We start from the raw sequence: 57,504 nt of genomic DNA, 5'->3' as shown, positions 1-57,504 counted from the left end.
GGTGCTGAACGACACGCTGCCGCCGACCTTGCTGGCGCCGGGGCAGGAAAGCCTGAGCGGATTGCACCTGCGTTACTGGCAGAACGAACAGGGCTTACGGGTTGCGGCGGATTGCCCGCATGCCATCAGCCATGAACGTCTGGCGTGGCCTTTGCCGCTGGAAGCCTGGCTGCCGCCGCAGGAGCGTCGGGCGCAGCGCTTACCGGCGGTTGATCCCCGGTGTCCGCCCTTGCAGCAGGGCAGTAGCGCGCCGCTGATTGTGACTGGCGTTATTGACGGGCAGCGCGTTCAGCCGCTGCCGGGCAATACTACGCTGGTGATACCGGTTGCGGTGCAGGGCGGTCAGGGCGTTCAGCGCTGGTGGTTTTTAAACGGCGAGCCGCTCGAAACGCAAAGTCAGAACGGCACCCTGTCGCTACCTCTTGATCGGGCAGGGGACTATCAGCTGGTGGTCATGGATGAGGCCGGTCAGCTGGCCTCTGTCGTTTTTACCCGTGGGTGAGTGTTTTTTGCGCTAAATCAGAGTTGAAAAGTATTAGCCCCGACTCAGATCAAGATTTTTCAATAAATTATGGGTTCGGTGATAGGCAACGTCACACTCAACCCCTATAATCGGCGCCGTTTCTTAGCCGGGGCGCGCGCCCTCGGTTTCTTCAGAACGTCAAGACAGAGGTCATCATGGCAATCGAACGTACTTTTTCTATCATCAAGCCAAACGCCGTCGCTAAAAACGTGATCGGTGCCATCTACAACCGTTTTGAAAGCGCAGGCTTCAAAATCGTTGGCGCAAAAATGCTGCAGCTGAGCAAAGAGCAGGCTGAAGGTTTTTACGCAGAGCACCAGGGCAAGCCGTTCTTCGACGGTCTGGTTGAATTCATGACGTCTGGTCCGGTTGTGGTTTCTGTACTGGAAGGTGAAAATGCCGTTCAGCGTCACCGTGACCTGATGGGTGCAACTAACCCTGCTAACGCGCTGGCTGGCACACTGCGTGCAGACTACGCTGACAGCTTCACCGAGAACGCAACCCACGGTTCAGATTCTGCCGAATCAGCCGCCCGTGAAATTGCCTATTTCTTCGGCGAAAACGAAATCTGCCCGCGCACCCGTTAATTGCTTAACGACTGACGCGTACAGGGCTTTACAAAAATCTGCTGAACACGGGCAACTCTAGCCTGTTATCAGGCAGCAGATGTTGTACAATATTGCGCCTTCATTGAGCCAGCTTAGTGAAGGCGCAATTTTTTTCTTTTCCCAACAGCGCCATAACGTGTAACAACGAGGCCAGAGAATATTATGTCCGAACAGATTGTGACGTCCGCGTCCACCTCGCCTATTTCCGTCTCACCCAAAAGCCAAAAAATCAACCTGCTGGATCTCAACCGTCAGCAAATGCGTGAGTTTTTTGTCTCGCTCGGTGAAAAACCCTTCCGTGCCGATCAGGTGATGAAGTGGATTTACCACTACTGCTGCGATGATTTCGAGCAGATGACCGACATTAACAAGAAGCTGCGTAACCGGTTAATGGAACTCACCGAAATTCGCGCCCCGGAAGTGGCTGAAGAGATGCGCTCAACGGATGGCACCATTAAATGGGCTATTCGCGTCGGCGATCAGCTGGTTGAAACGGTGTATATCCCGGAAGGGGATCGCGCCACCTTATGTGTCTCCTCTCAGGTGGGTTGCGCGCTGGAATGTAAATTCTGCTCGACGGCGCAGCAGGGCTTTAACCGCAATCTGCGCGTGTCAGAAATTATTGGTCAGGTCTGGCGTGCCGCAAAAATCGTCGGTGCGGCCAAAGTGACCGGTCAGCGTCCTATCACCAACGTGGTGATGATGGGCATGGGTGAGCCGTTGCTCAACCTGAATAATGTGGTTCCGGCCATGGAAATCATGCTGGATGACTTCGGTTTTGGTTTGTCGAAACGCCGTGTCACCCTGTCGACCTCGGGCGTTGTGCCTGCCCTGGACAAGCTGGGCGACATGATCGACGTTGCGTTGGCGATTTCGCTGCATGCGCCAAACGACAAACTGCGTGACGACATCGTACCCATTAACAAGAAATACAATATTGAAACCTTCCTGGCGGCGGTTAAACGCTATATTGGTAAGTCCAATGCGAACCAGGGACGCGTCACGATCGAATACGTGTTGCTGGATCATGTCAACGACAGCACCGATGACGCGCATGAACTGGCGGCATTGCTGAAAGAAACGCCGTGTAAGATCAACCTTATTCCATGGAACCCCTTCCCCGGGGCACCTTATGGTCGCAGCTCGAACAGCCGCATTGACCGCTTCTCCAAGGTGTTAATGGATTACGGCTTTACCACTATCGTGCGCAAAACCCGTGGTGATGATATTGATGCCGCTTGCGGCCAGTTGGCCGGGGAAGTGATTGACCGTACGAAACGCACCCTGCGTAAGAAAATGGCGGGCGAAGCCATATCTGTGAAGGCGCTCTGAAAGGCTGACTGACAGGGTTTTCCATTCCGTCTCTGCGTGGCAGGCTGCTGCCAGCCACAGCGATAACAGGATGGAAAGGCGATGGGCAAAGGGATGTGCACGGCATTACTGGCCGTTTTTGTTGTAAGCGGTTGTGTCCGTTCGCCGACCCAACCGGGGGCAGCGGAGCTTCGTTTGCAACTGGGTATGCACTACCTCGCGGTAGAGGATTATCCTGCTGCGCGCCGTAATCTCTTACGGGCGCAGGCGGCCGCTCCCCAGGATTACCGCGTACCCCTGGCATTGGCCCGGCTGGCTCAGCGGCAGGGGCACACTGCCGCAGCGCATTATCATTTTCAGCACGCGCAGCGAATTGCGCCACATAATGGTTACATCCCTAACAATTACGGTGCGTTTCTTTGCGCTTTAGGGCAGTATGATGAAGCGCATCAACAGTTTATCCGGGCGAAGGGTGCGCAGGAAGGAGACGCCCGTATCGATGCGTATGAACTGTCGGGGTATTGTTATCTGCGGGCAGGAAACAGAGAAGCAGCGCGTGCTGCTTTGTCGTATGCGCTCGATGCGGACCAGAGTAAAGGAGCGTCGCTACTAGCCGAAGCTGAAAGCGCGGTCGAAAATGACCAGTGGGCTAACGTAGCGCTATTATTAGAGCTTTACCAGCCGCTGCCGGAGACGGCACGCAGCCTGGCGTTACACATACGTTTCGCCGCGCAACAGGGAAATGCCGCAGACGTTTCACGTTATGGCGACCAGTTAGCGCGACGTTTTCCGCAATCGATACAGTACCAGCGTTATTTAGCTAATGAATACTGAAGCCACTCAAGAAAATTCTGCAGTTCATTCCACAGGTACACGCCTGCGTCTGGCCCGTGAACAAATGGGACTCACGCAGCAACATGTTGCTGAACGCCTGTGCCTGAAACTTACTACCGTACGTGATATTGAAGAAGACAAATCACCTGCGGATTTAGCCTCTACCTTCCTGCGCGGTTACATCCGTTCTTATGCGCGTCTGGTGCACATTCCTGAAGAGGAACTGCTGCCGATGATGGAAAAGCAGACGCCGGTTCGTGCCGCAAAAATTGAGCCGATGCAAAGCTTCTCCCTGGGCAAACGGCGTAAGAAACGCGACGGCTGGCTGATGATTTTTACCTGGCTGGTGGTCTTTGTCGTGATCGGCCTGACAGGCGCCTGGTGGTGGCAGAACCATAAAGCCTCACAGGATGAGCTGGTGTCGATGGCCGATCAAAACGGCAGTAACAGCGACAGCAGCCAGTCTATCCCCCTGGGACAGACGAACGGCGCATCAACCGATAACAGCACCAGCGTGCCGTTGAGCAATAATGCCGCCAGCACACCGGCGAACGCCGATGAATCCACCGGCACGGCGCCTGCTGAAAACAGTAACAGCAGTAACAGCACTGCCGCGGCTGCCCAGCAGGAAGAGAATAACGCCGTTGTTTCGCCTTCTCAGGCACCGACTTCGACCAGCCCCGCACCGGCCAGCACCAATACGGCGCAGCAGATGCCAGTGGGCGCGGCGGCGGTTAGCGAACCGGCGGCGGATCCGAATGCCGTGGTGATGACCTTTACCGGCGACTGCTGGCTGGAAGTCAGCGATGCAACGGGTAAGAAACTGTTTAGCGGTATCCAGCGCAGCGGTGGCAAGCTGAGCCTGTCTGGCACGGCTCCCTATCGTCTGAAAATTGGCGCGCCATCCGTGGTTCAGGTGCAATATCAGAATAAACCCGTTGATTTAAGTCGCTTTATCCGTAATAACCAGGTTGCTCGCCTGACGTTGGGTGCGCAATAACAGCGTATCGCGTGTACCGGGCAATTGTGGAGAAGAAATATGCATAACCAAGCACCCATTATCCGTCGTAAGTCTAAACGTATTTACGTCGGCCAGGTGCCCATTGGCGACGGTGCGCCAATCGCCGTTCAGTCGATGACCAACACCCGCACGACTGACGTAGCCGCGACGGTCAATCAGATCAAAGCCCTTGAGCGCGTAGGCGTCGATATCGTCCGCGTCTCGGTGCCCACCATGGATGCCGCCGAAGCGTTTAAGCTGATTAAGCAGCAGGTGAACGTCCCCCTGGTGGCTGATATCCACTTTGACTACCGTATCGCGCTAAAAGTCGCGGAGTATGGAGTGGACTGCCTGCGTATCAATCCGGGTAATATCGGTAATAACGAGCGTATTCGTGCGGTGGTTGACTGCGCCCGCGATAACAATATCCCCATTCGTATCGGTGTTAACGCCGGATCGCTGGAAAAAGATCTGCAGGAAAAATACGGTGAGCCTACACCGCAGGCCCTGCTGGAATCGGCGATGCGCCATGTCGATCATCTGGATCGTCTTAACTTCGATCAGTTTAAAGTCAGCGTGAAAGCCTCTGATGTGTTTCTGGCGGTTGAATCCTACCGTTTGTTGGCAAAGCAGATCGAGCAGCCGCTGCATCTTGGTATTACCGAAGCGGGCGGTGCACGTGCCGGTGCGGTGAAATCGGCGATTGGTCTGGGGCTGTTACTGGCCGAAGGCATTGGCGACACGCTGCGTATTTCTCTGGCAGCCGATCCGGTTGAAGAGGTAAAGGTTGGCTTTGATATCCTGAAGTCGCTGCGCATCCGCTCTCGCGGGATCAACTTCATCGCCTGTCCGACCTGTTCACGTCAGGAGTTTGACGTCATTGGCACGGTAAACGCGCTGGAGCAGCGACTGGAAGACATTATCACGCCGATGGACGTCTCCATCATCGGTTGCGTGGTGAATGGGCCTGGCGAAGCCACCGTTTCTACGCTTGGCGTGACCGGCAGTAATAAGAAAAGCGGCTTCTATGAAGATGGCGTGCGCCAGCGCGAACGTCTGGACAATGACGATATGATCGATCAACTGGAAGCGCGCATTCGTGCCAAAGCGGCCATGCTGGATGAAACCCGTCGTATTGACGTGCAGCAACTGGAAAAATAATCCGTTGCGTGTACGGCGTGCATGACTTTTTTAGCTGAACCTGTGCGGTTTCATCCTCATGAGGTATGATGCCGGACAGGTTTTTTTGCATTAAGAGATTTTAACGTGGCGAAGAATATTCAAGCGATTCGCGGGATGAACGATTTCCTGCCTGCGGATACGGCCATCTGGCAACGGGTTGAAGATGTACTGAAGTCAGTGCTGGCGAGTTATGGTTACAGCGAAATTCGCTTACCCATCGTAGAGCAGACTCCTCTTTTCAAACGCGCAATTGGTGAAGTCACCGATGTGGTTGAAAAAGAGATGTATACCTTTGACGATCGCAATGGCGAAAGCCTGACGCTTCGTCCGGAAGGCACGGCGGGCTGCGTGCGCGCAGGTATCGAACACGGTCTGCTTTATAACCAGGAACAGCGCCTGTGGTACATGGGGCCAATGTTCCGCTACGAGCGTCCTCAGAAAGGGCGTTACCGCCAGTTTCATCAGATAGGCGTTGAAGTCTTTGGTCTGCAGGGGCCGGATATCGATGCCGAATTGATCATGCTGAACGCACGCTGGTGGAAAGCGTTGGGCATCGCCGACCATGTTCGTCTGGAACTGAACTCCATTGGTTCGCCTGAAGCCCGTGCCAACTATCGCGATGCGCTGGTGGCGTTTCTGGAACAGCATAAAGAGGCGCTGGATGAAGACTGTAAGCGCCGTATGTACAGTAACCCGATGCGCGTGCTCGACAGTAAAAATCCTGATATTCAGACGCTGCTGAACGATGCGCCTCAGTTGGGCGATTATCTGGATGTGGAGTCACGCGAGCATTTTGACGGGCTGCGCGCGCTGTTAGACGACGCGGGTATTGCTTACACGGTGAATCAGCGGCTGGTGCGTGGGCTGGATTATTACAACCGCACGGTGATTGAATGGGTTACCGACAGCCTGGGCTCCCAGGGGACCGTTTGCGGTGGCGGTCGTTATGATGGGCTGGTAGAACAGTTGGGTGGCCGTGCCACACCGGGTGTCGGTTTCGCAATGGGAATGGAACGCCTGGTGTTGTTAGTGCAGGCGGTGAATCCGGAATTTGAACCCGCGCGCAATGTCGATGTCTATGTTATCGCTTCAGGTCAGGGCGTTCAGTCAGCGGCGATGCAGCTGGCAGAAAAACTGCGCGATCACCTGCCTGAAATGAAACTGATGACCAACTTTGGCGGCGGTAACTTCAAGAAGCAGTTCGCCCGTGCGGATAAATGGGGCGCCCGCGTTGCCCTGGTGCTGGGCGAAGATGAACAGAAGGCCGGTCAGGTCGTGATTAAAGACCTGCGCAATGGCGAACAGCAAACGCTGGCGCAGGCGGACGCGGCTGCTGCACTGCGCACGCTGTTGCAGTAAGCGTGTCAAAGCACAACCATTGAAAGGAGAAGGATTGCGTGGAAGTTTATAGCAATGAGAACGAACAGGTTGATGCGCTGCGTCGCTTTTTCGCCAACAACGGTAAAGCCTTAGCCGTAGGCGTGGTTATCGGGATTGCTGCACTGGGCGGCTGGCGCTACTGGTCCAGCCATCAGCAGGATTCCGCGAAAACCGTATCGGCAGAATACCAAAAAGTCACCCGTGCGATGCAGGCCGGTAAGCCAGAAACCCTGGAAGCCGTCAACACGTTCGCCAGCGAAAACAGCAATACTTACGGTGCCCTGGCGGCCCTGGATCTGGCTAAGCAGTATGTCGACAGCAATCAGCTGGACAAAGCCGCTACCTTGCTGCAAAACGGATTGAAAGATACTAAAGATGCCAACCTGCAGGCGGTTATCAACCTGCGCCTGGCACGCATTCAACTGCAACAGAATCAGGCTGATGCGGCACTTAAAACCCTTGACAGTGTGAAGGGTGATGGCTGGACAGCCATTGTCGCTGATATCCGCGGCGAAGCGCTGCTCAGCAAGGGCGATAAGCAGGGCGCGCGCGATGCATGGAGCAAAGGCGTAGAATCTGACGCGTCTCCTGCACTGAAGCAAATGATGCAGATGAAGATGAATAACTTAAGCTAAGCCAGTCAAGAGAGAGCGCATGGAATTACGTAAATACCTGCTGCCGGGGCTGATCTCAGTCACCTTGCTCAGCGGTTGCTCGCTATTCAGCGGCGAAGAAGATGTAGTGAAAATGGCCCCATTGCCGAAGGTGGAAAACCAATTTACGCCTCAAACGGTATGGAGCACCGGCGTGGGTGATGGTATCGGTGATTTTTACTCCAACCTGCACCCCACCTGGCAAGACGGCACCGTTTATGCTGCTGACCGCTTTGGTATCGTAAAAGCGCTCGACGCGGCCGATGGTAAAGAAAAATGGAAAGTCGATCTCTCTGAGAAGACCGGCTTCTTCTCGAAAAACCGTTCTGCCATGCTGTCCGGCGGCATCACCGTGAGCGGCGATCGCCTCTATATTGGCAGCGAACGCGGGCAGGTCTATGCACTGAACACCAGCGATGGTGCCATTGCCTGGCAGGCGAAAGCGGCGGGTGAAGCCCTGTCGCGTCCTGTGGTCAGCGATGGTCTGGTATTGATTCATACCAGTAACGGCATGTTGCAGGGCCTGGATCAGGCCACGGGAGCGGTGAAGTGGACCGTCAACCTGGATATGCCTGCGCTGTCACTGCGCGGAGAATCTGCGCCGTCTGTGGCCTTTGGTGGCGCCATTGTGGGCGGCGATAACGGCCGTGTCAGTGCCGTTATCCTGAACCAGGGCCAGTTGATTTGGCAGCAGCGTATTTCACAGCCCAGCGGCGCAACGGAAATTGATCGCCTGAGCGATGTGGATACCACGCCGGTCATTGTCAACGGCGTGGTCTATGCGCTGGCTTACAATGGCAACCTGACCGCACTGGATTTACGCTCAGGTCAGATTTTATGGAAACGTGAAATCGGCGGCGTTAAAGATCTGATTGTCGATGCGGGTCGCATCTACCTGGTCGATCAGGACGATCGTGTGATTGCGCTGAATGCGGATGGCGGTGTCGCTATCTGGCGTCAAAGCGAGCTGCTGCATCGTAATCTGACTTCACCGGTTCTCTATAACGGCTACCTTGTGGTCGGCGACAGCGAAGGTTACCTGCACTGGATGAACACCACCGATGGTCGTTTTGTTGCCCAGCAAAAGCTGGACAGCTCAGGCTTCCAGACTGAGCCAGTCGTCGCCAGCGACAAGCTGCTGATTCAGTCAAAAGACGGTGAAGTTTACGCCATTACTCGCTAACGGGTAAGTTGTCAGGCAGGGTGGTTCCCTGGCACAACGGCTCCTGATTTCATCAGGGGCCGTTTCGTTTTTAGTCAGGCATGGTATCCTTAGCGCCTTAAGCCTGAACTGAGCGGCTAAAGCCGTTATAATCACGCCATTCGGGCGATTTAATACATTATTGAGGCATTGTTATGGTACCTGTGGTCGCGCTGGTTGGGCGTCCCAATGTGGGAAAATCTACGCTATTTAACCGTTTAACCCGCACACGAGATGCGCTGGTAGCGGATTTTCCTGGACTGACTCGCGATCGCAAATATGGTCGCGCCGAAGTGGAAGGGCGCGAATTTATTGTTATCGATACCGGCGGTATTGATGGCACCGAAGACGGTGTTGAAACGCGCATGGCGGAGCAGTCGCTGCTGGCGATCGAAGAAGCCGATGTTGTGCTGTTTATGGTCGACGCTCGCGCAGGCATGATGGCCGCCGATCAGCAAATTGCAAAGCATCTCCGCTCTCGTCAAAAAGCAACGTTTCTGGTGGCGAATAAAACCGACGGACTGGATCCGGATCAGGCGGTGGTGGATTTCTATTCTCTGGGCCTGGGTGAAATTCACGCCATCGCGGCCTCGCACGGTCGTGGCGTAACCAGCCTGCTGGAAACGGCGCTGCTGCCGTGGATGGAAAAGGTCGATCCGGTTGAGTTCACCGAAGAAGATGAAAACGAAGCTTACTGGGCAGCCTTAGCGGCAGAAGAAAACGGTGAGGAAGAGGAAGAAGAAGACGATTTCGATCCCACAACCTTACCGATTAAGCTGGCGATTGTTGGCCGTCCTAACGTAGGTAAGTCTACGTTGACTAACCGCATCCTCGGTGAAGATCGCGTGGTCGTTTACGACATGCCGGGCACCACCCGTGACAGTATCTACATTCCGATGGAACGTGACGGTCGCGAGTATGTGTTGATCGATACGGCGGGCGTACGTAAGCGCGGTAAAATTACGGATACGGTAGAGAAATTCTCAGTCATTAAAACGTTGCAGGCGATCGAAGATGCCAACGTCGTCATGCTGGTGATTGACGCCCGTGCCGGCATTTCCGATCAGGATCTGTCGCTGCTGGGCTTTATTCTCAACAGTGGACGCTCCCTGGTTATCGTCGTGAATAAATGGGATGGCCTGTCGCAGGAAGTGCGTGACGAAGTCAAAGAGACGCTGGATTTCCGCCTGGGCTTTATCGATTTCGCACGCGTGCACTTTATTTCTGCGTTGCACGGCAGCGGCGTAGGTAACCTGTTTGAGTCCGTTACGGAAGCCTACGACTGCTCTACAAAACGTGTCAATACCTCCCTCCTGACGCGCATCATGAATATGGCGGCGGAAGACCATCAGCCACCGCTGGTTCGCGGTCGTCGCGTTAAACTGAAATATGCCCATGCGGGCGGTTACAACCCACCGATTGTGGTGATCCACGGTAATCAGGTTAAAGACCTGCCGGATTCCTACAAACGTTATTTGATGAACTATTTCCGCCGTTCACTTAACGTGATGGGAACGCCCATCCGCATTCAGTTTAAAGAGGGTGAAAACCCTTACGAAGGCAAACGCAATCTGCTGACGCCGACGCAACAGCGCAAGCGTAAGCGTCTGATGGCGCATATGAAAAAGAATAAGCGTTAATTGATCGAGGGCCAGGTGGCCCTCTTTTTTTTGCCCTAAGATTGCGTTTATTTGCATAGTCGGATGAAAATATGCGCGCAATGTGTGAAAAATGTTATCAACCCCTGGCCCCTGACGAGATCGATCTTATCTGCACCGGGTGCGGTGTTCGTTATCGCTACCAGCCTGTCTGCCCCGACTGCCATCAGCCCCTTGAGCAACTCAAAAGTTGCGGCGCGACCGACTATTTTTGTCATCATAGTCACGGCTTAATTTCCAGACGTCGTCTCACTTACAGGATTTTTCCTGTCTGACGCCTGGCCACTTCAACCTGCAACACATGAAGATCCCAACGCTGCGAACCGTAACGGCGTAAAAATTTGTAGCGAAAATGCTATTGCTTCGTAACAAACCCGTTTAAACCTTCACGGGATAACGTACCAGGTGGTACAATTTTGCCGCGTCATGACGGGGGCGCCCCGTGCGGGCTGTCTCCGGAACACATCATTCATTTCATGAACGCGGGTCCGCTTTAATTGGAATAAAACAACGCTGCTTCTTTTACCTGCAACGTGACCGGCGATGAGCCGGGTCGCGCACAGGGCTGGAGCGGTTTTGTTTATCAGGAGAGTAAGTGTTATGGCTGAAACATCATCTCGATCCGGTAAAGGGTTGAGAATATGGTCCGTGCTGCTCGGGCTGGTGCTACTGGCAACCGGCCTGTTCTTTGCGGTTGGCGGGGGACAACTCGCGACGCTTGGCGGCAGTTGGTATTTTCTGGTTGCAGGCATCGTTACGGTGCTGTCAGCCATTCAGTTTTTCCGTGCGAAATCCTCCGCGGTTGTCCTGTTCCTGCTGGTGTTTGTAGGAACGTTAATCTGGGCCGTCATTGACGCCGGACTGCAATTCTGGCCTCTGGTTTCCCGCCTGATGGTGCCTGCAGGTCTGATGATTCTGGCGTTCATCACCTGGCCTTCGCTGCGCAAGCGCGAAAACAAGCCTTCGCTGGCAAAAGTGTCGTATGCCTTTTCTGCCGTGATTGCCGTAGGCATGGTCGCTACCTTAGTTCAGATGTTTCAGCCCCATCCTACCGTTGCCTCAACCGGTCAGGAACTGCCGCTGATTCCGGTAGATAAGTCAAAGCAACAGCAAAACTGGGATCACTACGGGAATACCGCAGGGGGAAGCCGCTTTGTTGCGCTGGACCAGATTACTCGCGATAACGTGAAAGATCTGCAGGTCGCCTGGACTTATCACACCGGCGATATCCCTGAAAGCCCAACCGGCAATGGCGCTGAAGATCAGCAAACGCCGCTGCAGGTGGGAAATACCGTTTATCTTTGCACCCCGCACAACAACGTGATCGCGGTGGAAGCCGACAGCGGTAAGCAGATTTGGAAGCGTGAGATTAATGCTCAGGCAGAAGTCTGGCCGCGCTGCCGTGGTCTGGCCTATTTTGATGCGACCAAACCGCTTACCCAGCCGACCCAACCGGGTTCTACGCCGGTTCCTGGCGTTACGCTGGCGGCCGGAGACAGCTGCCAGCGCCGTATTCTGATGAATACCATCGATGCGCGCCTGATTGCCATTAATGCTGATAACGGCGAGTTCTGTGAGGATTTTGGTAACCACGGTATCGTGGATCTCAAAAAGGGCCTGGGCGATGCGCCCGATCCGCTTTATCAGCTCACCTCTGCACCAACGATTGCCGGTACCACCGTTGTCGTAGGCGGGCGCGTGGCTGACAACGTTAAAACAGATATGCCTGGCGGCGTGTTACGCGGTTTTGACGTGATCACCGGCCAGATGCGTTGGGCCTTTGACCCGGGCAATACCGATCCGAATGCTATTCTGATGCCGGGCAAGGACTATACGCGGAGTACGCCAAACTCATGGGCGCCGATGTCCTACGATCCGGCCATGAACACCGTGTTTATTCCGATGGGAAGCTCATCGGTTGACCTGTGGGGCGCAAACCGCAACGCACTCGATCATAAATACGGTGCCTCCGTACTGGCACTCGATGCAACAACCGGTAAAGAGAAGTGGGTTTATCAGACCGTGCATAACGATCTGTGGGACTTCGATCTGCCGATGCAGCCGAGCCTGATCGACTTCCCGATGAAAGACGGCAGCACCAAGCCTGCGGTCGTGATCGGCGGCAAAACCGGCATGATCTTTGTGCTGGACCGGATGACCGGCAAGCCACTGACCAAAGTGGAAGAGCTGCCAATGCCGCAGGGACATATCCCTAACGAGCAGTACACTAAAACCCAGCCGCATTCGACCGGTATGCCGATGATTGGTAATCAGACGCTGAAAGAGTCCGATATGTGGGGGGCCACGCCGTTCGATCAGCTTGCCTGCCGTATCGCCTTTAAATCTATGCGCTATGACGGCCTGTTTACCGTGCCGGGCACGGATAAGTCGCTGAGTTTCCCGGGTTCGCTGGGCGGAATGAACTGGGGCAGTATGTCCACCGATCCGAATAACAACCTGTTGTTTGTTAACGACATGCGTTTAGGATTGTGGGTACAGATGATTCCGGTTGATACCAGCAAGGTTTCCCGTGGCAGCAACGGCGGTGAGGCGATCAATACCGGCATGGGCGCCGTTCCACTGAAAGGTACGCCTTATGCGGTGAATAAGAACCGCTTTATGTCACCGCTGGGCATTCCTTGCCAGGCACCCCCGTTCGGTACCTTGTCTGCTATCGATATGAAAACGCAGAAAATCGTCTGGCAGGTTCCGGTGGGTACCGTGCAGGATACCGGTCCGTTCGGGATCAAAATGCGCGCGAAAATGCCAATCGGCATGCCAACGCTGGGCGGCACGCTGGCAACCCAGGGCGGCCTGGTGTTTATCGCCGGTACGCAGGATTACTATCTGCGTGCGTTTGATAGCGCAACGGGTAAAGAAGTGTGGAAAGCGCGTCTGCCCGTTGGCAGTCAGGGCGGCCCGATGAGCTACGTCTCGCCGAAAACCGGCAAGCAGTACATTCTGATCTCTGCAGGCGGCGCGCGTCAGTCACCGGATCGCGGTGACTACGTGATTGCTTATGCGCTGCCAGACAGCAAGTAACAGCGATAACGGGTAAAATAAAAGGGCCGCTCGCGGCCCTTTTTTTGTGCTTATTTTCCGTCGCGGAAGAGCGACACCAGCTCCGGCGGGGCCGACTGTTCCGGTATCAGGATCACCACCGTACCGGCCTCACGGCGCGTGGCGTACTGGATCTGGATACGAAAATAGCGCTGATCCCCGCATCCTACCTTAGTGGCTTTATCCTCTGACTCGCCCAGCGGCATCGCCTGCTCCAGCACTTTGCAGACGCGCTGTTTCTCTGGCGCAGGAAGTTCACCTAAGGGAAAACGACGCTCGCTGCGTAAGCCGGGGATAAAAGCAAAGCCACCTTCGCGCGTCACCACAATGGTGGCGTCGTCGGTAAGTTCGGGGAGTTGACTCATAATACGCCTACCTCTTTCCACGCCTGTTCAATTTTGCTGCCGACGGAACGATCAAAGCGCTTTTCACCGTGCTGCACGGTCAACTGTGCAAAGGTTTTGAAGTCAGCATCCTGATGCAAATTATCATCACACAAGGTGTCATACCACGCTTGCCCTGCCTGTTCCCAGGCAAAACCACCTAGTGCTTGTGCTGCCAGATAAAAGGCACGGTTAGGAATGCCAGAGTTCAGGTGCACGCCGCCGTTGTCTTCTCGCGTTTTAATATAGTCGTCCATATGGCCCGGTTGCGGATCTTTACCCAACATTGGGTCGTCATAAGCGGTACCAGGGTGCGACATCGATCGCAAGCCTTTGCCATTGATGCCTTTCGCCAGCAGGCCTTCACCAATAATCCAGTCGGCCTTATCGGCAGTCTGTTTTTTACTGAACTGCTTCACCAGGGAGCCAAAGACATCGGACATGGATTCATTTAGCGCGCCAGCCTGTTCAAAATAGATCAAACCGGCTTCGGTTTCTGTGACACCGTGCGATAACTCATGCGCAACAACATCGATAGCGATAGTAAAACGGTTAAAGATCTCACCATCGCCGTCGCCGAACACCATCTGCTGTCCGTTCCAGAAAGCGTTCTGATATTTTTCACCATAGTGAACGGTTCCTGCTAATTTCAAACCGTTATTGTCCAGAGAATTGCGTTTATATATCTGCCAGAAGAAATCGTGTGTGACGCCAAGATAGTTCCAGGCTTCGTCGGCGGCAACGTCACCATTTGAAGACTGGCCTTCTTTACGCACCAGGGTTCCCGGCAACGTTTCCTTGTTTTGGGCATCATAGATTTCACGCTCAATCTTCCCGGCCTGCTTGGTTTTCGGCGCAGCCGTCTTTTGCCAGTGCTCCGCCATCAGGTGCTGAACGTGGGTGAGGGTACGGCGCGCCTGCTCCTGCTGATGACCGGAACCGTGGGCGATAATCTTACGGAGAATATAGGGAGGGATAACGCTGAAAGCCATTGTAGACTCCTTGGCACGAGGGATGTACCAGGAAGTATAGTTAAGAAATGCTTTTCTTTCGTTTCGGTTTTTCGGGAATAAGCTGCGTGACCTGACTTTCTACCCAACCATCATCGAGACGGGTACGCAGTAAATCGCCTGTGCTCACCTGGCGCGTTTTCTTCACCACCTGGCCAGCGTTGTCGGTCGTGACGCTAAATCCACGCGCCAGCGTGGCTAACGGACTGACGCCTTCCAGCTGGGCCGCAAGCTGACCGAAGCGGTTTTTATCACGGTTAAGCAATTTTTCCATGCTTTGTTGCAGGCGATAGTGCCAGCTTTGTAGGCTTTTTTGCGCCAGATACAGGCGCTGCTGTGGCTGCTGCTGCGCCAGGCGCTGTGACAGGCGGTCCTGCTGGCGAGTGGCATTGCGAAGCCGCTGTTCCATCGCCTCGCCCAACCGCTGCTGCAGGCGAAACAGTGCGGTTTGCTGGCGAGCCAGACGCAGTTGAGGATGCTGCTGCTGCAGGCGATGATCCAGGCGACTGAATACCCGCTGCTGGCGCGCCAGATAATAATCCATTGCCATCTCCAGCCGCTGTTGCTGTGACTGCAACTGACGCAGGAGTTCAAGTTGATTACGGCTGACAATCTCTGCCGCAGCGGAAGGCGTTGGCGCGCGCAGGTCAGCAACAAAATCGGCAATGGTGACGTCGGTTTCATGGCCAACCGCGCTGACCACGGGAATGCGACTGGCAAAAATCGCACGCGCAACGCGCTCGTCATTAAAACTCCACAGATCTTCCAGCGAACCGCCGCCGCGACCCACGATCAGCACGTCGCACTCGGCACGCTGGTTCGCAAGCTCAATGGCGCGCACGATAGCGGCAGGCGCATCTACGCCCTGAACGGCAGTGGGATAAATCACAACGGGCAGTGAGGGATCGCGACGATGCAGCACGCGCAGAACATCGTGCAGGGCTGCACCCGTCGCAGAGGTGACCACGCCAACCTGCTTAGCCGGCTGTGGTAAGGGCTTCTTGTGTTCGGCTTCGAACAAGCCTTCCTGCGCCAGCCTGGCTTTCAGTTGCTCAAACTGCTGCTGTAGCAGGCCTTCACCGGCGGGATGCATACTTTCAATAATCAGCTGATAATCGCCGCGCGGTTCATAGAGTGTGATATTTGCGCGAACCAGGACCTGCTGGCCGTGCTGGGGACGGAACGTCACACGACGATTACCGTTACGGAACATGGCGCAGCGGACCTGGGCGCCATCATCTTTCAGGGTAAAGTACCAGTGGCCAGAAGCGGGCTGGGTGAAATTGGAGATCTCGGCGCTGAGCCAAACCAGGCCCATCTCATTCTCCAGCAGCTGACGCACTGTCGTATTGAGACGGCTGACGGTAAAAATATTGGCGTTTGGCGGCAGCGACATGTGACGAAGATCAAATTCCAAATCAGTAGGTTAATCAGTCGATACTACATTGCTGATTGCGCGGATCAAGACTTTTTCTCAAATAATAGTGGAGGCAATCGATTACGGCCTGTATAATGCCGCGGCAATATTTTATCTATTCTCACGCACCCGAGGTGGAGTATTGCCATGTTAAGAATCGCTAAAGAAGCACTCACTTTTGACGACGTCCTGCTCGTTCCTGCACACTCCACCGTCCTGCCGAATACGGCCGATCTCAGCACTCAGCTGACCAAAAACATTCGTCTGAATATTCCCATGCTTTCTGCTGCAATGGATACCGTGACCGAAGCGGGTCTGGCTATTGCGCTGGCGCAAGAGGGCGGTCTGGGCTTCATTCACAAAAATATGTCGATTGATCGCCAGGCAGATGAAGTGCGTAAGGTTAAAAAGCATGAAAGCGGCGTCGTCACCGAACCGCAGACCGTGTTGCCCACCACTACGCTGGCGGAAGTGAAAGAACTGACCGAACGCAACGGCTTTGCCGGTTACCCGGTCGTGAACGCGGATAACGAGCTGGTGGGCATTATCACCGGTCGCGATGTGCGCTTCGTCACCGATCTTACCCAGCCCGTGACGGCCGTGATGACGCCAAAAGAGCGCCTGGTGACAGTGAAAGAGGGTGAAGCCCGTGATGTCGTCCTGCACAGAATGCATGAAAAGCGCGTAGAAAAAGCGCTGGTGGTGGATGACAGCTTCCACCTGCTGGGGATGATCACCGTTAAAGACTTCCAGAAAGCCGAACGTAAACCTAACGCCTGTAAAGATGCGCAGGGTCGTCTGCGCGTCGGTGCGGCTGTAGGCGCCGGTGCGGGCAACGAAGAGCGCGTAGATGCGCTGGTTGCTGCCGGTGTGGACGTACTGCTGATTGACTCGTCGCATGGCCATTCAGAAGGCGTACTGCAGCGTATCCGTGAAACCCGCGCTAAGTATCCTGACCTTGAAATCGTCGGCGGCAACGTTGCAACAGGTGCGGGCGCGCTGGCCCTGGTTGAAGCTGGCGTGAGCGCGGTTAAAGTCGGTATCGGCCCGGGCTCCATCTGTACTACGCGTATCGTTACCGGTGTGGGTGTCCCTCAGATCACCGCCGTTTCAGATGCCGTGGCCGCGCTGGAAGGCACCGGCATTCCGGTTATCGCGGACGGCGGTATTCGTTTCTCTGGTGATATCGCGAAGGCGATTGCTGCGGGCGCATCCTGCGTCATGGTGGGATCGATGCTGGCAGGGACCGAAGAATCGCCGGGTGAAATCGAACTTTATCAGGGCCGCTCTTTTAAATCCTACCGTGGAATGGGCTCGCTGGGCGCCATGTCTAAAGGTTCATCGGATCGTTACTTCCAGACCGATAACGCTGCTGACAAGCTGGTGCCAGAAGGTATTGAAGGCCGCGTGGCTTATAAAGGCCGCCTGAAAGAGATCGTGCATCAGCAAATGGGCGGCCTGCGTTCCTGCATGGGCCTGACCGGCTGCCAGACCATTGATGATCTGCGCACCAAAGCCGAATTCGTGCGCATCAGCGGCGCGGGCATCAATGAAAGCCACGTGCACGACGTGACCATCACCAAAGAGTCACCGAACTACCGTATGGGTTCATAACCCCGTAAGATTTCCCGCCCGGCAACAGCCGGGCGCTTTACTTTAAGTCACCGTTCTGGAAACCCCTCAATGACGACGGAAAATATCCATAAGCACCGCATTCTGATTCTCGATTTTGGTTCTCAATATACGCAGCTGGTTGCGCGCCGCGTACGTGAGCTTGGCGTGTACTGTGAACTCTGGGCCTGGGATGTCACCGAAGAGCAGATTCGGAAGTTCAATCCAAGCGGCATCATTCTGTCTGGCGGCCCGGAAAGCACAACCGAGCATGGCAGCCCGCGCGCGCCTGACTATGTGTTCACGGCTGGCGTGCCGGTTCTGGGTGTTTGTTATGGCATGCAGACCATGGCGATGCAGTTGGGCGGCAAGGTGGAAGGATCCAACGAGCGTGAGTTTGGCTATGCGCAGGTTGAAGTCAACACGGCAAGCGCCCTGATTCGCGATATTGAAGACGCCATCAGCGCAGCCGGTAAACCGTTGCTGGATGTCTGGATGAGTCACGGTGACAAAGTGACCGCTATCCCTGCTGACTTTGTTACCGTTGCCAGTACAGAAACCTGTCCATTTGCCATCATGGCGAACGAAGAGAAACGCTTCTACGGCGTGCAGTTCCATCCGGAAGTGACGCATACGCGTCAGGGGCTGCGCATGCTGGAACGTTTTGTTATCGATATTTGTGAATGTGAAGCGCTCTGGACACCGGCAAAAATCATCGAAGATGCCGTCGAGCGTCTGCGCGTGCAGGTCGGCAACGACAAAGTGATTCTGGGCTTATCTGGCGGTGTGGATTCGTCAGTGACCGCCATGCTACTGCATCGCGCCATCGGTAAAAACCTGACCTGCGTATTCGTCGATAACGGGCTGCTGCGCCTGAACGAAGCTGAGCAGGTGCTGGACATGTTTGGCGACCATTTTGGTCTGAATATCGTTCACGTTGATGGCGAAGCGCGTTTCCTGGACGCCCTGGCCGGGGAAAACGATCCGGAAGCGAAGCGTAAAATCATCGGCCGCGTCTTTGTTGAAGTCTTTGACGAGCAGGCACTGCGCCTGGAAGACGTGAAGTGGCTGGCGCAGGGTACTATCTACCCTGATGTGATTGAATCGGCTGCCTCTGCTACCGGTAAAGCGCACGTGATCAAGTCGCACCACAACGTCGGCGGCCTGCCGAAAGAGATGAAGATGGGCCTGGTCGAGCCGCTGCGCGAGCTGTTTAAAGATGAAGTGCGCAAGATCGGTCTGGAGCTGGGCCTGCCTTACGATATGCTCTATCGTCATCCATTCCCGGGGCCAGGCCTTGGCGTGCGCGTACTGGGTGAAGTGAAGAAAGAGTACTGCGACCTGTTGCGTCGTGCGGATGCCATCTTTATTGAAGAGCTGCATAAAGCCGATCTCTACAACAAAGTCAGCCAGGCCTTTACCGTGTTCCTGCCTGTACGTTCTGTTGGCGTCATGGGCGATGGCCGCAAGTATGACTGGGTCGTTTCACTGCGCGCGGTAGAAACCATCGACTTCATGACCGCCCACTGGGCGCACCTGCCCTACGACTTCCTGGGCCGCGTGTCCAACCGCATCATCAACGAAGTTAACGGTATTTCCCGGGTAGTTTATGATATTTCCGGCAAGCCACCGGCGACGATTGAGTGGGAATGATTTAGCGTCCGGCTCAGACCGACAGTAAACAGTGTAAAACGAAGCCCGCGTTATGCGGGCTTTTTGCATTTTAGCTCCCGCATTGTCTGGCCGATAGTCGCTTCGCCGGAACGGCGAGGGATATCACTGACTTTCGCCTGCAAAATGAGTTCGCGTTGAACAGCGCACGGCGCTGAAGCGAACTTAGGATCTACGCCAGGCGGCAGGCAGGAGACGTACGACGCGAAGCTCGGTGACGACAATCCCCACCAGGATTAGCGCCGCTCCTGCAAGTCTTTCCGGCGGCAGACGATCGCCCGCGAGAAAATAACCAAAAATCCCACTAAACACAGGTTCGCAAATCAGTATCAGGGCGACCTTTTCCGGGGCCAGAACAGCCTGAGCACGATTCTGAATGGCGTACGCCAGGGCTGTTGCGAACAGGGCCAGTGACAGGATTGTTAATGCTGTCGGCAGCGAGTGAGGTAAAGAAAACTGGTCACGGGCGACGCTCCATAACAAAGAAAGCACGCCAACGATGCCCAGTTGTATCGATGTTGATGCCAGGGAAATGTCAGGCGTTGTGAAAGTCGACACGATGACGATGTGTACGGCGAAGCACACCGCACAACCCAGAATAAGTAAGTCACCATAGTGCACCCTGAACCCGTCAAGGCTGAGTAAGCCAAGCCCAAACACGGCAATGGCGGTTCCTGCTGCCTGTTTAGCACTGGGGCGTCCTCTGCCGATGAGATAGATACACAACGGCGTGAAAACGGTGCACAAGCCTGTGATGAACCCGGCATTGGAGGGCGTTGTGTAAGCTGTGCCGGATGTCTGCAGGGAAAATGCAGCGAAGAGCACGATGCCCGCCAATACCGCACTCACCCAGTCACGTGGCTTCAGGTGGCGAAAAGAACGGATCGAAAAGGGGAGAAGCGCAAAAGCCGCCAGGGTAAACATCCACGCGTTCAGGGTGGATGCGGCCATGACGCCCAGCGTGTCGTGCTTCGCAACGAAGCTCCAGCCCCATACAGCCGTGACGGCTAAAAGCGCGATTGACCAAAGGATGCGATATGACATAGTTGTCCCTTAGGCAGGCATTTATACCGAATGCCTGGCCCAGAATTGTATGTCAGCGGTACCCAAAGCGGTTTACGATAATTCAGTAAAAAGCTCCTGGCAATCCTTAACGCTGTTCCTGCGGCGGCTATCCGAAATTTCAACTGTTGATGACGCGAAGTAGCGAGTTAGAAGGGGGCAGTACAAGGTGCCAGCAACCGGGAATTTGATAAGGTCAGGGTTCTGTGGCTGGTGGTGGTCGGGATGAGCAATGAGCAGACGTTGATAACATTACTGCCTCGCTACAAGCCTGCTTAACGGCGGGTTTTTCCTTTCACTGGTCGAAGGCCGTTTTTGGGTGAAGGCATAAATACTTGCGCGGAGTGGAGAAGGGTGATCACGCCCTGATGCCTGTCAGCCTTTAAGCCAGAAAAAAATCAGCCGGTGCTATCCGGCTGATTTTATTTACCGCATGTCTGCACGAACAAAAAAATACGAATCCGCTGTCGGGCGATGTTTACTTAAGGTGTTCCTTCAATTCCGCTGACGCCTGGCCAATCGCCGTGCGTACCGTCGGCTCTTTACTCAAGGCATTCAGCAAACCAAAGTCGTGAATCATGCCGTTATAGCGGGTCACCGTCACCGGTACACCGGCGGCATCCAGCTTACGTCCAAAGGCTTCACCTTCATCGCGCAGCACGTCGAGTTCGGCAGTCTGAATCAGCGTTGGCGGTAAACCGGCCAGTTGCGCCTCAGTGGCACGCAGCGGAGAAGCCAGAATGTTATTCCGATCTTTATCTGACGTGGTGTAGTTATCCCAGAACCACTTCATCATGTTTCGGGTCAGGAAATAGCCGTTGGCGAATTGCTGATAAGACGCATCATCAAAGCGGGCATCGGTAACGGGCCACAGCATCACATCGTAACGAATCGCCGGGGTTTTGTGTTGTTTGGCCTGCAGCGCGACGGCGGCCACCATGTTGCCTCCCACGCTGTTACCGACCAGCGCCAGGCGCTTACCGTCAACGCCAATTTCCGCACCGTGCTCGGCTACCCATTTAGTCGCTTCATAAGCCTGAGTAATCGCGACCGGATAATGGGCTTCTGGTGATGGCTCGTAATTCACAAATACCGCCGCAGCGCCGGATTCGTTCACAAGGTCTCGCACCAGACGTTCGTGCGTCGGGAAGTCACCCAGCACCCAGCCGCCACCGTGGAAGAACATGAATACCGGGAGCACGCCAGTTGCGTGTTCGGGTTTAACAATCGTCAGTTTGAGCGGCTTGCCCAATGCTGTGATGGTTTTTTCAGAAACCTGTGCGGGTGGCAGTGTGGCACCTTGCTGCGCGCCGGTGAGTACCGCGCGTGCTTCTTTAGGCGTTAAGGTCTCGATGGGCTTACCGCCGCCACTGTTGAGAGCTTTAAGAAAGGCGGCGACGCCAACGGTAGGTTCAGGCGCATTCTCCACAGGGCTGGCCCATGCTGATGTGATCTGGCTGGCTAACAATAAAGCACCTGCGGTGAGTTTCACGTTCATTTTGATTTCCTTGTGTTTGCGATTAAGTAGTGCGCTATTTAGTTTGGCTAAGATGGCAGGTATTTCTTAAGTTGTAAACTACTAAATAGTGCGCTATTTAAATTTCATGGCTGACGCGAGAATAATGCTGATGGCGAAAAAGCGCGGGAAGAGGCGTGGCGTCTGTATTGGATGGCATTTTTTACGATTTACCCGTGGGTTAATCAATTTCGTGCCAGTTGTTTTTTTGAGCGCTACACTCATCTCTGAACCGCAACGCTGTCAGCTTGTAAAACAGCCTGTGTGTGTCCATTTCACGGCATGATAGCGACGGGCAATCAGGCTTTTTGATGACTCAAACTCAAGGACTGAATTAACCATGTTTAAGCGTCTTCTCTCTTCTCTGCGCAATAAAAACCAACCCGCCGATACCGCACCAGACGAGCCCGCTCAAGAACGGGAGATGATTGTTGCTTACGATGCTCATGGACAGGAAATGCACATTGCACGCAATGAATGGCGTGAGAAGGTCTTTCTGCCGGATCTGGAAAAGAAGTGGGATGATGCGGACGCCTTGTACACCGCGATTCTGATGGGGTTGAAAGACGCCTTTGCTTCCGATCTGGTTGCGGCAGCGGAGCGCCTGGTGGACATTGACCGTAATCCTGAACGAAGTCATACCCTCCACGGCATTGTACTGATGGAAACCGGCCACCTGGATGCGGCAGAACAAACCCTGCGAGAGGGAATGGATAAATCAGGCGCGACAGGAACCTTACTCACCAATCTGGCGAAAGTCTTTGCCGAGCGCGGTGAGGACAAACGGGCAGATGACACGCTCTGGCAGGCTATTCAAACCGATCCGAACCTGGATAACGGCTTACTCTGGTGGGTGAGCATTCAGCGTGAGCGCGGAGGCGAGGATGCTTACATTGAGGGATTGCGCAGCGTTGCCGCGATGCCGGGAAGCTGGCGAGCACAGCTCTGGATGGCCCGTTTTTATCTGGAGCATAACGAAACCGACAAGGCTCGTGGACTTTATGAAGAGGTGCTGTCGGGTGGACGGTACGATGCTGAGGCGCTGTATATGATCTCTGGCGACCTGGGGAAAAATGGCGAGATTCGGCTTCTGATTTCGCTGGTTGCGCCCCATTACGATGTTCAAAAGCACGATCCTATGGCCGGTATAAATTTATTGCAGGCTTATCTTGAGTTGGGGCAGACGGATCAGGGGCTCACGCTTCTTAACCAGCTGTATGCACTCAATTTTGCCCCGATCAAGCAGCATCTTGATTATTACAGACAAGCGTTTGAAGAGAAACGCCGCCAAACGGAACCCGTTCAGCAGGTGGCGCCTGATGATGTGAAAATCACAACGTTATCCGTTACGCAGCCCATTTGGCAATACGGCTTATGTAAAGCCGACTGGCTGTTTAACCAAAAACCTGAAGAGACAGCGAAGATCGGTTTCTTTGCGTTATCAAAAATACCGGATGGCACCGCAGCCCAGGGCATACAGCGCGAAGATGAGCTTGGCCGACTGTCGCGCGCGATTCCGCTCTATCTCGCTGAAGCCGTACATTACTGGAGTGATTATGCGGCGTGCACCTATTTTCTGATGGCGGAGGGCCACGGTCCTGTTCTCACTGGCCAACCGATGGTGGGTGAGGATATTTATGAGATCCTGCCGCCTGACATGAAGTATGTGGTGACGGGGGAAATTGGCTGCACTGGCGAGGGCGAACAGCGTCGTTGGCAGATTGCGTTGTCGCTGTGGAACTGTAACACGCGCAGTAAACAGTCGACTGAAACTGAAGAGGTAACGGATGCCAGGTTAGGCAACGTGATGCAGGCGTTGGAGCAAAAATTACTGATGCAGGCCGGCCTGAAGCGTGAACAACCACTGGATGCCTTTTATCAACGTCCTCCGGCTGACGCGTTGCCTGTCTATCTGACCGGGCTGGGGCAATCGTTAATGCTGACGTTGCTGGCTAACCAACAGGTTCCGTATTCGGAGGTCTGGAATGAGCGCGCCATGTTGGACTGGCCGCTGAATATTCTCCGTCACTGGCCATCTCTGACTGCCGCTAAAATCATTTATCTTTCCGGGTTGGGCAAAGCTTTAGATTATCACTCGGAGGCGCTGCCGGGCTACCAAACATCCAGCCTGGAATTGCTGAGAATGGAGAGCAGTCAAAGCAGCGTGATTGCAGGACTCGCGCCGCTGATGTGGAAAATATTTGGCATCGAAGGTGAGATAAACTCACGCAGCCAACCTGTCGCGCCGGAGGCGCAGCAGCGCTATGAAGCGTGGTTGCAACGTGTAGCGGAAAAGGCGATAACAGGCTAGTTTTCAGACGGCGGGTTCAAGATAACCTATGCTGTTGTTGAAATAGCCAGGCATGAAATGCATCTGGGATCTGTTATCTGCTTCGAGCATGGGTGAAGTGCAGGCTTCGCGTGCCTTCGGGATTGGCTCTGACGCCTTCTGTACTGACCGCAAAGCAGAGGGCAGCCCAGACCGGTCGCGCGCTGAATGCGCGCGGCGAGTATCTCTGCTTGCTTCCTGAGCCTGAGTCGCGGCGGGTTTCAGGCTGGCTGATTCTGCGTATAGCCAGCCTCTGAGCATACTGGTGGTGACAGCCATCACGGCCCCTTAACGTTGTGTGATGGCGGGCCGTGCGTCAGCAGCCACTCACCAGCGTGAGCAAATATTGCGATGACATCGCAGCATAGTTAGTGAATACAAACCCTATATTTCATTGCAAAATCATCCCTTATCTTTTACCTGCAGGAACCGCGATGCTGACCCTGAAAATCTTCAGTCTCTGTTTTCTCACCGTAATTTTACTGTCGCTAGCGGCGAGCCTGGCGCAAGCCACTCATGGCAACAACGCTACCGGCCAGGGTGGCTGGGCAACGGCCCGAAGGGATTCGGCCGGTGTCGCGCCCGATCCACAGGCCAACGCCAGTCAGGCCATCGTTCAGGTCTATGCCGCACCGACATACGGCTGGAAAGGCGCTATCGCGGTGCACCCGTGGATTATCTTTAAACGTGCAGGTGAAAGCCGCTATACACGTTACGAAGTCATTAGCTGGGGGAGCGGCGATAAGGTAAGACGTAATTCATCGTTGCCTGACGGCTACTGGTACGGGGCAAAACCGCGGCTGTTGGTTGAGCATCGTGGCCCGGATGCGCAAAAGCTGATCCCGCAGATTGAAGCCGCCATAAAATCCTACCCCTGGCCCACCACCTATCGCGCCTGGCCCGGGCCGAACAGTAATACCTTTATGGCGCACATTGGTCGCAATGTGCCGGATCTCAAGCTTGATCTGCCTGCCAACGCCCTGGGAAAAGACTACCGGCCATTATGGCGCCCCGTGGGCTTGCCGCCGTCAGGTCGTGGGGTTCAGGTATCAATACTTGGCGTCGCGGGCATTACGCTGGGGGCGGAAGAAGGGGTTGAAGTGAATCTTTTGGGACTGAGCGCGGGGATAGGCTTTGCGCCGTTTCGGCTGAGACTGCCTTTTATTGGCGGTTTAGGAAAAAATAATCTGCAGGAAAATAAAATCTGACAGCCGTTTGGTGGATGACGCGGCAGGCGAAACAGGTTACCCGAGTGTTGGGTTGCCGCGTAACCCCACTTCGGGTTGTCTTAACCGTTACGGTCTGCCTGAGTCACATCACCCGTTTTAACAGACGCCAAAATCGCCATCTTCATGGTAGAGATTTACGCTGTCCGCGTTAACTTCGATTTCTTTTTGAGTGGCATCGTCCACGCGAGCGCACCACAGCGTTTCTCCTTCGGCACGTAGCACCACCATTTTGGGGCCGCCCGTTTTCGATTGTACCAGGTCATCAGTTTTAAACATACTTCCTCCGTTGTGAGCATTGATTTTAGTCCATCACGCCAGACTGACACTTTTTTGCGTAACCTTTTCCATTTTAGCCGCAACCTGTTTTACCTGCTGCCCGACAACCCCCATGCTGCTCATCTACCGCATTAAGCATAAATAAGTTGTCAGTTGACAACCCATCAAAAACAAGGAATGATATGCACCATGGTGGACAGAAAGCGACATCCCAGCAAAGAGATTGAAGCCGCATTATGTTACGCAGAGTTCCATGGGTGGCTGGTGGTTGCTAAGGGCCATCACGCATGGGGCAAAATGTACTGCCCGGCAAATCTGTCGGCGTGCCGCTGTGGTGAATACTGTCTGACCTGTATCTGGCGCACCCCGAAAAGCGCGCAAAACCATGCCAAAGCGCTGCGGCGCGTGGTAGACAACTGTATCGCCACCCGTGAGTGGAAAAAGAGGGAAGGATTATGACGGACTATCATTTCACCCTGCGTTTTGAACTGCCTGAATCAGCCAAATCCATCGACGCATTACTGGAAAAACTGGCGGAGGCAGGATGCGACGACGCGCTGGTCGGTGCCGGTATGGCAGGTAAGCTGGCACTGGAGTTTACGCGCAAAGCAGATTCGGCGAGTCACGCACTCGGCAGTGCGATAGAGGATGTGCAGTCTGCCATTCCGGGCGCAGTCATGGTTGAAGCCGCACCTGACTTTGTCGGCTTAACCGATGTCGCCGATCTTATCGGCGTATCACGTCAGAACATGCGTAAACTGATGGTCACGCACAGCAAACAGTTCCCGCTACCGGTTCACGATGGCAAAACGGCCATCTGGCATTTAGCCGATGTGCTGGAGTGGCTGGCGCAGCGTAATCACTACCAACTGCCTGCGGTCACCTGCGAGCTGGCACAGGTGACGCGTCGGCTTAACGTGATGGGATCCCTGCAGCGCTACGGTTATCTACATTCGTGATCAGTGCGGTATCAGAAAGATTGTCGCCAGGCCCAGAAAAATAAAGAAACCACCAGTATCGGTGATGGCGGTAATCAAGACGCTTGAGCCCACGGCGGGATCGCGTTTCATTTTCGTCATGACCAGCGGCACCATGACACCCATAACCGCAGCCAGCAGGAGATTCAGCACCATCGCCAGCATCATGACGCCGCCCAGCGCCATGTTATCGTACATGAGCCAGGTCACTCCGCCCATAATGGCGCCCCAGAACAGGCCGTTAATCAAAGCGACGCCGAGTTCACGCATAAACAGGAACGAAAAGTTGCCCGGCTCAACCTGATGCAGGGCCAGGGCGCGAACAATCATGGTGATGGTCTGATTACCGGTGTTTCCACCTATCCCGGCAATAATCGGCATGAGCGTAGCAAGGGCGACAATCTGCGAGATAGTGCCTTCAAACAGACCAATGACGCGTGAGGCAATAAATGCCGTACACAAATTGATTGCCAGCCATGCCCAGCGGTTGCGCACGGATTTGCGCACCGGCGCGAAAACATCTTCTTCCTGACTGATCCCACCCATTTTTCGGATATTGCTTTCGTTCTCTTTGTTAACCAGATCAACAACATCTTCAATGGTTATGCGGCCGATGAGTTTACCCTGCGCGTCAGTTACCGCCGCTGAGATCAGGTTGTAACGTTCAAAGGCACTGGCTGCATCTTCGGCTTTATCATCAAGCTGAAACGTGGTGGGATGCGAATTCATCACGTCGCTCACCATGGTCTTGGGTTTGTTCAGCAGAATAGCGGTTAACAGCAGTTCGCCCAGCAGTTGGTTGTTTTCATTGGTGATAAAGATTTTGTCTGTACCGTCCGGCATGCTTTTGCCTTTCCGCAAAAAGCGCTGCACTGTGGCTAAGGTCACATCCTCGCGCACCGTGAGGATATTGAAGTCCATAATCCGGCCCACGCGATCCCGGTCGAACTGCATCACGCTCAGGATGCGGGCGCGCAGGTTAGGCTCAAGCGAGGTCAGCAGGCGTCCGGTGAGGTCGCGTGGCAGGTAACGTACCAGCCAGGCCTGATCGTCAATGTCCAGGGGTTCCATAGCCTGCAGGATGGCGCGATCGCTCATCTCTTCGGTCAGGCTGTCCCAGACGGTTTCAGAGGCTTCAACCAGCACATGACCGCGTTTCTCACCCGGTACCAGGCTCCAGAGTGCCAGACGCGCTTCTTCAGGCAAGGCTTCAAGAATATCGGCAAGGTCAGCGGCATGAAGCTGGCTGATGTCTTGCTGCAGAATTTCACGATTTATCGCATTTTCACGTTGCTGCTCAGCGGTGAGATGGCTGGCTTTATCCAGCAATTCATCCACCAGATCGTGCTCATTGAGCAGCAGCGTCAGAATACGATGACGAATTTCACTTAAACGTTGAGTGTGTGAGGCAGACACATTGCATCCCTATAGTCTGAAAGCACTTGCACGAAGTGTAGCGTTTTGACCGAAAAAGGGATGTAAAAAATGGCGCTGATGCAGGGGATCGCGCGTCGATTAATCAGGTTATGACATCTTATGATTAACGGCTGTCAGAAAGCGTGGTGATCGCCGGAGGCGAGTCGGTTTGTTTTTGCTGATGATGCTCGAAAGCCGCGGGCAGGATAAAGACGAGGCGACTAAACAGAATGATAAAACTGATGAGTAAAACAATCCGCGTCATGCTGACGCTTTTTTTACGTCTTCGTGGAGAAAGGGCGCTGTTCACGCAGTGTAATTCCTGTAAAAACCCAAGACGGGCGACAGCAATATTTAGTCACAGTCGCCCGCTGAAATCAACCGCTGTTTAAAAAAAATACAACAATGTTAATAACTGGCTTTCTGCGCCAGGAGCGTCGCAAACCGGCAGTTTATCCGGTTGCCATTTTCATCTTTGCGGTGTAACTGACCCCAGTTTTCGTTGTACTTCACAATGTGCCAGTTGCGATAGTAATGACTTAACTCGCCGGATTTAAAGGCAAAAGGGAAGTCCGACGGACAGGGGGCATCCTCGGTATTCATGGCGGCAACAATCAGGTTGAAGCCATTTTTCACGGTGCAGGCCTGCATATCGGCAATAAGCTGGGGGATAGTTTCCGGCTGTAAAAACATCATCACCACCGTAGAGATCGCCAGCTGGTACGCACCGTTGAAACGCACCTGGTTTAAATCCTGCTGCGCCGTATGAATGCCGGTCAGCCCTTCGGCGGTAATAATCTGATTCAGGCGTGCCAGGCTTGCCGGATTATGGTCCCAGGCAGTCACTTCGAATCCATGTTGATTCAGAAACAGCGTGTTGCGCCCGCTCCCGCATCCCAGGTCAAGCGCTTTGCCGGGCGTCAGCTTAGGCAAGGCGTCAACCACTTCAGAATGGGTGGGCGTTAAGCCGTAGGTATCGGCAAAATAATGTTCAGTTCGTAATGTCATCGTCATCGGTTCGGTGATGCGGGCAGTAAGTGCCCGCACGATCAGGCTTCTGCGAGAATCAGTTTCCAGCCGGTTACTTCATCCCAGTAGGTTTGCTCACGCTCCAGGTCGAGTTGCACCAGGTTATTCTGACTGAAATAGCCTGCCGGAAAAGTGAGCGTCCAGTGGCCGTCATCGCAGGTGAGTTTTAACGCGTCCGGGCGAGTCGTGGCCTGGCGCTGGTTATTCAGCAAGGTCCCCAGACGAAGCAGAAAGATAAGGGGCAAAAACTGCTTCTTCTTAAACAGCGTCACGCGCGGCAGTTCATCCACCTTCACCGCTTTACGGTGAAATCTGACCAGCGCCGCCAGCAGCATTTGCTGATCCTGATTAAAGCCTGGCAGATTGGTGTTCTGCAGGATATAGGCTGAATGGCGCTGTAAACCACTGTGATTGATGGTCAGCCCCACCTCATGCAACATGGCAGCCCATTTCAGTAGCGCAGCCAACTGCGGATTCGCCAGTTTGGGATTTTGATCGCGCCACTGCAGATAGAGCTGTTCCGTCGTCTCCAGTACGCGTCGAGCCTGATCGCTGTCGATGGCGTAGTGATTCGCCAGGCTCTGAGCCGTACGGCTGCGGATATCCCGATGGCGGAAACGGCCTTCCATTTCGTACAGCACACCTTCACGAAGTGCGCCATCACTCAGCGTCAGTTCACGGATAGCCAGCGCGTCAAAGACGCCGCAGAGAATGGCCAGGCCCGGAACGAACACGCTTTTACGCTCCTCAGACAGGCCCGGCAGGCTCAGCGCAGCAAAGGACTTGTGCTTAATGACTTCGTCATACAGTTTCGTCAGGCGCTCAGGGGTAATCAGCTTCTCTTTCTCACCCATCGCCAGCAGCACCTCACAGGCGGCTTTGATGGTGCCAGACGCGCCCAGCGCATATTGCCAGCCGTGCAGACGGTACTGCCAGGCCAGCGTTTCCAGCTTCTGCGTGGCGGCCAGGCGGGCGCGACGAAAGTTCTCAACGCTGATTTCACCGCCGGGAAAATAAAGCTGGGCAAAACTCACGCAGCCCATGCGACGGCTTTCTACCAGCTGCGGCTCAAAATCTTCACCGATCACTAATTCCGTTGAACCGCCACCGATGTCGATGACCAGCTTGCGGCCTTTTTCCGGCTGCGTATGTTCAACGCCCATAAAAATCAGGCGCGCTTCTTCGTGACCGGAAATCACCTCAATCGGGTAAGGAATAACGTCGGCCGCGCGCTGCAAAAAGGTTTCGGCATTCACCGCCTGCCGTAACGTATGTGTGCCCACGATCGTCACGTTGCTGGCGTTAAAGCCCTGCAGACGTTCAGCAAACAGCGCCAGGCAGTTCAGCCCGCGTTCCATCGCCTCTTCGCTCAGGTAATTTTTGGCATCCAGCCCATCGGCCAGATGTACCCGTTGCTTCAGACGCCCCAGAACCTGCAAAGCGCCATCCACCACGCGGGCAATTACCATGTGGAAACTGTTGGAGCCAAGGTCAATTGCCGCAAACTCTTGAGGTTTCGGCGTACTTTTTTGGGAGATAGGCATAGGCGTTATTCAGGTTGTTCCAGCTTCTTAATGTAATCGTAAATGGCCATCTGCGACCGTACTTTACGACGATTACCGCGCTGAACGTACTGGTTAGTCAGCTCTTTATCCACAACACGTGCTTTAACTGTGTCGCTAAGCTGAATAGCAATAATGTCCAGGATGCGCTGCTTTATCTGTGGATCAAGGATCGCCACGGCCACTTCGATGCGATAATCAATGTTACGCGTCATCCAGTCCGCGGACGAGAGAAACACTTTCTTATCACCACCGTTTTCAAAAATGTATACGCGGTCGTGTTCCAGGAAGCGGTCAACAATACTGATCACACGAATGTTTTCACTGATCCCGGGCAAGTCTGGAATCAATGAGCACATTCCGCGCACCAGTAAATTAACATTTACGCCAACGCTGGATGCGGTATAAAGCCTGTCTACCAGCCCTTTGTCCACCAGGTTGTTAATTTTCAGCGTAATCCCACTGGGGCGTTTTTGCTGCGCGTTGGCGATTTCGTTATCGATCAAATCATACAACATGCGACGCGAGTTTTGCGGAGAAACCATTAAATGGTCAAAGGTCACCGGGCGATAGGGATTTTCAATAAAGTTGAAGACCCGGCGCACTTCATTGGTGATACGCGCATCGGCGGTTAACAGGGAATAGTCCGTGTAAAGGCGTGCCGTTTTTTCATTGAAGTTACCCGTACCGATGTGGGCGTAGCGCACGATCTCCTCGCCTTCCCGGCGGGAAATCAAAAACAGCTTGGCGTGAATCTTCAGCCCGGGCGCAGAGAAAATAACGTGTACACCGGCTTCCGTCAGGCGTTTTGCCCAGTAAATATTGGCTTCTTCGTCGAAACGGGCCTGCAGCTCGACTACAACGGTCACTTTTTTCCCGTTATAGGCAGCATGAATCATCGCATCCATAATGCGCGAATGCTTGGCGACGCGGTAAATATTGATTTTGATCGCCAGCACGCTCGGGTCGAATGACGCCTGACGCAACAGTTCAAGAACATGCTCGAAGGTGTGGTACGGATAGTAAAGCAGCACGTCGCGATTACGAATGGCATCGAAACCGTTGCGGAAACCGTCAAAGCCAATATGGCGGATTTGCGGCATCGGCCGGTTAATCAGGTTGTTCTTCCCGACATTAGGGAAGCCGATAAAATCTTTAAAGTTGTGGTAGCGCCCCCCCGCCAACACGGAGTCGTAATTTGAAATCGACAGCTTGTCGCACAGCAGCGCCACCATCGAATCCGGCATGTCGCGCTGATAAACAAAACGCACCGGTTCAGCGGTCAGACGCTGTTTCAGGCTGGATGACATCAGTTCCAGCAGGCTGGATTCCATTTCTGTCACCAGGTCGTACTCCGCATCACGCGTCATTTTCATCGAATAGGCGTTGAGCGTGTCGTAGTCATAGAAACCTTTAAAAATATCATCCAGACAATACCGCAGGATGTTATCAAGCAGGATCATAGGTTTACGGCGACGGGGAGGTTCGGCTGGCAGATTGATGAAGCGTGGCACTTTATCCGATGGAATTTCCAGCAGGGCGTACTGAATATCCTGACCGCGAATAATTTCAACCGCCAGGTAGGTGTAATCGTCTTTCAGAAACTCGGTTAAATCGGTTTCATGAGTAATCAAAATCGGCGTGATGTGCTGACGCAGCTCATGCTTAAAGTAGTGGCGCAGCCAGCTTTGCTGGTTAGGTGACAGCTGACGTTCGTTTATCAGGAATATTTGATTACGCGCCATCTCCAGCAGCAGGTCGTTATACAGGGCGTCAAATTCCTGATCTGACTTCAGGACGCGCTGTTGGATCTTTTTTAACAAATGGCGTGGCGTGCTGGCGGAGCCTTGCTCTTCGCCAATCAGGATACGGCGTTTCAGATCGGCAAAACGTACCTTGTAAAATTCGTCGAGGTTGTTCGAGTAAATACCTAAAAAACGCATACGTTCAATCAGCGGATTACCTTTATCTGCCGCTTCCTGCAAAACACGTTCGTTGAAGCACAACCAGCTCATTTCTTTTTCGATATAAAGCTTTACCTGACCCATTCTCACTCCGTATGACGGTTGCAGGACTGACGACGATACAGTATCCAACAGCATTATGGCGAGAGTATGGCAGGGTTGTCCAACAGCAAAAGTTGTCTTATCAACCAGCTACGGGCAACATAGCGACTCATTTCCGCCGCATAACCAGGGCCGCATGAGCGTAAACCATATTCCTGTGCAGTTTAGCGATCGCCGACGTCGTGCTATTGACCGTTTCACGCGGCGCCTCGTCACGTGTTGCGGAGCGGCCATTCTGCTACTGATGATGCTGTTGTTCTTTTGGTTGCTTTGGGTGGTCCTGCCGTTATTCAGCGCGCCGGGCGTGCAAAGCGTCAGCAGCCAACGTCTGTGGGATTCGGCACCGGCTCTGGCGATAGGCAATCTGGGCGACGTAGGCTGGCGCATCAGCCGCGACGGAAAGGCGCGCTTTATTCCGCTGAACGGACAACCGGCAGCTCCGGCATTAGGGCTTTCGCCCGTGCCGGAGCAGATCGTAACCAGCGCAGACGACAAGACGTTGCTGCTTAATGCCCAGGGCAGTTTAACCCTGCTGCAACCGGTGATAAGCCAGGGCGAAGGCGAATGGCATTTCCCATTGGGCGATAAGGTGTTTCGCCTGCCACAGGGCAAAATAAAAAAGATGGCGCTGGCCACGATTAGCCCTGACCAGTGGCGCATCGCCGCCTCTGGTGAGTCCGGAGTAAACCTACTGACGCTGGGCACCAACCAGCAGGCGTCGCTGATTACGCTGCCGGCCCAGCAACCTCAGCATCTGTTACTGTCGCCCAAAGGCGACCTGCTGTATACCACCGAAGGTAACCTGCTGCAGGTCTGGCAAATTGATGACGGGCGAGCCTGGCTGCGCGAAACGCAGACGCTGGCTCAGCCGCCCCGGCAGTTGCTGTTACTGGCTGGAGGGCAAAGCCTGCTGATCCAGGATGACAGCGGCATTTCTCAGTGGTTCTCCATAGCGGGTCAACACGGCCTGCGCTTACACCGCATCCGGACCTTTGAGCACAGCGCCGGACAGGCCACGATGATCGGTGAGCCACAGCGACGGGTGTTTGCCACGGTTGATCAGACCGGCATGCTGAAGGTGTTTGCCAGTAAACAGAACGGGCCTATCCTGCAACGGCAACTGGCCGCTGGTATTCTTCAGGCCCAATTCTCCCCCCGTGGTGACAGCCTGCTGCTGGAGCGGCAGTCAGGCTGGGAAACGCTGAAGCTGACGAATCCCTGGCCGGATGTGACCTGGCGTAATTTCTGGCAAAAAATCTGGTATGAAAACTATCCCAAGGCCGACTGGGTCTGGCAATCCACCAATGCCGGAGACAGCTACCAGGCGAAATTCAGCCTGATCCCAATGGTCGTGGGCACGCTGAAAGCGGCCAGTATGGCCCTGCTGTTTGCCACGCCGCTGGCGCTGGCCGCCGCGATGTATACCGCGTGGTTTATGGCACCGGGCCTGCGTCGTTGGGTTAAGCCCGCCATTGAGATGATGGGGGCGCTGCCCAGCGTGGTGATCGGACTGATCGCCGGATTATGGTTAGCGCCGCACGTAGGCCAGGCGTTAGTGGGCGTGCTGCTGCTGCCCGTGACGCTTGCCGGCAGCCTGCTCGGCTGTGGCGTAGTGAGCCGTCGCCTGCCTGAGCGCTGGCGCCAGCCAGGACGAGAGGTGTTGTTGCTTCTGCCTGTGCTGCTGAGTGTCACTCTGCTGACGTTAGGGTTGCCGACCTTGATCGTACCCGATGCCGGGGACTGGCTACCGCATTACGCGCAACGTAACCTGTTGGTGGCGGCGCTGGCGATGGGGTTTGCGCTGGTACCGTTAATTTTTACCCTGGCTGAGGATGCCCTGTTTAGCGTGCCGGCTTCGCTGGGAGAAGGATCGCTGGCGCTGGGTGCCACGCCCTGGCAAACCCTGACGCGAGTTGTGCTGCCGGGCGCGTCGGCGGGGATTTTTGCCGCCTTGATGATTGGCTTTGGCAGGGCGGTCGGCGAAACCATGATTTTATTAATGGCGACGGGTAATACGCCGCAAAGTGAAGGCGGCTTGTTCAGCGGCCTGCGTACGCTTTCCGCCAACATCGCGATCGAGATGCCTGAAGCGGCCGTGGGCAGCGCCCATTACCGAATTTTGTTCCTGAGTGCGTTTTTATTGCTGATATTTACGTTAATGATTAATACCCTGGCAGAACTCATCCGGCAGCGCCTGCGTCATCGCTTTAGTCAGTACAAGGAGCAGGCATGACGGTGATGCGACAAAACGACCGCTGGCGCTGGTTAACGGCCGGGGCCGTGACGGTGTGCCTGTTGGCGTTTACCTTATTGATAGGATTGCTGGGATGGCAGGGGCTGCGTACCTTTTGGCCTCATAAGGTTGAGCTCTATACCTTTACGCAGCCTGATGGCAGTCACACCCGGCTGCTGGGTGAAACCCTTGAGCGGCAGTCACAGTATCCGGCCCCGGCTGGCAATACAGATGACCCGCACGCGACGCTACATCGCTATTTGATTAAAACCGGCAACCGTGACTGGGCCGCACCGGATTTTCGTATTGCGCTCAGCAAGAATACACCGGCAGTCAGCCAGCCGGAGGCCATCATGGTGTTACAGCGCCGCAGTCACGGCAATGCTTACGGCTGGCTTGTGGGCCTGCGCGAAGACAATGAAGCGCTGACGGCCAAAAACATCAATGCACTTTTACAGCAGCGCCTTGAACAGGTGCAGATCCTGGTACGCCAGGCCAACGAAATCCGTCGTGTTGATATGGCCCGGCTGAATCAGCAACTGGATCAGCTAGACGATCAGGCTGAACAGCAGCGTGAGGCAAAGCAGTTTGATTTGCAGGCGCAGTCAGAATATGACGCCAATCAGGCTGCACTTGAGCGTCGGCTTATTCAGCTCAATGACAGGCTGAACAATCTGCAAGAGGAAAGTCAGCGTGACGCCTTAATTCTGCGTGACGTTAACGGTATCGAGCACAGTATCCCGCTGTCGCAGATCGTGGCGGCCTGGCAACCCAATGCCATGACGTTGACAGAAAAAACAGGGCACTTTTTCCACCAACTGTGGCGCTTCGTCAGTGATTCGCCTGCCGAGGGCGAAAGCGATTTTGGCGTTTTCCCCGCCATCTTCGGCACGGTTCTGATGGTTCTGCTGATGTCCGTGGTTGTCATGCCGTTGGGGGTGATTGCAGCCGTCTGGCTGCATGAATATGCCGGACGCAATGCCTTGACCCGACTGGTGCGCATCGCGGTGGTAAACCTGGCGGGCGTGCCATCCATTGTCTATGGTGTGTTCGGACTGGGCTTCTTTGTCTGGCTGGTGGGCGGTTCGGTCGATCGGCTGTTCTACAGCAGCGCGCTGCCGAATCCCACCTTCGGCACGCCGGGCTTGCTCTGGGCATCGCTCACGTTGGCCCTGCTGACCCTGCCGGTGGTGATCGTGGCAACGGAAGAGGGCTTATCCCGCATACCGAACAGCCTGAGACAGGGATCGCTGGCGCTCGGGGCGACGCAGGCCGAAACCTTATGGAACGTGGTGCTGCCGATGGCGGTTCCGGCGATGTTAACCGGGCTGATTCTGGCGGTAGCGCGCGCCGCGGGCGAAACCGCGCCATTGATGCTGGTCGGCGTGGTAAAAATGGTACCGGAATTGCCGGTTGATGCGGTGTTTCCCTATCTGCACCTCGACAGAAAATTTATGCATCTGGGCTTTCAGATTTATGATTTAGCTTTTCAAAGCCCCAATACCGAAGCCGACCGGCCGCTGGTGTTTGCCACGGCGCTGCTGCTGGTGCTCATTATTCTGTTGCTGAACCTGCTAGCCATGGGCCTGCGTCACCGTCTGCGTGAACGCTATCGCCTGATGACTCAATAACTGACGATGACTACAATGCCCGAAACTGATATTGCGCTAACCGTTGATCACCTTTCGCTCTGGTATGGTGAGCGCCAGGTGCTTCAGGATGTCTCGCTGCAGCTACCCAAAAACCGTATTACCGCCCTGATTGGGCCGTCCGGCTGCGGCAAATCAACGTTGCTGCGCTGCTTTAATCGTATGAATGACGTGATCGATAACTGCCGCATCGACGGCGAGATTCTTCTGGAGCAGCAGTCGATCATGCGGCCTGCCCAGGATGTCTCTGCGCTGCGTCGCCGGGTCGGTATGGTTTTCCAGCGGCCCAATCCTTTTCCGAAGTCGGTCTACGAAAACGTGGTGTACGGATTGCGCTTGCAGGGCGTGCGCGACAAGCGGGTACTGAATGAGGCCTGTGAACGCGCACTCCGTGCGGCGGCGTTATGGGGAGAAGTGAAAGATCAGCTGGCACAGAATGCCCTGACGCTCTCCACGGGGCAGCAGCAGAGGCTGGTTATCGCCCGCGCCATTGCGATTGAGCCGGACGTGCTGTTACTGGATGAGCCGACGTCGGCGCTGGACCCGATTTCAACGCTGGTGATCGAAGAACTGATGAGCACCCTGAAACAGCACTTCACGCTGGTGCTGGTCACCCATAATATGCAGCAGGCCTCACGTGTGTCGGATTACACGGCCTTTATGCATCAGGGATCGCTGGTGGAGTTCGACACAACAGACAGGATTTTCACGACGCCGAAGGTGCGCCGAACGGAAGATTACATCACCGGACGCTATGGCTGAAAAGGGCAGGGAGCCTGGCTCCCTGCCTGTTACTCGTGGGCGTAGCCCTGAAGCGGTAACGGCTTACCATCCAGCCAGGCCTTTCCCTCACGCATGGCCAGGCGGCCTTCAACAAACCAGTTAATCACCAGCGGATAGATGGCATGTTCCTGATGTTGCACGCGCTCGGTAATGTCCGCTTCGCTGTCTTCGGCAAAAACGGGCACCTTGGCCTGCAGAATCACCGGACCACCGTCCAGTTCATCCGTTACGAAATGCACTGACGTGCCATGCTCCGCATCGCCATTTTCCAGGGCCTGGCGGTGAGTATGCAGTCCGGGATATTTGGGCAGGAGCGACGGGTGAATATTCAGCAGTCGGTCGCGATAATGCGCCACAAAACCCGGGCTTAAAATGCGCATATATCCTGCCAGCACCACAACATCCGGCGCACAGGCGTCGATCTCACGCATAAGCTGGCGATCAAAACTTTCACGGTCGCTAAAGTCACGGGCGTCCAGGGCAATAGCCGGAATGCCTGCCCGCTCTGCGCGGACTAAGCCATAGGCGGAGGCTTTATTACTGAACACGGCAGCGACGCTGCCGTGAATACGCCCGTTTGCACAGGCGTCAAGGATGGACTGAAGATTACTTCCGTTGCCGGAGATCAGCACAACCAGCTTTTTCATGACGTGATGACCACACGCTCTTCCGCTTCTGATGCCTTAATCACGCCGATTTTCCAGGCATTTTCACTGGCGGCGCGCATTAGTTCAACGGCTTTATCCGCGTCGGCAGGGCTCAGGGCAATCAGCATACCCACGCCACAGTTGAACGTACGGTACATTTCGTGACGGCTGACGTTACCAGCCTGCTGCATCCAGCTAAACACAGCCGGCCATTCCCAGCTTTTTTCGTCAATCACGGCCTGGGTGTTATCGGGCAGCACGCGTGGAATGTTTTCCCAGAAGCCGCCGCCGGTGAGATGCGCGATAGCGTGCACATCGACCTGTTCGATCAGGCTCAGAATGTTTTTGACATAAATGCGGGTAGGTTCCAGCAAATGATCGGCCAGCGGTTTGCCTTCGAGCTGCTCAACCTGCGGATCGGTCCCACTGACTTCCAGAATTTTGCGCACCAGAGAATAACCATTGGAGTGCGGGCCGCTGGAGCCTAATGCGATCAGGACATCGCCGTCCTGCACTTTGCTGCCGTCAATGATTTCTGATTTCTCAACGACGCCAACGCAGAAGCCGGCCACGTCGTAGTCTTCGCCATGATACATGCCCGGCATTTCGGCCGTTTCGCCGCCCACCAGTGCACAGCCTGACTGCAGGCAACCCTCGGCGATACCGGTGATGACCGCCGACGCGGTATCCACATCCAGTTTGCCAGTGGCGTAGTAATCCAGGAAGAAGAGCGGTTCAGCGCCTTGTACCACCAGATCGTTGACACACATCGCGACCAGATCAATGCCGATGGCATCGTGGCGCTTAAGATCCATCGCCAGACGCAGTTTAGTACCTACGCCGTCGGTGCCGGAGACCAGCACGGGTTCACGGTATTTTTGCGGCAGCGCACAAAGCGCACCGAAGCCGCCTAGTCCACCCATGACTTCCGGGCGACGCGTCTTTTTCACTACGCCTTTAATACGGTCAACCAGAGCGTTACCAGCATCAATATCAACACCGGCGTCTTTGTAACTGAGAGAGGTCTTGTCGGTCACTGCGAGGTCCCCACGCGAGTTGCGGTTGGTGGTTTAATATAAAGCGCGGCAATTCTACCAGCGCAGGCAAACGTTTGCGAGTCTCAGATTGCGTCCCCGGCGATTTTCATCAATCCTTACTTTGCCATGACAAAATGCCTCTGATTGCGCAAGCACATGTGGCACTGCGGCGAAAAGGCGGTATAATCCCGCGATTTTTTTTAGCTCAACTCACTCCGGGAGAACAACAATGAAGATCGTGGAAGTCAAACACCCGCTGGTCAAACATAAACTGGGACTGATGCGTGAGCATGATATCAGTACAAAGCGTTTCCGCGAGCTGGCCTCTGAAGTCGGCAGTCTGCTGACGTATGAAGCGACCGCCGATCTGGAAACCGAAAAGGTCACCATTGAGGGCTGGAATGGCCCGGTTCAGGTTGATCAAATCAAAGGTAAAAAAATCACCGTCGTGCCTATTCTGCGTGCCGGTCTGGGCATGATGGAAGGCGTACTGGAGCACGTACCCAGCGCGCGCATCAGCGTTGTTGGCGTCTACCGTGATGAAGAAACGCTGGAGCCCGTGCCTTACTTCCAGAAACTGGTTTCGAATATCGAAGAGCGCCTGGCACTGGTGGTTGACCCCATGCTGGCCACGGGCGGCTCAATGATTGCCACGATAGACCTGTTAAAGAAAGCGGGCTGCAGCAGTATCAAAGTGCTGGTGCTGGTTGCGGCACCTGAAGGGATTGCCGCGCTGGAAAAAGCGCATCCGGATGTGGAGCTTTACACCGCTTCTGTGGATCAGGGGCTTAACGACAAGGGTTATATCATCCCAGGCCTGGGTGATGCCGGTGATAAAATCTTCGGCACCAAGTAATGACGAAAATCCGCGGCGCCATGCATCACGCTGTTTTCAGCCTGCAGCAGCAGGCCGAGCCGCTTTTTTCTGTTGTAACACATAAAGAAATGAACCAGCCGACCAGAGAGTCGGCTTTTTTTTGCCTGAAAACAGACCACTCACTCAAGGGGACTTTTAATGACTCGTCGCGCTATCGGCGTTAGCGAACGGCCGCCATTACTGCAAACGATTCCGCTCAGCCTGCAGCATCTGTTCGCCATGTTTGGCGCCACCGTGTTAGTGCCAATTCTGTTCCACATCAATCCGGCAACGGTATTGCTGTTTAACGGTATCGGCACGCTGCTGTACCTGTTTATTTGTAAGGGAAAAATCCCCGCCTATCTGGGTTCCAGCTTTGCCTTTATTTCACCCGTGTTGCTCCTGCTGCCGCTGGGTTATGAAGTGGCGCTGGGCGGTTTTATTCTGTGTGGCGTGTTGTTCTGCCTTGTCGCGCTGATCGTTAAAAAAGCCGGAACAGGCTGGCTGGACGTGATGTTTCCGCCAGCAGCAATGGGGGCCATCGTCGCCGTCATTGGTCTGGAACTGGCTGGCGTGGCCGCGAATATGGCGGGGCTGCTTCCAGCCGAAGGCCAGTCGCCAAACGGCACAACCGTGTTGATTTCGCTGGTGACCCTGGCGGTTACCGTTTTTGGATCGGTTTTGTTCCGTGGATTTATGGCGATCATTCCTATCCTGATCGGTGTGCTGGCCGGTTACGCGCTTTCCGCCTTCATGGGCATCGTGGACTGGAGCGGTGTTGAACAGGCGCACTGGTTTGCCTTGCCGACGTTTTATACGCCGCGCTTTGAATGGATTGCCATGTTGACCATTCTGCCCGCCGCTCTGGTGGTCATTGCCGAGCATGTGGGCCATCTGGTCGTGACGGCGAATATCGTTAAAAGAGATCTGGTGCGCGATCCCGGACTGCATCGTTCCATGTTCGCCAATGGCTTATCGACGGTCATTTCCGGGTTCTTTGGATCAACCCCGAACACGACATACGGCGAAAACATTGGCGTCATGGCGATTACCCGCGTTTACAGTACCTGGGTGATTGGCGGCGCGGCCATTTTCGCGATTTTACTCTCCTGCGTCGGCAAACTGGCGGCCGCTATTCAGGCGATTCCGGTGCCGGTGATGGGCGGCGTATCCCTGCTGCTGTATGGCGTTATCGGCGCGTCAGGTATCCGTGTCCTGATTGAGTCCAAAGTGGATTACAACAAAGCGCAAAACCTGATTCTGACCTCCGTTATCCTGATTATTGGCGTCAGCGGGGCGAAAGTGCATATCGGGGCTGCCGAGCTGAAAGGCATGGCGCTGGCCACGCTGGTCGGCGTTGCGCTGGCCTTAATTTTTCGCGTCATTTCCCTCCTGCGTCCAGAAGAAGTGATTCTGGATGCGGAAGACAACCGCGAGTCGTAATCCCACCGTCAGCGGTCAAAAGTCGGGCAGGGATGCCCGATTCATCTCTGGCCGAAAACTATGATAGACTTGCCCCGATTTTTGCTTGTTCTCTTGCTGAGGTGCTTCTGAACACGCCGGCACAATTGTCATTGCCACTCTATTTACCTGACGACGAAACCTTCGCCAGCTTCTGGCCGGGTGAAAACCCCTCGCTTATTGCCGCGATTAAGGGTGCGCTTAGCCAGCAACATGGCAGCTATCTTTATTTCTGGTCTCGTGAAGGGGGCGGTCGCAGCCATCTGCTGCATGCCGCCTGCGCTGAAATGTCTGCACGCGGCGAAGCCGTGGGCTATGTGCCGCTCGATAAACGCACCTGGTTTGTCCCGGACGTGCTGGAAGGCATGGAGCAACTGCCGCTGGTTTGCATCGATAATATTCAGTGCATTGCGGGAGAAGAGGCCTGGGAAATGGCGATTTTCGATCTTTATAACCGCATTCTGGAAACCGGCAATACCCGGTTGTTTATTACCGGCGATCGTCCTCCGCGTCAGCTCAATCTGCATCTGCCCGATCTGGCATCGCGCCTCGACTGGGGGCAGATTTATCGTCTACAGCCGCTCTCCGATGAGGATAAACTGCAGGCTTTACAGCTGCGCGCCGGACTGCGGGGATTTGAACTGCCTGAAGACGTCGGGCGCTTTTTGCTAAAGCGCCTTGACCGAGAAATGCGCACGCTGTTTGATACGTTGGATCGTCTCGACAGCGCATCCATTAGCGCCCAGCGTAAGCTGACGATTCCCTTCGTAAAAGAAACCCTTGGCCTCTAAAGGATTTCCAGTACCGCTTCTGGCGGACGTCCCAGGCGAGCGCGATCGCCGTTGATCACAATCGGTCGCTCAATCAGTTTGGGATTTTCCAGCAGCGCGTCCAGCAACGCGCTTTCCCCGATGTCAGGCCGATCCAGCCCCAGCGCCGCATAAAGAGGATCCTTACGACGCATTAACTCACGGGCACTTTGCATATCCAGCTTTTGCAGCAGGATCTGTAACGTCTGGCGATCCGGCGGCATGTCCAGATAGTGCACGATCTCCGGGGCGATGCCGCGCTCTGCTAGCAGCGCCAGGGTTTCCCGGCTCTTGCTGCAGCGCGGATTATGATAAAAGGTCACCATACTGTTTATCCTCGTTGATACTGCTTAAAGCGTTGCTGGAGCTGGCGTAGCTGGTCGATGCGGGCATCGTAACGGGCCTGTTTCAGGCTGCCGAGCGGCACCAGTGAACTGGCCCGGCTTAGGGCGCTAATGGCCTGATCCAGCTGGCCACTCAGCGCCAGACTTTCGGCGCGGGCAAAGAGCTCCTCATCTGTCAGCCCCTGCTGCGCGGAAGCCTGGGCCAGCAGATCCCATCCGTTGGTATCGTCTTTATGGGTCCAGGTATAGCGGTTGAGAATGCGGCTGGCGTTCGCCGGCTGTTTCGCTTCCACATAGGCATTAGCGAGGTTCAACTGGACGACCGGGCTGGTTTTTGAGGCCTGGGTCGCGGTCAGCATCGCTATCGCCTGCTGCGGCTGATTCAGGCCGATATCAATGTCAGTCATCAGGTCCAGCAGCCAGACATTTTCAGGTTGTTTCGCCAGTAACGGTGCCACGATCCTTTTCGCCTCACCAAAGCTTTTAGCCTGCAGGAACTGCACGGCTTTACCGTACTGCGAGGCCAGCTGTTCGCGGGAATTACCGTTAGCATATTGCGTAAGCAGTTCGTCCGTTAACTGGTTACGGCCAGTCGAATACATGCCTAAGGACCGCACCTTGGCCAGATAAAAGTCTTGAGACGACTGCACCACCACCGGACGCATCTGGTTCGCACGGTTGCGCGCATCGGCAAGACGGCTGTCAGGCAGGGGATGGGTTAACAGGATTTCCGGAGGCTTCGAAGAAAAGCGGCTCTGATCGGCCAGTTTTTGCAGGAAGTTGGGCATGGCTTGCGGGTCAAAACCGGCGCGTTGTAACACCTGAATACCGATGCGATCGGCTTCCTGTTCATTATTTTGGGTAAAGCTGATAATCCCCTGTTGGGTGCCGGCCAGCGTACCGGTCAATGCGGCCATGCCCATTTGTGGGCTGGCCATCGCCAGTAAAATTGAACCCAGCGCGCCCACCCAGGTGAGCGGTGCATTACGTTTTTGATCTTCCATTGCCCGCGCCAGATGGCGCTGCGTGACGTGGGAGATTTCATGGGCCATGACTGAGGCCAGCTGGCTTTCGTTATCCGTAAAACGGAACAGGGCCGCATGCAACACCACGTTGCCACCAAAGAAGGCGAAGGCGTTGAGCTCATCGTTCTGAATCAGGAAAAAGTGGAAGGGCGTTTTAACGGCGTCCGCATGCGAAACCAGCCGCTGCCCAAGTTGGTTGATGTACTGATTCAGCAAAGGATCGTTAATCAGCGGGGCACTGGCGCGGAGCTGGCGGACGTAGAAGTCGCCCATCTGTAGCTCCTGATTAATCGACAGGGTCGATCCTGCCGTGGTCCCCATATCCGGCAGCGAATCACTGATATCCGCACGGGCGGTCAACGGGCCGGATAACATCAGTGCAGGGAGTAGCGCAGCAAGCAGCGTCTTTTTAAACCGGTTCAACATGCCTTAATCCTGTAATGAATCCCTGATTTTGACAGGTAAGCAGCGGAAATGTTCTGTTTTTTCATCAACAGCGCTACGGTCTTCGTATCTTAACCACAGCCAGGGAAGAATGAAATGGCGTTATGGCAGCCGGGATCGACGCATTGCCCCTTCCGGGCTTATCGGGTGCTTGCTAAACCCAACCGCCCTGTATCAGCAGTCAGAAAAAGGCATTCGTCGTGCTGCCAGCGCATTGACGACGTGGTGAACCGCTGTCACCGCAATGTCATCTTCCCGTGATGTTGATGTCACACAACCCCGTTAGGTTAAGCGCCAATGAGATCGATCTCATTATCGATTAACCGGGGGGGAAATGAGTGATTTAATCAGCGTGGCGGTTCTGGCCGGCGTTTCGCGAGCAACCGCGGCGCGTGCCTTTTCCGATCCCCATCTGCTTAAGCCCGGCACGCTGAAAAAAGTGCTGGAGGCCTCGGAGCAGTTGGGGTTCAGACCTAACCACATTGCGCGCCAGCTCCGTACGCAAAGCTCCACGACGCTGGGCGTTTTGCTGCCTTCGCTCAGTAACCCGGTGTTTGCCTTGCAGCTTCAGGCTATGGAGCAACAGGCACGTCTGGCGGGCTATGGCCTGCTGGTCGCCACGACCGATTACCAGCCAGAGCGTGAAGCCGCCATGATTGAACATATGCTGCGCCAGCGCGTCGCGGGCATGGTGCTGACCGTCTCCGACGCGGACAGCAGCACCGTATTAGCCCCGCTGGCAGAGGCGCGAATGCCCTTTGTTCTGGCGCATAACGTGCCGCAACAGCAAAACTGGCGCTGTGTCTATGTCGATAACCGCCGCGCAATGGCCGAAGCCACGGCGCACCTTATTGCACTGGGTCATCAGCATATCGTGATGGCGGCGGGACCGATGCTGCAGTCGGATCGTGCCCGTCAGCGCTATCTTGGCTATTGCGATGCGATGCAGCAGGCAGGATTTGTCCCGAGGGCACTAATTGATATGCCCAGCCATACCCAATCCAGATTCGAGCCCCTTTTACCGCTGATCAACAGCCCGGCCCCACTGACCGCCGTCATCTGCAGTAACGATCTCCTGGCGATCAGCCTGCTGGGCGCGGCCGCCCGTGCCGGCATTCAGGTCCCGCACCAGCTGTCGGTCATGGGGTTTGACGGCATTGCTATAGGCGAACAGCTTTCACCCTCGCTGGCCAGCGTGGTACAGCCCAGCGATCGGTTAGGTGCCTGTGCCATCGATATGCTTCTTCAACCCTCTCATGATGACTCGTGCCTGCTGGACCACTGGTTGCGTTCAGGCGAGAGCATCGCTGCAGTCTTTCATTCGTCAACATCAGGGAACCATCATGTCTACACACAATAAAATCACCGTGCTTGCCAGGGCGGCGCTCTTCACCGCCTGTGCATTTTCCAGCCAGCTGGTGCAGGCTGCTGAGAATGCTATCTGCTACAACTGTCCACCTGAATGGGCAGACTGGGCGACCGAGCTTCAGGCCATCAAAAAAGATACCGGCATTGTGGTGCCGCAGGACAACAAGAACTCCGGGCAGGCGCTGGCTCAACTGGTCGCCGAGAAAGATAATCCCGTTGCCGACGTGGTGTATTACGGCGTCAGCTTTGGTATCCAGGCGGCTCAGGCAGGCGTGATTGCTGACTATAAGCCGGCCAACTGGGATCAGGTGCCGGCAGGCATGAAAGATCCGGAAGGGAAATGGGTTGCGCTGCATTCCGGCACGATGGGCTTTATGGTCAACGTAGATGCGCTGGGCGGTGCACCCATTCCAACATCCTGGGACGATCTGCTGAAGCCAGAATACAAAGGGATGGTGGGCTATCTCGATCCGGCCAGTGCGTTTGTGGGTTACGTGGCCGCCGTGGCGGTGAATCAGGCCAAAGGCGGCAGTATGCAGGACTTCACTCCCGCGCTGACCTGGTTTAAAAAGTTGCAGGCGAACAAGCCTGTCGTGCCGAAACAGACGGCCTATGCTCGGGTGATCTCCGGCGAGATCCCCATTCTGCTGGATTACGACTTCAACGCTTATCGCGCCAAATATAAAGATCATGCCAATGTGGTGTTTGTGATCCCGAAGGAAGGGACGGTCACGGTGCCTTATGTCATCAGCCTGGTGAAAAACGCCCCGCACGCCGCTAACGGCAAAAAAGTCATGGACTACGTGCTGTCGGATAAAGGCCAGGCCATCTGGGCCAATGCCTATCTGCGCCCGGTACGGCCTTCAGCCATGTCTGCCGAGGCCAAAAAGCGCTTCCTGCCAGACAGTGATTATGCGCGCGCGCATACCGTGGACTATCAGCAGATGGCCGATGCACAGAAAGCCTTCTCTGCCCGCTATCTGAGTGAGATTCGGTAATGGCAGCGTCTGACGCCCGCAGCGATTTACCGGTGGCAACGCGCCACCGGTCACGCCGACGCGAGCAGGGGGCAAACTGGCCATGGATGCTGCTGCCAGCCTTACTGTTTTTTGCCGCGTTCTGGCTGTTACCTTTTGCCCGATTATTACAGATGGGCATGACGCCGGATCGCAGCACACATCACAGTGGCTACTGGACGGTAATTACCCAGCCACAGTATCTGCAAAGCCTGGTGAATACCGTGCTGCTGTCGCTGACGGTAACGCTACTGACGTTGGTCATCGCCACCGTCGTAGGGTGCTTCCTCGCTCGCCAGCGTTTCACCGGACGCGGCACTCTGCTGGCACTGCTGACCTTTCCTCTGGCGTTTCCCGGCGTGGTGGTGGGGTTTTTAGTGGTGATGCTGGCAGGACGACAGGGCGTGCTGGCGCAGATCAGCCTGCGCCTGTTTGATGAGCGCTGGACGCTGGCCTACTCACTCACCGGGCTGTTTATTGGTTATCTCTACTTTTCGCTGCCGCGCGCCATTGTGACGTTGGTGGCCGCGAGTGAAAAACTGGATCGCTCGCTGGAAGAGGCCGCCCGTTCGTTAGGCGCCAGCCAGTGGCGCATTATCTGGGATGTGATCGTGCCGGGACTTAAACCGGCACTGCTCTCCAGCGGTGCGCTGTGCTTTGCCACCAGTATGGGCGCATTTGGCACCGCGTTTACCCTGGGAACTGACCTGAGTGTGCTGCCGCTGACCATTTATGGCGAATTCACCAACTACGCTAACTTCGCCACGGCGGCGGCGTTATCGGTGGTCATGGGCGCTGTCGCCTGGGCTGGCTTAATGCTGGCGCGCGTACTCACCCAGTCAAAACAGGAGCCGTCATCATGAAGCGCCGTGGGCTGTTTTACCTGCAGGTCGCGATCACCACACTGACTGCACTGTTCATGATTGTGCCGGTGATCCTGTCTATGCTGGCGGGCGTGACGCAGAACTATTTTGTTGGCCTGCGCAGCGGACTGACGCTGAAATGGGTGGCGCAGGTTTGGGAGATGTACAGCGACACCTTTTGGCTGTCGTTGCTCATTGCCGTCAGCTGCTTGATCGTCACCGTGGCGATCGGCGTACCGGCCGCCTGGGGCTTACTGAAATCGCCCTCTCGCTGGGCATCGCGCATTGAAGAGTGCCTGATGTTGCCGGTGGCGCTTCCGGGCCTGGCCACCGCACTGGGCATTATCCTGCTGTATGGCCAGTTCAGCAGCCTGCGTGACAGCTGGGTGTTTATCCTGATTGGTCACGTCCTTTTTACGCTGCCGTTTATGATCCGCCCGGTACTGGCGGTGATGCAGGCGATACAGCTGCCCCGACTGGAGGAGGCTGCCGCCAGCCTCGGGGCCGGCTTCTGGCGTCGCTTTTTCACCGTGGTGGTTCCCAACTGCCGCAACGGCATTCTCGCCGGGGCCTTTATGGTAATTACGTTATCGGTAGGCGAATTTAATATCACCTGGATGTTGCATACGCCACTGACCAAAACCCTGCCAGTGGGCCTGGCCGACAGCTACGCCTCGATGCGGCTGGAAGTCGGTTCTGCTTATACCCTGATCTTTATTTTAATGATTCTACCGCTGCTGTTGATGCTCAACGCCTGTAATCACTGGCTTGAACGCCAGTCTCGCCAACAACCAAGGGAGGAAAAAGCATGATTGTTGATGCGGTTAACGTCACGCTACGCGGCTGTGCGCGTCGCTTTCATCACCATCAGGCGCTGCACCCACTGGATCTTAGCGTACGCGCAGGGGAAACCCTGGTTCTGCTGGGCCCGTCCGGCTGTGGCAAAACGACAACGTTGCGCATTATCAGCGGGCTGGAGAGCACTGACGCGCCGGGTGAAGTCTGGTTTGACGATCGCAACGTGACCGACCTGCCTATTGAGAAGCGTAACGTAGGAATGGTGTTTCAAAACTACGCCCTGTTTCCCACGCTTAACGTGGCGCAGAACGTAGCCTATGGGCTGAAAGTGCAGGGCATTCCGCGCCACGAGCGTGAGGCCCGGGTCAACGAGATGCTGGAACTGGTCGATCTCACGTCACTGGCACATCGTCATATCGACAAGCTCTCCGGCGGGCAGAAACAGCGCGTGGCGCTGGCAAGAGCGCTGGCGGCACGGCCTAAAGTGCTGCTGTTTGACGAACCGCTGGCGGCGCTGGATGCCAAACTGCGTGAGCGTCTGCGTCTGGAAATCGGGGGCCTGTTAAAAAAGCTGGCTATCACCGCTGTGTATGTCACTCACGATCAGCAGGAAGCTATGGCGCTTGGCGATCGTATCGCCGTCATGGAGCAGGGGCGCCTGGTGCAGATCGATACGCCACAGGCCATCTATCAGCGTCCGGCCTCGCGTTTTGTGGCGGATTTCGTTGGCGCGATTAACTGCATCGCACGTGACGATCAAGGCCATCCGGTGCGTTTTTGTCGACCAGAGGATGTGCTGCTGGCAGACGAAGGCCGCTATGCGCAGCACGGCTGCATTGTTGCCAGCACCTTTCTCGGCGCGTCTCAACGCCTGATGATTGATATCGGGCTGGACAAGCCGATTCAGGTTGAACGTCACGCACGGGAAACCTGGCACGCCGGGCAGCGAGTGAGCTGGTCGCTGGCTGAGCAGGCCGCACTCGAATTTACCCTTTAAGGAGTCAACGTTTGTCCGTTAAACCTGTGCTGATTGCTCAAATCAGCGACTTGCATATTAAAGCGCACGGTCGTCTGTCGTATAAAAAAGTCGATACGTATAATGCCCTGTTACGGGCGATAGCAACCCTGAATGGCCTGACGCCCCGGCCCGATGCGGTGGTCATAACCGGCGACCTGGTGGATTTTGGTACGGCAGAAGAGTATCAGACGCTGCGGCAGGCGCTGGCCACCCTGGCGTTGCCGTTTTACCTGATGGCGGGAAATCATGACGATCGCCAGGCGCTACGGGCGGCGTTTCCCGATCATCCCTATCTGCAACAGGGCCCGACGCTCAACTGGCAACGGGAGGTTAAGGGGGTTCAGCTACTGGCGCTCGATTCCAGCGTGCCGCAGCAGCCGTGGGGCGAGCTTGATGAACAGCAGCTTGACTGGCTGGATGCCGCACTGACCGCGTCACCGGACAGCCCCGCGCTGGTGATGCTGCATCATCCGCCCTTTGTCTGCGGTATCGATCATATGGATCGCCAGCGTTTACGCGCCCCTGCTGCGCTGGCGGCGATCGTCAGTCGTCATCCGCAGGTCGAACGTGTGCTGTGTGGCCATGTACACCGCGCGATTCAGACCCGCTTTGCCGGTACGCTGGCCTGCATTGCCCCCGGCGTGTCTCATCAGGTTGCGCTGGATCTGCAACCGGATGGCCCGGCAAACTTCATGCTGGAACCGGCAGGATTTTTACTGCATCGCTGGCATCCGCAGCAGGGAATGACCACGCATCAGTGTGCGATTGGAGACTATGATGGCCCCTGGCCCTTTTATGATCAAAACGGGTTAATCGATTAAAAGCCATACGGGCTGACTTTTTGGTTAATGCCGCGCTTAAACCTGCTCAAATTGTCCTACAGCGTGTAAACTTACACGCTGTAGGACCGCAATCACGATAAAAACAACAGAGTCAGGCACAGCAAAATGAATCTTTGCACTGTGGCGTTCCCGCCATGCTCATAAATTTCCGTCCCCGGGCGGACTTACGCACGCTTATTGCGCTGCTGGTTATTGCCAGCATAGTCATCACGCTTGCCAATAATTTATATGCAACCTGGCGTGTGCAACGCATGGTGCTGATCGACAGCACCCTGGAAGCCAACCGCGCTTACGCTGCCAAACTGGCCTCCACCAGCGAAGTCTTTTTCCGGCTGGCGCAGTCCCAGTTGCACTTCAGTGCTAATTTACTGGGAAAAGATTTCAATAATGAGGCACTGCTCAAAGCGGAAGTGAACCGTCTACGTGAGCAGACCGACAGTTTTAACTCGGTCGCCGTGGTGGATGAAACGGGTACGGTGCGCGCAATATCTCCCGAATCGCTGACCTTAACCGGGATGCATCTGACCAGCGATGCGGCCCGCGAAGCGCTGCAGACCCGGCAACCGCTGATTAGCAGACCGACACTCTCTGCCGCCAATAACCTGCTGATTTTTGTCTCATGGCCCATCTGGAATAACCAGGGACGCTATCTGGGCTATATTGGCGGGACGATTTACCTGAAAAAGAAAAGTATTCTGAATGCGCTGCTGGGTGAACAGTTTTATCGCGACGGCACCAGCGTATTTGTTCTCGACGGCGATAATCAGGTGCTGTATCACCAGAACCGCCAGATGGTGGGCAAAACCATGTCGCCACTGATGAGCGATCGGGAACGTCAGGAAAAAGATAACGGCTCGCTGGTCTTAACTGAGCCCGACAAACCGACCCGGCTGGCCGGCTACGCCATTGTTCCCACGACGGGCTGGATGGTGGTGGCGTTGAAACCTGTCGACGTCACGCTGCAACCGCTGTCGGGGTTGCTCCTGAAAGTTCTGAAGCATTCAGTACCCTTTGCCTTACTGACCTTGCTGGTGGCGGTCATTCTGGCACGGATGATTGCCATGCCGCTCTGGCAACTGGCCCGCAAGGCCAGCAAGATTGATGCCTCAAGCGCCACCTACGAAATTGGCGGCATTCGGGCATGGTACTTTGAGGCCGCCCAGGTTAAACGGGCGCTGTTAACCGGTATTGGGCTGGTACAGGACAAAATTGGTCGCCTGAGTTCGGAAGCGCAGACCGATTCGCTAACGCTGTTACTCAACCGCCGCGGGCTTAACGCGGTACTCGATTACTACCAGACGATGCGCCAGCCTTTTGCCGTGCTCGCCCTGGATATCGATCATTTCAAAAGCGTCAATGACAACTGGGGACACGACGTCGGCGATCGGGTGATTCGGCAGGTGGCGCAGACGCTACGACAGAGCGCCCGGCAGTCGGATGTGGTCTGCCGTAACGGTGGTGAAGAGTTTTTAATGCTGTTGCCTAACACGCCTCTGAAAGAGGCTGAGGCGACGGCCGAGCGCATTCGCATCAGTATCGCGGATAACGCTATCGAGGCGGTCGGCCATATCACGATTTCCATCGGCGTAGCGGAGTGGGATGCCCGGCGGCCGCCGCTGGAAAGCAGCCTGAAGCGGGCTGACGATGCCCTGTATCAGGCTAAGAACAGCGGTCGCAACTGCACCGTGGTTGCCAAACGCGTAAAAGCCTCTTGATCAAGACTGTGCGCTAACGGTTTCTGGCCCGCCCGGCAATCCGGGCGAGCCATCAGGAATTGATATGCTCGCGGCAGTAGCGTCGCTTCCAGCTGGCAGGTGTTAAGCCTGTATGCTTACGGAATATCTGACGGAAATAGCCCACATCATTGAACCCACACTGACGCGCTACCTCGGTTAACGGCAGCTTATCGCCGATCAGCAGCTTTTCTGCCATTAATACGCGCTGCCGGTGAAGGGCTTCCGTCAGCGTCAGGCGAAACACGCGCCGGTAAACACGTCCCAGATAATCGGCATTGCAATGCAGCGTTTTCGCCAGCGTGGAGGTTGAAAGCGCCAGGTGATACTGCGTGCGAATAAGCTGATTGGCTTTCCAGGCCAGGTCAACGCCGGGGCTGTCGACAACATCCTCGTGCAGCGCCGGAGCCGCGAGCTGCTGCAGTATAAGCAGTAAAATACATTCCAGTGCGACGCTGCGATGAATGTTTTCCTGCTCGCTAAGGAACTGCCGGAACAGGGCGATGATATAGGCCGGATCGCCAACGCGAGTATGCTGGGGAAGGTGGAGCAGTGCCTGGTGTAAGCCATGCTGCTCAGGCTGTTTCTGCCAGTCAAAATGCAGCCAGTAAAATTTCAGATCGGCCGGAAAAATCCCTTCTCCCACATGCAAATGCCCTGGCCTCAGCAGCAGGCTTTCGCCCGCCTGCACGCTGAACAGCTCGCCATCCTCCCGAATCGTTAACTGCCCGCGTTCAACGAAAATGATCTCCCAGGAGGTCAGCCTGCGTGCAGGATGGGTTCCCACGCCGCGCGAAATAAACAGCCCGCCATTTTGCACCTGTATCGGAAACGTTATGGATAATTCGAACATCGTTATTCATTTTCCCGCTGCTACGGAGGTAATTGATGTCTTTCTCTCTGATTATTAACTAAAAAAAAGACATGTACCTGATCCAGTTCACACTTTGCTTCACAGGTCGGAATTACCCCGTTTTTATACTTTTTTGTGCTCTTGTTGGTGAACGGATTCCTGACAAAATAAATCGGGTTAAGCGCTAAAACACCAATAAGCCCGGCATAAAGCGGGCAATCCTCTCTGTCCTGCATGAGGCATTTTAAATGACTTCTACGACTATCGCTCAGGCCGATCTTAGCCCGTCGGCTACGCAGAGTGCGCTGTCCCTGCGAGAGAAAATAGGTTACGGCTTGGGTGACGCCGGCGGCACGGTGATCACCTGCCTGATCACCAACTTCCTGACGTTTTTCTACACCGATGTGTTTGGCTTAACGCCCGCGCTGGTCGGCACCCTGTTTATGGTGCTGCGCGTGTTTGACGCGGTCTCCGATCCGGTGATGGGCGTCATTGCCGACAGAACCCATAGCTGTTGGGGGCGCTTCCGCCCGTGGCAGCTCTGGGTGGCCGTTCCCCTTGGCCTCATTGGCGCGCTGACGTTCACCGTGCCCGCCGTCAGCATGGACATGAAAATTGTTTGGGCGTTTGCCACCTATCTGCTGCTCTCTGTGAGCTATACCGCCATCAACGTGCCCTATTGCGCGCTGATCAACACCATGACCACCCGCCACACAGAAGTGCTGGCCTGCCAGTCATGGCGCTTTGTATTGTGCGGGGTGGCCGGGTTTCTGGTTTCGGTAGGGCTGCCGTGGCTGGTCGCGGTGTTGGGTAAGGGGAATGCGGCCCTGGGCTATCAGTCTGGCGTCGGTATCCTGTGCGCTCTGGCGGTCGTGATGTTCCTGTGTTGCTTCTTTTGGGTCCGCGAGCGCGTACCGCTGGACAGCCTGGGCAAATTTACCCTGCGTGAGCATCTGGTCGGGCTACGCAAAAACGATCAGCTGTTGCTGATGCTGGTGATGTCTTTTTTGCTGATTAACGTGTTTAACATTCGCGGCGGCGGCTACATGTACTTCATTACCTATGTGTTACAGGGCAGCACGGCTTTCACGTCGCTGTTTTTTACCATGGTGACGTTAGCCTCCATTGTAGGATCGGTGATCGTGAACCCGCTTTCCAGGCGGATTGACACCGTCCGGCTGTATTACTGGACCAACCTTGTGCTGGCCGCACTCGCAGTCATGATGTGGTTCCTGCCGGTCGGGCCGTCATGGCAGATATTGTGGCTGGTGGTGATCCTCAGTAATGGCATCATCCTCGGGTTCACTCTGCCGCTGCATTTTGCCCTAATGGCCTTTGCTGATGACTACGGCGAATGGAAAAACGGTGTCCGCTCGTCGGGCATGAATTTCGCGTTTAACCTGTTCTTTATCAAGCTTGCCTGGGCCTCCAGCGCCGTCATTATCAGCCTGCTGTTTGTCATCGTGGCTTATAAGCCGGGGATCGGCAATCAGACGGCTGCCTCCCTGCACGGTATTACCGCCACGGAAACCCTGTTACCGGCGCTGTTCCACCTGTTGCTGGCATTCACCATCCGCGCCTGCAAGCTCACTAACCCGATGATGGCGCAGATCGCCCACGACCTGCGTATTCGCCATGTTCCGTCTTGAGGAGAGTAAGATGTCTGTCAATGAAGTCGATCTGCATAAGCTGACTATCCACGATCCGTTTCTCGGTAAGTATCAACAACTGGTGCGGGAGGTGGTGATTCCTTATCAGTGGGAGGCGCTTAACGATCGGATCGAAGAAGCCGATCCCAGCCATGCCATCGAAAACTTTCGCATCGCGGCTGGCCAGCAGGACGGGGAATTCTATGGCATGGTGTTTCAGGACAGCGATGTAGCGAAATGGCTGGAGGCGGTGGCCTGGTCGCTTTGCCAGAAGCCTGACGCGGAACTGGAGAAAACGGCCGATGAGGTGATTGAGCTGATCGCGGCGGCGCAGTGCGAGGATGGCTATCTCAACACTTACTTCACCGTGAAAGCGCCGCAAGATCGTTGGACCAACCTTGCCGAGTGCCACGAGCTTTACTGCGCCGGGCACATGATTGAGGCGGGCGTGGCATTTTACCAGGCGACCGGCAAACGCCGTTTACTGGAGGTGGTGTGCAGGCTCGCCGACCATATCGACAGCGTCTTCGGCCCTGAGGAGCATCAGCTGCATGGTTATCCTGGCCATCCCGAGATCGAGCTGGCGCTGATGCGGTTGTATGAAGTGACTCAGCAACCACGCTATCTGGCGCTGGTGAATACGTTTGTCACGCAGCGCGGCACCCAGCCTCACTTCTATGATATTGAGTACGAGAAACGCGGTCAGACTTCCTACTGGCATACCTATGGCCCGGCATGGATGGTGAAGGACAAGGCTTACAGCCAGGCGCATCAGCCTCTTGCCGAACAGCAGCACGCAGTGGGCCACGCGGTGCGGTTTGTTTATCTGATGACCGGCGTAGCGCACCTCGCGCGTCTGAGTCAGGACGAAGGAAAGCGTCAGGACTGCCTGCGGCTGTGGCACAACATGGCTCAGCGGCAGCTTTATATTACGGGCGGAATCGGCTCCCAAAGCAGCGGTGAGGCGTTCAGCAGCGATTATGATTTACCCAATGACACGGTATATGCCGAAAGCTGCGCGTCCATTGGCCTGATGATGTTTGCCAGACGTATGCTGGAAATGGAAGCCGACAGCCAGTACGCCGATGTGATGGAGCGCGCGCTGTATAATACGGTACTGGGCGGTATGGCGCTGGACGGGAAACATTTCTTCTACGTCAATCCGCTGGAGGTGCAGCCGAAAACCCTGCATTTCAACCATCTTTACGATCATGTGAAACCGGTGCGCCAGCGCTGGTTTGGCTGTGCCTGTTGCCCACCGAACATCGCGCGTTTACTGACCTCGCTCGGTCACTATATCTATACGCCGCACGAGAATGCGCTCTTTATCAATCTCTACGTCGGCAACCGGGTTGATGTGCCCGTCGGCGATCGCACGTTGGGTATCCGTATCAGCGGTAACTTTCCCTGGGAGGAAACGGTCACGATTTCTGTGGATGTCACCCAGCCCGTAAAACATACGCTGGCGTTACGACTGCCTGACTGGTGCGAGGCGCCGCAGGTGAGCTGTAACGGTGAGGTGGTGACGGATCGCGCCCGCAAAGGCTACCTGTACATTGAACGGATTTGGCAGGAGGGCGACACGCTCACGCTAACGCTTCCGATGCCGGTGCGCCGGGTGTACGGTAATCCGCTCGTGCGTCATGTGGCGGGTAAGGTAGCTGTCCAGCGCGGGCCGATAGTCTACTGCCTGGAGCAGGCCGATAACGGCGAGCAGTTACACAATGTATGGCTGCCCGCGTCTGCGGCGTTCAACACCTTTGAAGGGAAGGGCGTCTTTGCGCACAAGGTAGTAATCCAGGCTGAAGGGGTGAAAAAGACCGCCCACGAGCCAGCGCAACAGCCGCTGTGGAACTACGACCGCGCACCGGCTGCACCGCAGAGCCAGACGTTAACGTTTATCCCCTGGTTCTGCTGGGCGAACCGGGGAGAAGGGGAGATGCGTATTTGGGTAAACGAAGCCTGACCCCAGAACATTGACCGACAGCGGGCCGGAAAGGCGTTCGGCCCGCTGTGAATAGAATCGGTGGCGATTCGCCTGCCAGTGGACAGCCTCAGCCAGGTTCAAACTCCCGTTAACAGGGCCGTGCAGGCCCGCCATCGCCCGGTCAACGAAAGCTGTCAGGCCACAGACTGCTTTTCACATCTTTCCCGCACCAGAATATCCGGTACAATCATGGCCCTTTTTGACGTTATGGACCCAACGGCATGCTGGCTTTATTGATTCAATGGTACAAACGCCGTTTTAGCGATCCGCAGGCGATTGGCCTGCTGGTAATTCTGCTGGCGGGATTCTGCATTCTTTTCTTTCTGAGTGGGTTGCTGGCGCCCTTGCTGGTGGCGCTGGTTCTCGCTTACCTGCTTGAATGGCCGACGGTACGGCTGCAACGCATTGGCTGTACGCGGAGCTGGGCGACCAGCATCGTGTTGGTGCTGTTTGCCGGGATTCTGCTGGTTCTGGTCTTGATTGTCGCCCCCGTCGCCTGGCAGCAGGGCATCAACCTGACGCGGGATCTGCCCAACATGCTGAACAAGCTCTATCTGTATGCGGCGGGTTTACCCCGACGTTTCCCCGCCCTGGTCGATGCGGGCATCATTGACGTCATCGTTGAAAACCTGCGCGGTCGTCTTAGCGGGGTAGGCGATTCGCTGGTGAAATATTCCCTGGCCTCGCTGGTAGGCTTGATGACCCTGATGATTTATCTCGTGCTGGTGCCGCTCATGGTGTTCTTCCTGCTGAAGGACAAAGAGCAGATGCTGAACGCCGTTCGGCGCGTGCTGCCGCGCAATCGCGGGCTGGCAGGGGAAGTGTGGCAGGAGATGAATCAGCAAATTACTAATTACATTCGCGGCAAGGTGCTGGAAATGGTGGTGGTCGGGATCGCCAGCTGGCTGGCTTTCATGTTCCTCGGCCTTAACTACTCGCTTTTGCTGGCCGTATTAGTGGGGGTTTCGGTTCTGATCCCCTATATCGGCGCGATGCTGGTCACCATTCCGGTTATTGGCGTAGGGTTGTTTCAGTGGGGGCTTGATAGCGAGTTCTGGACCCTGTTAACCGTCTATCTGGTGATTCAGGCACTGGACGGCAATGTGCTGGTGCCGATTTTGTTCT

General features: G+C 55.4%; 51 protein-coding genes (2 of these 51 only partly in view). 35 read left to right on the top strand and 16 right to left on the bottom strand.

Going from position 1 to position 57,504, the window contains the following annotated elements; translation table 11 throughout:
* The 12 genes from pbpC to ACPXSQ_RS11200 all read left to right on the top strand — a co-directional run.
* Positions 1–502: the 3' end of a peptidoglycan glycosyltransferase PbpC gene (pbpC, locus tag ACPXSQ_RS11255; protein WP_426143717.1), read on the top strand. It extends 1,826 nt beyond the left edge of the window; 502 of the gene's 2,328 nt are visible here — the last part of the coding sequence; its start codon lies beyond the left edge, outside the window; it ends in the stop codon at positions 500–502.
* A gap of 176 nt (positions 503–678) precedes the next feature.
* The gene (gene ndk / locus ACPXSQ_RS11250) at positions 679–1,110 is read left to right on the top strand and encodes a nucleoside-diphosphate kinase (protein WP_003848684.1); all 432 of its coding nucleotides are present in this window, start codon (positions 679–681) and stop codon (positions 1,108–1,110) included.
* Between the two features lie 183 nt (positions 1,111–1,293).
* On the top strand, positions 1,294–2,463 hold the full coding sequence (locus tag ACPXSQ_RS11245; protein WP_013026737.1) for a bifunctional tRNA (adenosine(37)-C2)-methyltransferase TrmG/ribosomal RNA large subunit methyltransferase RlmN: 1,170 nt from the start codon (positions 1,294–1,296) through the stop codon (positions 2,461–2,463).
* A gap of 81 nt (positions 2,464–2,544) precedes the next feature.
* A complete protein-coding gene (gene pilW, locus ACPXSQ_RS11240) occupies positions 2,545–3,276 on the top strand; it encodes a type IV pilus biogenesis/stability protein PilW (RefSeq protein WP_015699740.1) in 732 nt (243 codons plus the stop codon).
* Positions 3,266–4,276, top strand: a complete 1,011-nt coding sequence (gene rodZ, locus ACPXSQ_RS11235) for a cytoskeleton protein RodZ (protein ID WP_014605274.1) — start codon at positions 3,266–3,268, stop codon at positions 4,274–4,276. The genes pilW and rodZ overlap by 11 nt, the downstream gene beginning before the upstream one ends.
* Before the next feature lie 39 nt (positions 4,277–4,315).
* On the top strand, positions 4,316–5,437 hold the full coding sequence (gene ispG, locus ACPXSQ_RS11230) for a flavodoxin-dependent (E)-4-hydroxy-3-methylbut-2-enyl-diphosphate synthase (protein ID WP_014594315.1): 1,122 nt from the start codon (positions 4,316–4,318) through the stop codon (positions 5,435–5,437).
* Positions 5,438–5,542: 105 nt separating this feature from the next.
* Entirely contained in the window at positions 5,543–6,817 is a 1,275-nt protein-coding gene (gene hisS / locus ACPXSQ_RS11225) for a histidine--tRNA ligase (protein ID WP_013026733.1), read from the top strand.
* Positions 6,818–6,855: 38 nt separating this feature from the next.
* Positions 6,856–7,473, top strand: coding sequence for a YfgM family protein (locus ACPXSQ_RS11220; RefSeq protein WP_014594313.1), 618 nt, complete (start codon positions 6,856–6,858; stop codon positions 7,471–7,473).
* Positions 7,474–7,492: 19 nt separating this feature from the next.
* A complete protein-coding gene (gene bamB / locus ACPXSQ_RS11215; protein WP_013026731.1) occupies positions 7,493–8,674 on the top strand; it encodes an outer membrane protein assembly factor BamB in 1,182 nt (393 codons plus the stop codon).
* 173 nt (positions 8,675–8,847) lie between these two features.
* On the top strand, positions 8,848–10,332 hold the full coding sequence (der, locus tag ACPXSQ_RS11210) for a ribosome biogenesis GTPase Der (RefSeq protein ID WP_426143711.1): 1,485 nt from the start codon (positions 8,848–8,850) through the stop codon (positions 10,330–10,332).
* Positions 10,333–10,403: 71 nt separating this feature from the next.
* On the top strand, positions 10,404–10,625 hold the full coding sequence (locus ACPXSQ_RS11205) for a zinc ribbon domain-containing protein (RefSeq protein ID WP_071999626.1): 222 nt from the start codon (positions 10,404–10,406) through the stop codon (positions 10,623–10,625).
* Positions 10,626–10,950: 325 nt separating this feature from the next.
* On the top strand, positions 10,951–13,392 hold the full coding sequence (locus tag ACPXSQ_RS11200) for a glucose/quinate/shikimate family membrane-bound PQQ-dependent dehydrogenase (protein WP_210511636.1): 2,442 nt from the start codon (positions 10,951–10,953) through the stop codon (positions 13,390–13,392).
* A 50-nt stretch (positions 13,393–13,442) separates the two neighbouring features.
* Here ACPXSQ_RS11200 and ACPXSQ_RS11195 read toward each other — a convergent pair whose 3' ends face one another.
* Genes ACPXSQ_RS11195 through xseA form a run of 3 tightly spaced genes read right to left on the bottom strand, consistent with a single transcriptional unit; the run spans position 13,443 to position 16,199 of the window.
* Positions 13,443–13,775, bottom strand: coding sequence for a protealysin inhibitor emfourin (locus ACPXSQ_RS11195; protein ID WP_015699744.1), 333 nt, complete (start codon positions 13,773–13,775; stop codon positions 13,443–13,445).
* Positions 13,772–14,785, bottom strand: a complete 1,014-nt coding sequence (locus ACPXSQ_RS11190; RefSeq protein WP_019106077.1) for a M4 family metallopeptidase — start codon at positions 14,783–14,785, stop codon at positions 13,772–13,774. Before ACPXSQ_RS11190 ends, ACPXSQ_RS11195 begins: the two co-directional genes overlap by 4 nt.
* Positions 14,786–14,825: 40 nt before the next feature.
* Positions 14,826–16,199: an exodeoxyribonuclease VII large subunit gene (gene xseA / locus ACPXSQ_RS11185; RefSeq protein WP_072138214.1), complete on the bottom strand. Its 1,374-nt coding sequence runs from the start codon at positions 16,197–16,199 to the stop codon at positions 14,826–14,828.
* Positions 16,200–16,367: 168 nt separating this feature from the next.
* On the opposite strand from xseA, the gene guaB reads away from it, so the two are divergent.
* Complete coding sequence (gene guaB / locus ACPXSQ_RS11180; RefSeq protein WP_013026725.1) at positions 16,368–17,834, top strand: IMP dehydrogenase; 1,467 nt, start codon at positions 16,368–16,370, stop codon at positions 17,832–17,834.
* 69 nt (positions 17,835–17,903) lie between these two features.
* Positions 17,904–19,484, top strand: coding sequence for a glutamine-hydrolyzing GMP synthase (gene guaA / locus ACPXSQ_RS11175; RefSeq protein WP_014605279.1), 1,581 nt, complete (start codon positions 17,904–17,906; stop codon positions 19,482–19,484).
* A 183-nt stretch (positions 19,485–19,667) separates the two neighbouring features.
* Here the strand turns inward: guaA and ACPXSQ_RS11170 are convergent, their stop codons facing one another.
* Together ACPXSQ_RS11170 and ACPXSQ_RS11165 are read right to left on the bottom strand one after the other, a co-directional pair.
* Entirely contained in the window at positions 19,668–20,546 is an 879-nt protein-coding gene (locus tag ACPXSQ_RS11170) for a DMT family transporter (RefSeq protein ID WP_089517131.1), read from the bottom strand.
* A gap of 496 nt (positions 20,547–21,042) precedes the next feature.
* The gene (locus ACPXSQ_RS11165) at positions 21,043–22,062 is read right to left on the bottom strand and encodes an alpha/beta hydrolase (protein ID WP_210511634.1); all 1,020 of its coding nucleotides are present in this window, start codon (positions 22,060–22,062) and stop codon (positions 21,043–21,045) included.
* Between the two features lie 358 nt (positions 22,063–22,420).
* On the opposite strand from ACPXSQ_RS11165, the gene ACPXSQ_RS11160 reads away from it, so the two are divergent.
* Positions 22,421–24,391, top strand: a complete 1,971-nt coding sequence (locus ACPXSQ_RS11160; RefSeq protein WP_426143706.1) for a tetratricopeptide repeat protein — start codon at positions 22,421–22,423, stop codon at positions 24,389–24,391.
* Positions 24,392–24,843: 452 nt separating this feature from the next.
* The gene (locus tag ACPXSQ_RS11155; protein WP_014605282.1) at positions 24,844–25,617 is read left to right on the top strand and encodes a DUF3750 domain-containing protein; all 774 of its coding nucleotides are present in this window, start codon (positions 24,844–24,846) and stop codon (positions 25,615–25,617) included.
* A gap of 117 nt (positions 25,618–25,734) precedes the next feature.
* On the opposite strand, the gene ACPXSQ_RS11150 is transcribed toward ACPXSQ_RS11155, so the two are convergent.
* A complete protein-coding gene (locus tag ACPXSQ_RS11150) occupies positions 25,735–25,914 on the bottom strand; it encodes a DUF2158 domain-containing protein (protein ID WP_013026715.1) in 180 nt (59 codons plus the stop codon).
* 189 nt (positions 25,915–26,103) lie between these two features.
* Between ACPXSQ_RS11150 and ACPXSQ_RS11145 the strand changes: the two genes are divergently transcribed.
* A complete protein-coding gene (locus tag ACPXSQ_RS11145) occupies positions 26,104–26,373 on the top strand; it encodes a hypothetical protein (RefSeq protein ID WP_015699752.1) in 270 nt (89 codons plus the stop codon).
* Positions 26,370–26,873, top strand: coding sequence for a helix-turn-helix transcriptional regulator (locus tag ACPXSQ_RS11140; protein WP_426143703.1), 504 nt, complete (start codon positions 26,370–26,372; stop codon positions 26,871–26,873). Before ACPXSQ_RS11145 ends, ACPXSQ_RS11140 begins: the two co-directional genes overlap by 4 nt.
* Here ACPXSQ_RS11140 and mgtE read toward each other — a convergent pair whose 3' ends face one another.
* From mgtE to ppk1, 5 genes are all read right to left on the bottom strand, one after another.
* On the bottom strand, positions 26,874–28,307 hold the full coding sequence (gene mgtE / locus ACPXSQ_RS11135) for a magnesium transporter (RefSeq protein ID WP_013026712.1): 1,434 nt from the start codon (positions 28,305–28,307) through the stop codon (positions 26,874–26,876). It abuts the gene before it with no gap.
* A gap of 124 nt (positions 28,308–28,431) precedes the next feature.
* Positions 28,432–28,617 carry a YfgG family protein gene (locus ACPXSQ_RS11130; protein WP_013026711.1) on the bottom strand — a complete coding sequence of 62 codons (186 nt, stop codon included), beginning with the start codon at positions 28,615–28,617 and terminating at the stop codon, positions 28,432–28,434.
* Between the two features lie 98 nt (positions 28,618–28,715).
* Positions 28,716–29,354, bottom strand: coding sequence for a tellurite resistance methyltransferase TehB (tehB, locus tag ACPXSQ_RS11125; protein WP_013026710.1), 639 nt, complete (start codon positions 29,352–29,354; stop codon positions 28,716–28,718).
* Between the two features lie 2 nt (positions 29,355–29,356).
* A complete protein-coding gene (gene ppx / locus ACPXSQ_RS11120; RefSeq protein WP_014594297.1) occupies positions 29,357–30,880 on the bottom strand; it encodes an exopolyphosphatase in 1,524 nt (507 codons plus the stop codon).
* A gap of 5 nt (positions 30,881–30,885) precedes the next feature.
* Complete coding sequence (gene ppk1 / locus ACPXSQ_RS11115; RefSeq protein WP_014605285.1) at positions 30,886–32,946, bottom strand: polyphosphate kinase 1; 2,061 nt, start codon at positions 32,944–32,946, stop codon at positions 30,886–30,888.
* A gap of 154 nt (positions 32,947–33,100) precedes the next feature.
* On the opposite strand from ppk1, the gene ACPXSQ_RS11110 reads away from it, so the two are divergent.
* From ACPXSQ_RS11110 to pstB, 3 genes are read left to right on the top strand one after another with little or no spacing between them, the layout of a single operon-like run.
* Positions 33,101–35,197 carry an ABC transporter permease subunit gene (locus ACPXSQ_RS11110; protein ID WP_210449684.1) on the top strand — a complete coding sequence of 699 codons (2,097 nt, stop codon included), beginning with the start codon at positions 33,101–33,103 and terminating at the stop codon, positions 35,195–35,197.
* A complete protein-coding gene (gene pstA / locus ACPXSQ_RS11105) occupies positions 35,194–36,828 on the top strand; it encodes a phosphate ABC transporter permease PstA (protein ID WP_210449682.1) in 1,635 nt (544 codons plus the stop codon). The genes ACPXSQ_RS11110 and pstA overlap by 4 nt, the downstream gene beginning before the upstream one ends.
* Before the next feature lie 6 nt (positions 36,829–36,834).
* Positions 36,835–37,608, top strand: coding sequence for a phosphate ABC transporter ATP-binding protein PstB (pstB, locus tag ACPXSQ_RS11100; protein ID WP_028715453.1), 774 nt, complete (start codon positions 36,835–36,837; stop codon positions 37,606–37,608).
* A 29-nt stretch (positions 37,609–37,637) separates the two neighbouring features.
* On the opposite strand, the gene purN is transcribed toward pstB, so the two are convergent.
* Together purN and purM are read right to left on the bottom strand one after the other, a co-directional pair.
* Positions 37,638–38,276, bottom strand: a complete 639-nt coding sequence (gene purN / locus ACPXSQ_RS11095) for a phosphoribosylglycinamide formyltransferase (protein WP_014605288.1) — start codon at positions 38,274–38,276, stop codon at positions 37,638–37,640.
* On the bottom strand, positions 38,273–39,313 hold the full coding sequence (gene purM, locus ACPXSQ_RS11090) for a phosphoribosylformylglycinamidine cyclo-ligase (RefSeq protein ID WP_426143697.1): 1,041 nt from the start codon (positions 39,311–39,313) through the stop codon (positions 38,273–38,275). Before purM ends, purN begins: the two co-directional genes overlap by 4 nt.
* 229 nt (positions 39,314–39,542) lie before the next feature.
* Between purM and upp the strand changes: the two genes are divergently transcribed.
* The 3 genes from upp to hda all read left to right on the top strand — a co-directional run bounded on the left by upp (position 39,543) and on the right by hda (position 42,421).
* Complete coding sequence (upp, locus tag ACPXSQ_RS11085; RefSeq protein WP_013026702.1) at positions 39,543–40,169, top strand: uracil phosphoribosyltransferase; 627 nt, start codon at positions 39,543–39,545, stop codon at positions 40,167–40,169.
* A 159-nt stretch (positions 40,170–40,328) separates the two neighbouring features.
* On the top strand, positions 40,329–41,612 hold the full coding sequence (gene uraA / locus ACPXSQ_RS11080) for a uracil permease (RefSeq protein WP_013026701.1): 1,284 nt from the start codon (positions 40,329–40,331) through the stop codon (positions 41,610–41,612).
* A 32-nt stretch (positions 41,613–41,644) separates the two neighbouring features.
* Complete coding sequence (hda, locus tag ACPXSQ_RS11075; protein WP_014594292.1) at positions 41,645–42,421, top strand: DnaA inactivator Hda; 777 nt, start codon at positions 41,645–41,647, stop codon at positions 42,419–42,421.
* Here hda and arsC read toward each other — a convergent pair.
* Together arsC and ACPXSQ_RS11065 are read right to left on the bottom strand one after the other, a co-directional pair.
* A complete protein-coding gene (gene arsC / locus ACPXSQ_RS11070) occupies positions 42,418–42,765 on the bottom strand; it encodes an arsenate reductase (glutaredoxin) (RefSeq protein ID WP_426143694.1) in 348 nt (115 codons plus the stop codon). The two genes, hda and arsC, sit on opposite strands and share 4 nt — an antisense overlap.
* A gap of 5 nt (positions 42,766–42,770) precedes the next feature.
* Positions 42,771–44,234 carry a beta-barrel assembly-enhancing protease gene (locus ACPXSQ_RS11065; RefSeq protein ID WP_014594290.1) on the bottom strand — a complete coding sequence of 488 codons (1,464 nt, stop codon included), beginning with the start codon at positions 44,232–44,234 and terminating at the stop codon, positions 42,771–42,773.
* 109 nt (positions 44,235–44,343) lie between these two features.
* Between ACPXSQ_RS11065 and ACPXSQ_RS11060 the strand changes: the two genes are divergently transcribed.
* The 8 genes from ACPXSQ_RS11060 to ACPXSQ_RS11025 all read left to right on the top strand — a co-directional run bounded on the left by ACPXSQ_RS11060 (position 44,344) and on the right by ACPXSQ_RS11025 (position 51,872).
* Positions 44,344–44,481, top strand: a complete 138-nt coding sequence (locus tag ACPXSQ_RS11060; protein WP_155270044.1) for a hypothetical protein — start codon at positions 44,344–44,346, stop codon at positions 44,479–44,481.
* 105 nt (positions 44,482–44,586) lie between these two features.
* A complete protein-coding gene (locus ACPXSQ_RS11055; protein ID WP_105082809.1) occupies positions 44,587–45,612 on the top strand; it encodes a substrate-binding domain-containing protein in 1,026 nt (341 codons plus the stop codon).
* Entirely contained in the window at positions 45,596–46,618 is a 1,023-nt protein-coding gene (locus ACPXSQ_RS11050) for an ABC transporter substrate-binding protein (protein ID WP_426143691.1), read from the top strand. The genes ACPXSQ_RS11055 and ACPXSQ_RS11050 overlap by 17 nt, the downstream gene beginning before the upstream one ends.
* Positions 46,618–47,499 (top strand): ABC transporter permease, encoded by an 882-nt coding sequence (locus ACPXSQ_RS11045; protein ID WP_013026695.1) that lies wholly within the window; start codon positions 46,618–46,620, stop codon positions 47,497–47,499. The genes ACPXSQ_RS11050 and ACPXSQ_RS11045 overlap by 1 nt, the downstream gene beginning before the upstream one ends.
* A complete protein-coding gene (locus tag ACPXSQ_RS11040) occupies positions 47,496–48,311 on the top strand; it encodes an ABC transporter permease (protein WP_014605291.1) in 816 nt (271 codons plus the stop codon). Before ACPXSQ_RS11045 ends, ACPXSQ_RS11040 begins: the two co-directional genes overlap by 4 nt.
* The gene (locus ACPXSQ_RS11035) at positions 48,308–49,294 is read left to right on the top strand and encodes an ABC transporter ATP-binding protein (protein ID WP_019106065.1); all 987 of its coding nucleotides are present in this window, start codon (positions 48,308–48,310) and stop codon (positions 49,292–49,294) included. The genes ACPXSQ_RS11040 and ACPXSQ_RS11035 overlap by 4 nt, the downstream gene beginning before the upstream one ends.
* A gap of 11 nt (positions 49,295–49,305) precedes the next feature.
* Positions 49,306–50,136: a phosphodiesterase gene (locus tag ACPXSQ_RS11030; protein ID WP_013026692.1), complete on the top strand. Its 831-nt coding sequence runs from the start codon at positions 49,306–49,308 to the stop codon at positions 50,134–50,136.
* Positions 50,137–50,291: 155 nt separating this feature from the next.
* Positions 50,292–51,872 carry a sensor domain-containing diguanylate cyclase gene (locus ACPXSQ_RS11025; RefSeq protein ID WP_014594286.1) on the top strand — a complete coding sequence of 527 codons (1,581 nt, stop codon included), beginning with the start codon at positions 50,292–50,294 and terminating at the stop codon, positions 51,870–51,872.
* A 52-nt stretch (positions 51,873–51,924) separates the two neighbouring features.
* Here the strand turns inward: ACPXSQ_RS11025 and ACPXSQ_RS11020 are convergent, their stop codons facing one another.
* A complete protein-coding gene (locus ACPXSQ_RS11020) occupies positions 51,925–52,743 on the bottom strand; it encodes a helix-turn-helix domain-containing protein (RefSeq protein WP_013026690.1) in 819 nt (272 codons plus the stop codon).
* 248 nt (positions 52,744–52,991) lie between these two features.
* Here ACPXSQ_RS11020 and ACPXSQ_RS11015 point away from each other — a divergent pair, with 248 nt between their 5' ends.
* The 3 genes from ACPXSQ_RS11015 to ACPXSQ_RS11005 all read left to right on the top strand — a co-directional run.
* Positions 52,992–54,392, top strand: coding sequence for an MFS transporter (locus tag ACPXSQ_RS11015; RefSeq protein ID WP_426143687.1), 1,401 nt, complete (start codon positions 52,992–52,994; stop codon positions 54,390–54,392).
* A gap of 10 nt (positions 54,393–54,402) precedes the next feature.
* The gene (locus tag ACPXSQ_RS11010) at positions 54,403–56,358 is read left to right on the top strand and encodes a glycoside hydrolase family 127 protein (RefSeq protein ID WP_014605293.1); all 1,956 of its coding nucleotides are present in this window, start codon (positions 54,403–54,405) and stop codon (positions 56,356–56,358) included.
* Between the two features lie 242 nt (positions 56,359–56,600).
* Positions 56,601–57,504 carry the 5' portion of an AI-2E family transporter gene (locus tag ACPXSQ_RS11005; protein ID WP_013026686.1) on the top strand. It continues 167 nt past the right edge of the window, so 904 of the gene's 1,071 nt are visible here — the first part of the coding sequence; it begins with the start codon at positions 56,601–56,603; the stop codon falls past the right edge of the window.

Origin of the sequence: Pantoea sp. EEL5 (genome assembly GCF_049892805.1) — a bacterium.
GTDB lineage: Bacteria > Pseudomonadota > Gammaproteobacteria > Enterobacterales > Enterobacteriaceae > Pantoea > Pantoea ananatis.
This window is presented reverse-complemented; position numbering and strand designations above follow the sequence as displayed.

What these genes read in the sequence shown, in the direction of transcription:
- ACPXSQ_RS11140 (WP_426143703.1), top strand. Translation starts at nt 26,370, where the DNA reads ATGACGGACTATCATTTCACCCTGCGTTTTGAACTGCCTGAATCAGCC.
- ACPXSQ_RS11050 (WP_426143691.1), top strand. Translation starts at nt 45,596, where the DNA reads ATGTCTACACACAATAAAATCACCGTGCTTGCCAGGGCGGCGCTCTTC.
- ndk (WP_003848684.1), top strand. Translation starts at nt 679, where the DNA reads ATGGCAATCGAACGTACTTTTTCTATCATCAAGCCAAACGCCGTCGCT.
- der (WP_426143711.1), top strand. Translation starts at nt 8,848, where the DNA reads ATGGTACCTGTGGTCGCGCTGGTTGGGCGTCCCAATGTGGGAAAATCT.
- ACPXSQ_RS11245 (WP_013026737.1), top strand. Translation starts at nt 1,294, where the DNA reads ATGTCCGAACAGATTGTGACGTCCGCGTCCACCTCGCCTATTTCCGTC.
- rodZ (WP_014605274.1), top strand. Translation starts at nt 3,266, where the DNA reads ATGAATACTGAAGCCACTCAAGAAAATTCTGCAGTTCATTCCACAGGT.
- upp (WP_013026702.1), top strand. Translation starts at nt 39,543, where the DNA reads ATGAAGATCGTGGAAGTCAAACACCCGCTGGTCAAACATAAACTGGGA.
- ispG (WP_014594315.1), top strand. Translation starts at nt 4,316, where the DNA reads ATGCATAACCAAGCACCCATTATCCGTCGTAAGTCTAAACGTATTTAC.
- purN (WP_014605288.1), bottom strand. Translation starts at nt 38,276, where the DNA reads ATGAAAAAGCTGGTTGTGCTGATCTCCGGCAACGGAAGTAATCTTCAG.
- ACPXSQ_RS11200 (WP_210511636.1), top strand. Translation starts at nt 10,951, where the DNA reads ATGGCTGAAACATCATCTCGATCCGGTAAAGGGTTGAGAATATGGTCC.
- ACPXSQ_RS11150 (WP_013026715.1), bottom strand. Translation starts at nt 25,914, where the DNA reads ATGTTTAAAACTGATGACCTGGTACAATCGAAAACGGGCGGCCCCAAA.
- ACPXSQ_RS11035 (WP_019106065.1), top strand. Translation starts at nt 48,308, where the DNA reads ATGATTGTTGATGCGGTTAACGTCACGCTACGCGGCTGTGCGCGTCGC.
- ACPXSQ_RS11040 (WP_014605291.1), top strand. Translation starts at nt 47,496, where the DNA reads ATGAAGCGCCGTGGGCTGTTTTACCTGCAGGTCGCGATCACCACACTG.
- ACPXSQ_RS11060 (WP_155270044.1), top strand. Translation starts at nt 44,344, where the DNA reads ATGAAATGGCGTTATGGCAGCCGGGATCGACGCATTGCCCCTTCCGGG.
- xseA (WP_072138214.1), bottom strand. Translation starts at nt 16,199, where the DNA reads ATGTCGCTGCCGCCAAACGCCAATATTTTTACCGTCAGCCGTCTCAAT.
- ACPXSQ_RS11110 (WP_210449684.1), top strand. Translation starts at nt 33,101, where the DNA reads ATGAGCGTAAACCATATTCCTGTGCAGTTTAGCGATCGCCGACGTCGT.
- ACPXSQ_RS11170 (WP_089517131.1), bottom strand. Translation starts at nt 20,546, where the DNA reads ATGTCATATCGCATCCTTTGGTCAATCGCGCTTTTAGCCGTCACGGCT.
- uraA (WP_013026701.1), top strand. Translation starts at nt 40,329, where the DNA reads ATGACTCGTCGCGCTATCGGCGTTAGCGAACGGCCGCCATTACTGCAA.
- ACPXSQ_RS11190 (WP_019106077.1), bottom strand. Translation starts at nt 14,785, where the DNA reads ATGGCTTTCAGCGTTATCCCTCCCTATATTCTCCGTAAGATTATCGCC.
- ACPXSQ_RS11155 (WP_014605282.1), top strand. Translation starts at nt 24,844, where the DNA reads ATGCTGACCCTGAAAATCTTCAGTCTCTGTTTTCTCACCGTAATTTTA.
- pilW (WP_015699740.1), top strand. Translation starts at nt 2,545, where the DNA reads ATGGGCAAAGGGATGTGCACGGCATTACTGGCCGTTTTTGTTGTAAGC.
- bamB (WP_013026731.1), top strand. Translation starts at nt 7,493, where the DNA reads ATGGAATTACGTAAATACCTGCTGCCGGGGCTGATCTCAGTCACCTTG.
- ACPXSQ_RS11045 (WP_013026695.1), top strand. Translation starts at nt 46,618, where the DNA reads ATGGCAGCGTCTGACGCCCGCAGCGATTTACCGGTGGCAACGCGCCAC.
- ACPXSQ_RS11025 (WP_014594286.1), top strand. Translation starts at nt 50,292, where the DNA reads ATGCTCATAAATTTCCGTCCCCGGGCGGACTTACGCACGCTTATTGCG.
- ACPXSQ_RS11055 (WP_105082809.1), top strand. Translation starts at nt 44,587, where the DNA reads ATGAGTGATTTAATCAGCGTGGCGGTTCTGGCCGGCGTTTCGCGAGCA.
- ACPXSQ_RS11015 (WP_426143687.1), top strand. Translation starts at nt 52,992, where the DNA reads ATGACTTCTACGACTATCGCTCAGGCCGATCTTAGCCCGTCGGCTACG.
- ACPXSQ_RS11010 (WP_014605293.1), top strand. Translation starts at nt 54,403, where the DNA reads ATGTCTGTCAATGAAGTCGATCTGCATAAGCTGACTATCCACGATCCG.
- ACPXSQ_RS11165 (WP_210511634.1), bottom strand. Translation starts at nt 22,062, where the DNA reads ATGAACGTGAAACTCACCGCAGGTGCTTTATTGTTAGCCAGCCAGATC.
- ACPXSQ_RS11195 (WP_015699744.1), bottom strand. Translation starts at nt 13,775, where the DNA reads ATGAGTCAACTCCCCGAACTTACCGACGACGCCACCATTGTGGTGACG.
- ppx (WP_014594297.1), bottom strand. Translation starts at nt 30,880, where the DNA reads ATGCCTATCTCCCAAAAAAGTACGCCGAAACCTCAAGAGTTTGCGGCA.
- ppk1 (WP_014605285.1), bottom strand. Translation starts at nt 32,946, where the DNA reads ATGGGTCAGGTAAAGCTTTATATCGAAAAAGAAATGAGCTGGTTGTGC.
- pstB (WP_028715453.1), top strand. Translation starts at nt 36,835, where the DNA reads ATGACTACAATGCCCGAAACTGATATTGCGCTAACCGTTGATCACCTT.
- pstA (WP_210449682.1), top strand. Translation starts at nt 35,194, where the DNA reads ATGACGGTGATGCGACAAAACGACCGCTGGCGCTGGTTAACGGCCGGG.
- ACPXSQ_RS11145 (WP_015699752.1), top strand. Translation starts at nt 26,104, where the DNA reads ATGGTGGACAGAAAGCGACATCCCAGCAAAGAGATTGAAGCCGCATTA.
- ACPXSQ_RS11205 (WP_071999626.1), top strand. Translation starts at nt 10,404, where the DNA reads ATGCGCGCAATGTGTGAAAAATGTTATCAACCCCTGGCCCCTGACGAG.
- hda (WP_014594292.1), top strand. Translation starts at nt 41,645, where the DNA reads ATGCCCGATTCATCTCTGGCCGAAAACTATGATAGACTTGCCCCGATT.
- ACPXSQ_RS11065 (WP_014594290.1), bottom strand. Translation starts at nt 44,234, where the DNA reads ATGTTGAACCGGTTTAAAAAGACGCTGCTTGCTGCGCTACTCCCTGCA.
- ACPXSQ_RS11020 (WP_013026690.1), bottom strand. Translation starts at nt 52,743, where the DNA reads ATGTTCGAATTATCCATAACGTTTCCGATACAGGTGCAAAATGGCGGG.
- arsC (WP_426143694.1), bottom strand. Translation starts at nt 42,765, where the DNA reads ATGGTGACCTTTTATCATAATCCGCGCTGCAGCAAGAGCCGGGAAACC.
- guaB (WP_013026725.1), top strand. Translation starts at nt 16,368, where the DNA reads ATGTTAAGAATCGCTAAAGAAGCACTCACTTTTGACGACGTCCTGCTC.
- ACPXSQ_RS11160 (WP_426143706.1), top strand. Translation starts at nt 22,421, where the DNA reads ATGTTTAAGCGTCTTCTCTCTTCTCTGCGCAATAAAAACCAACCCGCC.
- guaA (WP_014605279.1), top strand. Translation starts at nt 17,904, where the DNA reads ATGACGACGGAAAATATCCATAAGCACCGCATTCTGATTCTCGATTTT.